The organism is Nakamurella deserti, from assembly GCF_003260015.1.
In the GTDB taxonomy this organism is placed as follows: Bacteria; Actinomycetota; Actinomycetes; order Mycobacteriales; family Nakamurellaceae; genus Nakamurella; species Nakamurella deserti.
In genome coordinates, this window is the sequence record NZ_QCXS01000002.1 from 2529101 (window position 1) to 2585075 (window position 55975).

The following is a 55975-nucleotide window of genomic DNA, read 5'->3' on the forward strand; positions in this document are numbered from 1 at the left end:
TGGCCACCGGGTACTCACCGGTGAAGCAGGCCGTGCAGAGCCGGTTGCGCGGCTGCTCGGACGACTGCACCAACGATTCGAGGGAGACGTAGCCGAGGGTGTCCGCGCCGATGAAGGCCCGCACCGACTCGACGGCGCTCTCGTCCGGGCTCGCGTTGGCGATCAGCTCGGTGCGGGAGGCGAAGTCGATCCCGTAGAAGCAGGGCCAGCGCACCGGCGGTGCGGCGATCCGCACGTGGACCTCCAGCGCCCCCGACTCGCGCAGCATCCGGACCAGGGCCCGCTGGGTGTTGCCGCGGACGATGGAGTCGTCCACGACGATGAGCCGCTTCCCACGGATGACGTCCCGCAGCGGGTTCAGCTTGAGCCGGATACCGAGCTGCCGGATGGTCTGCGACGGCTGGATGAAGGTCCGCCCCACGTAGGCGTTCTTGACCAGGCCCTGGCCGTACGGGATGCCCGACTGCTGGGCGTAGCCGATGGCCGCCGGCGTGCCGGACTCGGGCGTCGGGATGACCAGGTCGGCCTCCACCGGTGCCTCGATGGCCAGCCGGCGACCGACCTCGACCCGGGTCGCGTGCACGCCGCGGCCGGCGATGGTGGTGTCCGGCCGGGCCAGGTAGGCGTACTCGAAGAGGCAGCCCTTGGGATCGGGGGTGGCGAACCGTTCGCTGCGCAGCCCGTCGTTGTCGATGGCCAGCAGTTCGCCCGGCTCGACCTCACGGACGTAGGAGGCGCCGACGATGTCCAGGGCGGCGGTCTCGGAGGCGACGACCCAGCCGCGGTCCAACCGGCCCAGCACCAGCGGGTGGATGCCCTGCGGGTCGCGGGCGGCGTACAGGGTCTGCTCGTCGCAGAAGACGAAGTTGAACGCGCCCTTGAGCGTGGGCAGCAGCTCCATCGCGGCTCCGAAGATCGTGGAGTCGGCGGAGCGGTCGGCCAGCAGCCGGGTGACGACGTCGGAGTCGGTGGTCGACCGGTTGAACGCCGACCGGCCGGGGATGAGCGCGGCCTTGGACGCGAGCTCGGCGGTGTTGACCAGGTTGCCGTTGTGGCCCAGCGCGATGCCGCTGCCGACCGCCGTGGTGGCGTAGGTGGGCTGCGCGTTCTCCCAGTTGTTCCCGCCGGTGGTGGAGTAGCGGCAGTGCCCGACGGCGATGTGTCCGACCAGCGACGACAGCGTCTGCTCGTCGAAGACCTGGGAGACCAGGCCGAGGTCCTTGAACACCAGGATGCCGGCGCCGTCGGCCACGGCGATGCCGGCGGCCTCCTGGCCGCGGTGCTGCAGCGCGTACAGCCCGTAGTAGGTCAGCTTGGCGACCTCTTCGCCGGGAGCCCAGACGCCGAAGACGCCGCACTCCTCCTTGGGCCCCTCGTCGACGACGTCGATCTCCAGACGTCGCCCCGACAGGGGCGGCTGCGGCGGGTCCGCCGGGTGGTGGCTGATCGGGTGCGCATCGAGGCTGTTCGCCGCGAGTCTGTCCACGAGTCAGGGCTCCTTGTGTGGGCGGAAACTACGGCACCACTCTAACGGCCACCCCCGGCCCCGGACCGGGCGCACGGCGGCATCACACCGACGCCCGTGATGTCTGCGCACGTAACACGGCGTTAACACCGCGGGTCTGTGGGCGGGTTCACACCTCGACGTCCGGGCGCACCGGCCGCCCGTTCCGGTGGTGGCCCGCCGCGAGCACGACCGCCCGCACCGCCAGGCAGGTCCGCAGATGCCGGTTCGTCGCGGTGTCCAGCGACCGGGACAGGTGTTCGTCACTGGCCGAGCTGACCACGAAGTACAGCGCCGAGAAGGCCCCGAGGAACACCGCCACCCGCACGTGCTCCGCGGTCATCGTGTACCGGTCACCGGCCACGAACACCTCCCACAGGATGCGCGGCTGCACCCCGATCCACGACCGGACGGTGGGCTCGTCCACCGTCAGCACTCCGAACAGCACGAAGAACGCGCTGATGGCGAGCCCCACCACGAACGCCACCATCAGCTTGCCGAAGACCGCGACCAGCAGCAGGTTCAGCCGCTCGCGCAGCCGCAGCGGCACGACGGTCCAGGCCACCGCCCCGGCCGGACGCAGCGCCGCCGGCAGCGCCGCCCGGACCTCCTCGGCATCGGCGAAGACGGCGAAGTCCTCCAGATCGGCCCGGCCCCGCCGCATCAGGAAGGCGACGATCAGCGCGAGCAGCAGCAGCACGGTGAGCACCAGGGGGATGCCGCTGAGCTCCCCGGCGGTCTGCCAGGTCGCGTTGTTGAGGAAGAAGAAGGTGATCGCGACCAGCAGCAGGGGCAGCACGTGCAGGACGCCGGACTCGCCGGTGACCACCGAGCGGAAGAACCAGTGCAGCGAGAACCGCAGCACCCGGTTGACGCCGAACGCGGTGGCGGCGAAGGCCAGCACCACGGCCAGCACCGGTACGGCCCACCACACGAACGCCGGCGCGGTGGCGTCCTCCTCCTGGATCAGCACCAGGGTGGCGGCCAGCAGCACGCCCGCCGCGACGATGCCGGTCAGCAGGGCGCCGGGGCGGCGGAAGACGCCGCGGACGCTGGCGTACCCCGGCACCAGGGCCGGGCACCCGGACTCGAGCAGGAACCGCTCCCCCGGTGTCCGGTCCGGTGTCACGGCTCCGCCAACGGCAGCAGGGCGGCGAGGTCGGCCCGCAGCCCACTGGCGTTGACCCGGCCGGCCGCCACCGCCCCCTCCCACGACAACCGGCCCGACACCAGGTCCAGCCAGGTCGCGGCGTCCATCTCCACGACGTTGGGCGGGGTGCCGCGGGTGTGCCGCGGGCCCTCGATCGCCTGCACCGCGGCGAACGGCGGCACCCGGATCTCCACGGTGTGGCCGGGGTGCTGCTGCGCGAGCCACCGCAGCGTGGTGCGCACGAGGTCGCGGGCCGGGACCGGGGCGCCGGCGTCGGCCGGGTCGGCCAGTCGCCGCAAGGCCGTGCGGACCTCCGCCGCCGTCACCGCCCGTCGCACCATCACCGCGCCAGATTACGACCCGACGACGGCTCCCGTTCCGCAGCGTGCCCGCCCGGTGGCACAGAGTGGACGGATGGTGCTCTCGCGAGCCCGACCCAGGTCCCTGTCCGGTGGGCCCGCCGGTCCCTATCGTCGGTCCTCGACGGGCAGGGCCGCAGCGGCGTGGGAGAAGCAGAGATGACCGATCGACGGACGTTCCTCACCGGCGCCGCGGGCGCCGTCGGTGCGCTGGGAGCGGGCGGCCTGCTCGCCTCCTGCACCACCACGCCGACCACCACCGGCGCCTCCGGCACCATCGGCACGTCCGCCGCCATCGACACGTCCGGCGCCTCCGGGCCGGCCACCGGGACGACCACCGCCGCACCTCCCGCCGGGAACCCCACGTTCACGCTCGCGCCGGTCGGGGACACCTCCCCCGACGGGTACTCCGTGCTCGCCGTCGACGACTCCCGTATCGAGGCGGCGGTGGCGGCGCTGGACGGGATCGCGGAGGACGTGATGCAGCGCTCGGGCATCCCCGGCATGGCCATCGCGGTCGTCCGGGGGGCGCAGGTGCGGTACGCGAAGGGGTTCGGCGTCCGGGAGGTCGGCAGGCCCGAGACGATCGACGCCGACACGGTGTTCCAGCTGGCGTCGGTGTCCAAGTCGATCGCCGCCACGTGCGTGGCGAAGGCCGTCACCGACAAGGTCGTCACCTGGACGGACCCCATCGTGTCGCACCTGCCGGACGTCGAACTCAGCGATCCGGCGGTGACCGCCATGGTCACCGTCGCGGACTGCTTCGCCCATCGCACCGGCCTCCCCGACGCGGCCGGCGACGACCTGGAGGGGCTGGGGTTCGACCGGACGCAGATCCTGGAGCGGCTGCGGTTGTTCCCGCTGGATCTGTTCCGCGCCTCCTACCACTACACCAACTTCGGGCTCACCCTCGGCGGCACCGCGGTGGCGGCGGCGGCCGGCCTGCCGTGGGAGGACCTCTGTGCGAAGAACGTCTACGAGCCGCTCAGGATGACCGCCACCAGCTCCACGCACGAGGGCTATCTCTCGCGGGCGAACCGCGCGACGATCCACTTCCCGGTCGACGGCGGCTTCCGGCCGCTGTACACCCGCGACGCCGACGCACAGTCGCCGGCCGGCGGGGTCAGCTCGTCGGTGAACGACCTGACCCGGTGGCTGAGCCTGCAGCTCGCGGACGGGCAGGTGGACGGCGTGCCGCTGATCGACCCGGACGTGCTGCTGGAGATGCACCTGCCCCACATCACCAACGCGCCGGCGACGGCACCGGTCGAGCGGAGCCGCTTCTACGGCTACGGCGTCAACGTCGAGACGACCTCCAGCGGTCACGTGCGGTGGGGGCATTCCGGCGCCTTCTACGTCGGCGCCGGCACCTGCTACGGCATCGTGCCGGCGGCCGGCGTGGCCGTCGTCGTGCTCACCAACGCCGCGCCCCTGGGCGTCGCGGAAGCCGTCGCCTTCAGCTTCACCGACCTGGTGCGCACCGGCGTGGTGGAGCGGGACTGGCTCGACCACTACGGACCGCTGTTCACACAGCTGTTCGTCAACCCGAGCACCGTCGCCGGCCCCGCCCCGGCGGACGCCGCACCGCCGCGCCCGTCGGCCGCGTACACCGGCATCTACCGCAACGACTACGTCGGCGACGTCACGGTGACCGACAGCGGTGGCACGCTCACCGTCACCCTGGGACCCAAGGACCTGACCGCACCCCTCACCCCCTACGACGGTGACGTCTTCGCCTGGGAGCCGCCGGGCGGCAACGGTGACCCGGTCTCGGCGGTGACGTTCGGCGGAGAACCCGGCGGTCCGGTCACCACGATGACGCTGGAGTTCCTGCAGCTCGGTGACCTCGTCCGGGTCTGAACCGTCCCGGCGACACGCGTCGCCCGCCCGGTGCCGCCCCGGACCGGTGAGCAGGACGCCGGGTTCGTCACGCTGCGCGAACACTTCCGGCGCGCGCCTTTCGTCCGTTTCCCCGAACGAGCGCAGAAACGGCGCTGGATAACGTTCTGGTCACAAGAAATTTCGTTCCGTGACTTCCTGCGACGAAGCGCTGACGATCGGCTCGCCAGCTGTGAAACGGCGATGAAGCGCGGAGGAAAAGCGTGAACGAGCACCACGGGAGAAGAACCCGGCGTTGGAAGGGGCTGCTGTCCGCTGCGGTCGCCGTGGCGGTGGTGATGACCGGCGCGGGACCCGCGGCCGCCGACCCCGACGCCGACCCGGGAACGACCGACCCACCCAAGGACTCCGCGTCGGAGACGCTGAGCAGTCACGACCTCGACCTGCTCGCCGACGCCGAGGCCAAGGGCGAGCAGCAGGTCACGCTGATCGTCGCCACCGAGAAGGGCGAGACCGCTCCGGTGGCCGACGAGATGGTCGCCCTGGGCGGGCAGGTCGCCAACCAGGTCGACGACCTCGGATACGTCCGGGTCCAGGTGCCCACCGCCGAGGTGCTCAAGGCCTCTACGGTGACCGGCGTGCTGGCGATGGATCTCAACGAGGTCCTCATGCGGCCCAAACCCGAGCCGCAGCGCAGCGACGCCGCCGCCGGTGCGGTGGCCGCGCAGGCCGGCCCCGGGGCGGACACCCCCGCGGACAACCCGTTCATGCCGACGGCCGAGACGGGCGCCGTCGGATTCGTCCGCGCCCACCCGGAATGGGACGGCCGCGGCGTGACCATCGGCATCATGGATTCCGGCGTCGACCTGGACAACCCGGCACTGCAGACCACCTCGACCGGCGAGCGCAAGATCGTCGACTGGTTCACCGCCACCGACCCGGTGTTCGACAACGACCTGACGTGGCGGCCGATGCTGACCGCCGTCAGCGGTCCCACCTTCACCTTCGGCGGCCAGCAGTGGACCGCCCCGGCCGGGGCGTACCTGGTCAACCGGTTCTCCGAGTCGATCACCGCCGGCAGCTCCCCCGGGGGCGACGTCAACCGGGACGGCGACACCACCGACCGGTTCGGGGTCCTCTACGACCCGGCCACCGGTGACGTCCGTGTCGACGTCGACCAGGACCTCGACTTCACCGACGAGGCCGTGATGCGTCCCTACGCGGAGAAGTTCGACGTCGGCCACTTCGGCACCGACGACCCCGCCACCGACGTCCGCGAGCAGATGCCGTTCACCGTCGAGGTGCGCAAGGCCGTCAGCCTGGCGCCGTACAACCTCCCCGGCACGGCCGACTTCGTCAACATCGGGATCATCGAGGACGAGCACGGCTCGCACGTCGCCGGCATCACCGCCGCCAACGACATGCTCGGCAACCCGAACCTCGACGGCGCCGCCCCCGGGGCCACGATCGTCTCCGCCCGGGCCTGCAGCTGGGGCGGTGGCTGCACCGCCGCCGCGCTGACCGACGGCATGGTCGAACTCGTGCGCAACCGCAAGGTCGACGTGGTGAACATGTCCATCGGCGGCCTGCCCGCGCTCAACGACGGCAACAACGCCCGGTCGCTGCTCTACACCCGGTTGATCGACGACTACGGCGTCCAGCTGTTCATCTCGGCCGGCAACTCCGGCCCCGGCGTCAACACCATCGGCGATCCCTCGGTGGCCTCCGACGTGGTCAGCGTCGCCGCCGGCATCAGCCGGAAGACCTGGCTGGCCAACTACGGGTCGGTGGTGCGCACCAGCTACGGGATGTTCAACTTCTCCTCCCGGGGACCGCGCGAGGACGGCGGCTTCAAGCCCAACCTGACCGCGCCGGGCTCGGCGATCTCCACCACCCCGCTCTGGCAGCCCGGTGGCCCGGTCCCCCAGGCCGGCTATCCGCTGCCGCCGGGATACCAGATGCTCAACGGCACCTCGATGGCCTCCCCGCAGGCCGCGGGAGGCGCCGCACTGCTGCTGTCGGCCGCGCGCGCGACCGACCGGGGGATCACCCCCGCCCAGCTGCGCCGGGCGCTGTACTCCTCGGCGACCTTCATCAAGGGCGTCCAGGCCGCCGCCCAGGGCAACGGCCGGATGAACGTGAACAAGGCGTGGCGGCTGCTCGCCCGCGACGTCGAGGTCCCGGAGTACACCTCCTCCGCGCCCGTCTGCACCCCGCTGTCGGGATCGCTGGCGACCCCGGACCGCGGACAGGGCATCTACAACCGCTGCGCCGCCGGTGCGGGCGGCCTGGCGGCCGGCACGGCGCAGACCTACACGGTCACCGTCACCCGGACCGTCGGAAAGCCCGGCAGCACCCGCCACACGCTGCGCTGGGTCGGCAACGACGGCACCTTCTCGTCCGCACGGACGGTCGAGCTCCCGCTGGGACAGCCGGTGGACATCCCCGTCCGGGTCGAGGGCGACGCCGGCATCCACAGCGCGTCGCTGGAGGTCGACGACTGGCGCACCCCGACGGTGGACTTCGAGATCATGAACGCCGTCCTCGTCTCGACCGCACCCACCGAACCCGCCTTCTCGGTGGTCAACCGCGGTACGGTCGACCGCAACGCCACCCGGTCGTTCCTGGTGACGGTGCCCGAGGGCGCACCCGCGCTGCAGGTCGACCTCTCGGGCATCGCGACCGGTTCGCAGACCCGGTTCATCGCGATCAACCCGTACGGCGTGCCGGTCGAGTCGACCTCGAGCCTGGAGTGCTTCACCAACTTCTCCGACCCCGCGACCTGCAACCCGCAGGAGCGGTCGTTCAGCGAGCCGATGGCCGGGGTCTGGGAGTTCGAGGTCGAGTCCCGCCGGACGTCACCGTCGATCAACAACCCGTTCCGGCTGACCGCCCGCATCCAGGGTGTCGACGTCCAGCCGGAAGTCGTCGAGGTCGCGCAGGCCACGGTCGGCGTCGCCACCCCGGTCACCTGGAACCTGACGAACACCTTCGGCGCGGTGACCGTGCACGGCGAGGGCGGCCCGATGGGCAGCAGCGCGGCGAGCCGGCCCACCATCGCCGACGGCCAGACCCTGTCCTACGAGGTCGAGGTGCCCGCCGGCACCACCCGGCTCGACGTGGGCATCGGCGGCACCACCGATCAGAGCGCCGATCTGGACCTCACGCTGTCCCTCAACGGCGTGCAGGTGGCGCAGCAGGCGGACGGCGACTCGGAGGAGGCCGTCACGCTGGTCAACCCGGCGGCGGGCACCTACACCGCCGAGGTGGTCGGCTACGACGTGCCGGCCGGCACCACGGAGTTCGACTACACCGACGTCTTCTACTCCCCCACCCTCGGTGCGGTGTCGGCTCCGGCGACGGCGATCCCGCTGGCCTACGGCGCCACCGCGACCATCGAGGGTTCGGTCACGGCGAACGCCGCACCGGAGGAGGGCCGGCAGCTGTTCGGTGAGCTGCTGGTCGTCACCGACGAAGGGGCCGTGGTCGGTCGCGGTCAGGTCCGCATCGGCAGCGTGACGACGGGCTGACCCCCGCACCGTCCGAACGAACCGCGTCCCGGCATCCGCCGGGGCGCGGTTCGTCGTTGCGGCCCCCGATCGTCCGGAGCATGCGGCATCCGGCGGGGCCCGGTTGGTCGTCGCGGGCCCCCGATCGTCCGGAGCATGCGGCATCCGGCGGGGCCCGGTTCGTCGTCGCGGCCCCCGATCGTCCGCACGGTCCGGCGTCCGCCGGGGCGCTCAGGCGGCGGTGGCCGACGTGACCCGCAGCGGGGCGCCCTGCTGGCAGGTGGTCATCAGGTCCGGCTCGGGGCGACCGGTGACGGTCAGCCGCTGTCCGGACGCGATCAGCTCCACGGGACCGCCGACCAGCAGGTACCCGTCCAGCAACCAGCAGTTCGCCTCGACGCCGGCGGTCGGCACACCGGTGACGGTGACGGCGGCGGCCGTTCCGACCGCGGGAGGCGACAGGGTCGGGTCCTCGATCTCGGTGCCCGGGGTCGGAACGGGAGCGGTACTCCCGGGAGCGGGGCCTGACGGCGTCGCCGGTCCGGTCGACGACGGACCCCCGGCGACCGTGCTCGTCGCCGGCGTGGGCCCGCCGGGCGTGCCCGACCCGCCCGTCGGGGTGGCGGGGGCGTTGCCGCCGCACCCGGCGAGCACCGCCGCGAGCAGCAGGGGCAGGATCACACGACTCGTCCTCATGTCTGCTCCGACGGTACGCAGCCGTCCCGCGGTTGCACGCTCCGGGCCGGTCAGGAATGGTTCTCGGTCGCGCTGATCTGCACGGCCAGGTCGGCCGGGGCCAGGTCGGCGTCACGGAAGGCGTCGGTGAGCGGCAGCGACACGTGCAGGTCGGTGCCCACGCAGATCTCCAGGGTGCCGCGGGCCAGCAGGTAGTCCAGCACGTGGCCGCCCTTCGCCCGGGCCGCGTCCAGGAAGTGCACGTGACCGCCCGGCACACCGATGCCCTGCTCGTACAGCGGCGTCCGGAAGCCGGCCACGACCCCGCTGACGTCGGTGAACGTCACCACCGGCTCGCCCCGGGTGGCGGCCGTCAGCGGCGGGTAGGGCCGGGTCTGCCGGGCGGCCGTACGGGTGCGGACCCAGGAGAAGTCCCCGGTGATCCGGATCGCGTAGCAGTAGTTCTCCGACCGGACGAGGTCGTGGATGATCTCGACGACCTGCTCCCGGGTCCGGTCGGGGGGCAGCGCCGTGGTGACGTGCGGCTGGAAGCGGGTGAGCACGGCGAAGGGCGTGCGGGCGTCCGGTGCGGCGACGGTCGCCTCCCCGGACCCGCGCAGCTGGTGGCACACGCCGTCCAGCACGACCATCTCCCCGTCCAGCGCGTTGAACGTGCCGAGCCCGAAGTCGCCGTGCCGCAGCAGTTCCGCGACCGTCATCTCACCGTCGTAGACGCCGTCGAGCAGCGCGCTCATCAGACTGGTCTGGAAGATCGGGTGCCGGACGGGGGTCGTCATGGTCGTCATCCTCGCCGACGGCTGCCGCACCCGGGCGGAATCCGCGGATCCCGCGGGTTCCGGCGGATCCCGCGGATCTCCGGGGCGCACCCACGGACGGGTCGTGATCTGACACGATGCTGCGGTGAGGGACGCCGGGCTGCGACGCGCCTCCGGCGGGCGCAGCCTGCGGCTCGCGGTGGGTCTCACCGTGGTGGCCACGGTGGTGCTGGCCGGCGTCGAGACCGTCCTGCTGGTCGCGGTGGGCGGCCCGACGGCCGTCCTGCTGATGTTCCCGGCCACCGGCCTCGTCTACACCGGGGTCGGCGCCCTCGCCTGGGTCCGCCGACCCGCCAACCGCACCGGGCCGCTGTTCGTCGTCGGCGGTCTCGTCTGGCTGGGGGCGGGCCTGCTCAACACTGCACCGCCGCCGCTCGTCGCCGTCGGGCAGATCATGGCGACCGTGCCGCTGGCGATCGTGCTGCACGCGCTGCTGGCCTTTCCGTCCGGGCGGGTCGGGAGCGGTCTGCCGGCCACGCTGGTGGTCGCCGGCTACCTGACCACCGTCGTCGGGCAGGCGCCCCTCTACCTGTTCGGCGGTCCCGACGGGGGCGCCGGCGGGCCGCTGGTCGTCGCGGACCGACCGGAGCTCGTCGCTGTCGGCCAGCAGGTGCAGGCGGGCATCGCGGCGGTGCTGATCGCGGTGACGTCGGTGCTGCTGGTGCGGCGGCTGGTGCGCGGCGACCTCGCCCACCGCCGGGTGCTCGGTCCGCTGTACGGCTTCGGCGTCTTCGCCGTCGTCGGGGTCACCGCGTCCGTGAACGTCCTCGCCCGGTTCGTCGAGCTGGACCCGCTGGTCGTGCCGGTCGTGCAGATCGCGGTGCTGGCCGGTGTCCCCGTCGCCTTCGTCGCCGCCGTGCTCCGGGGTGGGTTCTCCCGGACCGCGGGGCTCGAGGAACTGGGGGTCTGGCTGGGTAGCCACCGGGCCGCCCGCGACGACCTCGGCGCCACCCTGGCCCGGGCCCTCGGTGACCCCGGTGCGACCCTGCTGTACCGCGTCGAGTCCGGCGACGGGCGCCCCGACTGGTGGGCCGACGGCGACGGAACGCCGGTCACCGTCGACGACGACGGCCGCCACCGCACGGTGCCGGTCGTGCTCGACGGGGAGCGGATCGCCGCCATCCGCTACGACGCGGCGCTCATCCGCGACCCCGCCGAGGTGCGCGCGGTCGGTCGGGTGGCCGCCATCGCTATCGGCCACGAACGGCTCACCACACAGCTGCTGGCGACCCGGGAACAGCTGCTCACCTCCCGGCGGCGGCTGGTGGAGGCCGGTGACCAGGAGCGGCGGCGGCTCGCCCGCGACCTGCACGACCGCCTGCAGAACCGGTTGGTGCTGCTCGGGCTGCAGGTCGGCGGGCGCCTCGCCGCCCCCGCACACCACGACGACCCGGTGCTGCTGGAGCTGCGCCGCGGGCTCGACGAGGCCATCACCGAGCTGCGGCTGCTGGTGCAGGGGGTGCTGCCGGCGGTGCTGATCGAGCGGGGCCTGTACGCGGCGCTGGAGTCGATGGCCGACCGCTGCCCCATTCCCACCACGGTCGAGATCGGCGGCGCGACCGACGGCCGGTTGCCGACCGCGGTCGAGACGACCGCCTACCACGTGGTCTCCGAAGCCCTCACCAACGCGGTCAAGCACTCGGCGGCGGGAGCGGTCGACGTCCGGGTGCGACGGACCGCGGACCGGCTGCACATCCTCGTCGCCGACGACGGCGTCGGCGGCGCCGTCGCCAACGGCGGCGTCGGGCTGGCCGGGATGGCCGACCGGGTCGCGGCCCTCCGGGGCACCCTGACGGTCGACAGCGCTCCGGGTACCGGCACCCGGCTCACCGTGGAGATGCCGTGCGGGTGGTGATCGGCGAGGACGAGGCCCTGCTCCGGGCCGGGCTCGAGGTGTTGCTGGGGCAGGACGGGTTCGAGGTGGTGGCGACCGCGGCGGACGCCGACGAGCTGATCGTCCTCAGCCGCCGGTTCCGGCCGGACCTGGTGCTCACCGACATCCGGATGCCGCCCACCCACACCGACGACGGTCTGCGCGCCGCCACGGCGATCCGCCGCGTCCTGCCCGGCACGGCGGTGGTCGTGCTGTCCCAGCACGTCGAGCAGCGGTACGCCGTCGAGCTGGTGGGCGACGACCCGGCGGGGGTGGGCTACCTGCTCAAGCAGCGTGTCCTCGACGTCCCCGCCTTCGTGCAGGCGCTGCGGCGGGTCGCCGACGGCGGCACCGCGCTGGACCCGGAGGTGGTGGCCGCGATGATGACCCGCACCCGGCGCGACCCCGACCCGCTGGAGCGGCTGAGCCCCCGCCGCCGGGAGGTGCTGGCGCTGATCGCGGAGGGCCGCACCAACCTCGCCATCGCCCGGCGGCTCGGCATCTCCGAGAAGTCGGTGGTGGCTCACGCGTCGGCGATCTACGACATCCTCGGGCTGGCGCCCGGCGGCGACGACCACCGCCGGGTGCTCGCGACGATCCGCCACCTCGATCGCCGACCGCCGCCACCGACCGGGGGTGGCACGATGCGGCCATGACGACCGACCCCGGAACCCCCGAACCGTCCTGCCTGTTCTGCCGCATCGTGGCCGGTGACGAGCCCGCGCACCTGGTCTGGTCCGACGACCACACGGTGGCGTTCCTGGACACCCGGCCGCTGTTCCCCGGCCACGTGCTCGTCGTGCCCCGGCGCCACCACGTGACCCTCGCCGACCTCCCCGCGGAGCTGCTCGCCCCGCTGTTCGGGCGGGCCCGGCTCGTCTCCGCGGCGCTGCCGGCGGCACTGGGCGCCGAGGGGAGCTTCGTGGCGATGAACAACACGGTCAGCCAGAGCGTCCCGCACCTGCACGTCCACGTCGTCCCCCGGACCCGCGGCGACGGCCTTCGCGGCTTCTTCTGGCCGCGCACCCGGTACCCGGACGACGCGGCCGCGGCCGCCGTCGCCACCGCGATCCGGGACGCCGTCGGCGCACCGGCCGCCCCGGCCGCCCCGGCCTGACCGACGCGCACTCCCCGGCTGGGATGACGGCGCCGGCCCGATCCTCACCTGCGGTGACGGCGCTCCGGTCGGCCTTTCGACCGTTCGTGCCGACCGGCCGCGCGGAAGGGGTGCATCCGCCGCCGTTGCGCGGGATCGCCGACGGACCCGGGATACTGGACGGGATCCGATCGATCACCGGTCACCCCGGTCGGACGACGCGCCACGTGCACAGACAGGAGCCGCGATGCACCGCCGCCCGCTGTGCCCGGTGCCCCGGCGCGGGGTCGTCGGCGTCCTGCTGGCGGCGCTGACCCTGACGGCATGCGCCGCCGCCGACCGGACCGGATCGCGCTCGACCGCGTCCGCGGTGGTGACGGAGGTGCCCGCCGACGTGGCGGCGTCGGGTGGCACCGCGCCGACCGACGACGTGCAGACGTCCGGACCGGTGACGCAGTCCACCGCGCTGCCGACGGGATGGCCGCCGGGGCTGACGTTCCCCGAGGGGACGACGATCACGTGGTCGACCACCGACGACACCGGTATGTCCGTCCTGTTCGACGCTCCGCAGGATCTGGCCACCCTGCGGTCGTACTTCGACGGGGTGGTCACCGCGCTGGGGTACGAGCGCAAGACCGACGAGGGCTTCGTCGACATGCTGTCCACGTCCTGGGCGGCCGACGGCGTCACCGTCTCGGTGACCGCGACGCCCGTCGACGGCCGCACGTCCGGCGTCCTGCAGGTGCAGCCCGACGCGTGACCCGCGGAACCGGTGGCGGCACCCCGTCCGATCACCCCATCCGATCCGGGCGCGGCTCCGAAGGGCTCTGGTGACGTTCTCCCGGACCTCTCCCGACCACGCGCACCTCATCGGGATGCACGCGGCGGAGGGTCGCACCGCCGAGCCGTCCGCGCTGTGCCTGGTCCTGCACGGTGGCCGGTCGGTGAGTGAGGCCGAGGTGCTGGCCGGTCACATCGCGGTCCTGCGGATGCGTCCCGTCGCCCGGGTGCTGGCCCGGGCGCTGCCGTCGGTGGCGGTGTACCGCCTGCAGCTGTCCATCCGCGGTTGGAACGGCTCCGGCGCCGCCCCGGTCCGTGACGCCCGGTGGGCCGTCCGCACCCTCCGGGCGCTGCATCCGGACGTCCCGATCGTGCTGGTCGGGCACTCGATGGGCGGCCGCACGGTGCTGCGTGTCGCCGACGAGCCGGCGGTCGTCGGGGTCGTGGGACTGGCCCCGTGGCTGCCCGCCGACGAGCCGATCGCCCACCTGGGCGCTGTCGCCGTCCGGCTGGTGCACGGTGACCGGGACCGGATCGTCCCCGAGCCGAGCACCCGCGCCGTGGTGGCCCGGCTGCTCACCGCCGGCGTCGACGTCCGCCGCTCGGTGCTGCCCGGGACCGGTCACGGCATGGTCCGCGGATGGCGACGCTGGAACGCCGAGGTGGTCGCCGCGGTCACCGCCCTGCTCGGCGCCGCGCGCCGCACCGGCCCGGGCTCGCCGGTCGACCCGGCGGCGGGGAACCCCGGGGACCGGGTCCGCAGCGAGCCCGAGCACTGAGCCGCCGCCGGCCCGGACCCGTCCCGCTCTTCCGGACCGGTCAGGCGGCCGCGGGTCGCCGCGGCGCTCCGACCGCGGCGACCGTCGCGGCCAGCGCCGCGAGTGCCGCGACGAGCACTGCCGCGCCCCACCAGCCGGTCCGCACGTACACGGCCGCGCCGAGATAGCCGATGAGGCTGGACCCCGCGTAGTAGCCCAGCGAGTAGAGCGCGGTCGCCTGGGAGCGGGCCTGCGGGATGCGCTCACCGGCCCAGCTGGCGGCCAGCGCGTGCGCGACGAAGAAGCCGAACGTGACCAGCACCAGCCCCACGACAATGAGCCAGAGCGGGCCGGCGAGCGTGACCAGCGCCCCGACGCTCATTCCGGACCCAGCGGTGATCAGGACGGTGTGGCGGCCCCAGCGCCCGACCAGCCGTCCCACCGCCGACGACCCGACGGTGCCGACCAGGTACGCCACGAACAGCAGGCTGACCACGGTCGGCGACAGCAGGTAGGGCGGCGCCACCAGCCGGAACGCCAGCAGGTTGTACATCGTGACGAACCCGCCCATCAGCAGGAAGCCCTGCAGGTAGAACACCCACACCACGCGGTCGGACCGCAGCGCCAGCCGGATCCGGCCGGGGGTGCGCGCGGTCGGGCGGACCGCGGAGCCCGGGAGCAGCACCACGAACACGATCGCGGCGACCGCGACCACGACGCCGGTGGCCGCCGTCCCCCACCGCCAGCCGAACGTGCCGCCGACGGTGCCGGAGACCAGCCGGCCGACGAGACCGCCGATGGTGGTGCCGGCGACGTAGATGCCGCCGACCGCGGCGGCGCGGCCCGCTCGGTCGAGCTCCACGACGTGGGCGATGGCCAACGCCGGGAGCGCCCCGAGCGCGAGACCGGAGATGCCGCGCAACACCAGCAGCGTCCCGAACGTGGGGGCCAGCGGCAGCAGCAGACCGACGACCGCGGTCACCACGGCCGACAGCCGCATGGCCCGGGCCCGGCCGATGCGGTCCGCGACCGCCGCCCACGGCAGCACCGACAGGGCCAGCGCCCCGGTGGCGACCGAGACGGTCAGTGCGGCGGCGGACTCGCCGACCTGCCAGGAGTCGGCCAGATCCGGCAGCAGCGCCTGCGTCGTGTACAGCTCGGAGAAGGTGGCGACCCCGCCGGCGAGCAGCGCGACGGTGAGCCGGGTGGAGGCCTGCATCAGCGGCGGACCCGGTGGCGGGACGGTCCCGCCCGCTCGGCGGACACGATCACCCGGCCACCGGGGCGGCTCAGCCGAACAGCGCCGGCAGCGTGCCGGACCACGCCTCGCGCAGCTCGGCCAGGGTCAGGTCGCCGACGTCCTGGATCTCCAGGGTCGGCACCTCGCCGGGACCGGCCGGCAGCACGGCGCCGACGCGCAGCAGCGGCTGCTGCCGGGCCAGGCACATCTCGGTGAAGCGCAGCTCCTCGCTGCGCGGCACCGCGACGAGCACCCGCGCGGTCGATTCGGAGAACAGGAACGTGAACGGGTCGATGTCGGCGGGCGGCACCAGCCGGGCACCGGTCTCGCCGGTCAGGCACATCTCGACGATCGCCGACGCCAGCCCACCCTCGGAGAGGTCGTGCGCGGCCGACACCATGCCGTCCCGGGACCCGGCGATGAGGATCTCGCCGAGTTTGCGCTCCGCCTCGAGGTCGACGACCGGCGGCTTCCCGCCGAGGTGACCGTGCACCACGTTCGCCCACTCGGAGCCGTCGAGCTCGTCGTGGGTCGCCCCGAGCAGCAGCAGGGTCTCGCCCGCCTCCTGCCCGATGCCGGGGATCGTCCGGCGGCGCACGTCGTCGATGACGCCGAGCACCCCGACCACCGGTGTCGGCAGGATCGCCGTCGTCCCGGTCTGGTTGTAGAAGCTGACGTTGCCGCCGGTGACCGGGATGCCGAGCGTCGCGCAGCCGTCGGCCAGCCCACGGACGGCCTGCTGGAACTGCCACATCACGGCCGGGTCCTCGGGCGAGCCGAAGTTCAGGCAGTTGGTGACCGCGACCGGCTTGGCGCCGGTGGTGACGACGTTGCGGTACGACTCGGCCAGCGCGAGCTGCGCCCCGGCGTAGGGGTCCAGCGCGGTGAAGCGCGAGTTGCAGTCGGTCGCCATCGCCACGCCCAGGTACGAGTCGTCCGAGACGCGGACGATGCCGGCGTCGGCGGGCTGCGCGAGCACGGTGTTGCCGCGGACGTAGCGGTCGTACTGGTCGGTGACCCAGCCGCGGGAGCACAGGTTGGGCGACGCGATCATCGTCAGGATGAGCTCGCGGATGTCCGCCGGCGTGCCCGGCCGGGCCAGACCGGCGGTGCCGGCGGCGATCAGCGCGTCCTGGGAGTCGGGACGCTGCACGGGCCGCTGGTAGACCGGGCCGTCGTGGGCGACGGTCCGCGGCGGCACGTCGACGACGACCTCGTCGTGGAAGGTGATGACGAGCCGACCGGTCCCGGTGACCTCACCGATGACGTCGGCCTGGACCTCCCACTTGGCGCAGACGGCCAGGAAGGCGTCCACCTTGTCGGGGGTGACGACCGCGCACATGCGTTCCTGCGACTCGCTGGACAGGATCTCGGCGGGTGACATGCCCTCGGCGCGCAGCGGCACCCGGTCGAGCTCGATGCGCATCCCGCCGTCGCCGGCGGACGCGAGCTCGGAGGTGGCACACGACAACCCGGCGCCGCCGAGGTCCTGGATGCCCACGACGAGGTCGGCCTGGTAGGCCTCCAGCGTGCACTCGATGAGGACCTTCTCGGCGAACGGGTCGCCGACCTGGACGCTGGGCAGCTTGCGGCGGCTGTTGGACCCGCCGCCCGCACCACCGTCGCCGGCGAAGGTGTCCGAGGCCAGCACGGAGACGCCGCCGATGCCGTCGAGGCCGGTGCGGGAGCCGTACAGGATGACCTTGTTGCCCTCGCCGGAGGCGTGCGCGGTGTACATGTCCGCGGCGCGCAGGACGCCGATGCAGGCCGCGTTGACCAGCGGGTTCCCGGCGAAGGAGGCGTCGAAGAAGACCTCGCCGCCGATGTTGGGCAGGCCCAGGGAGTTGCCGTAGCCGCCGACGCCGGACACGATCCCGGGGAGCACCCGCGCGGTGTCGGGGGCGTCCGCCGGACCGAACCGCAGCTGGTCCATCACCGCGACCGGACGGGCGCCCATGGCGAGGATGTCGCGGACGATGCCGCCGACACCGGTGGCCGCACCCTGGTAGGGCTCGACGTAGGACGGGTGGTTGTGCGACTCGACCTTGAAGGTGACCGCCCAGCCGTCGCCGACGTCGACGACTCCGGCGTTCTCGCCGATGCCGGCCAGCATCACCGAGCGCATCTCGTCGGTGGTGGTCGCGCCGAAGTAGGACAGGTGCACCTTGGACGACTTGTACGAGCAGTGCTCGGACCACATCACCGAGTACATGGCGAGCTCGGCGTCGGTGGGCCGGCGGCCCAGGATCTCCTTGATGGCGGCGTACTCGTCGTCCTTGAGCCCCAGCTCGCGGTAGGGCTGCTCCTGGTCGGGAGTGGCCTCGGCGACGGTGACGGTGTCGAGCTGCACGGCGATCAGACCTTCACTGCCGACGTCACGGCATCGACGATGGAGAGGAACATGCCGAGCCCGTCGTCGGTCGGCCCGGTGAGGGCGTCGATGGCGTGCTCGGGGTGCGGCATGAGGGCGGCGATGCGGCCGTCGGCGGAGCAGATGCCGGCGATGTCGTTGAGCGACCCGTTGGGGTTCGCATGGCCCTCGTCGACGACATAGCGCATCAGGACACGGTTCTCGGCCTCGAGCTCGGCGAGGACCGCGGGGTCGGCGACGTAGCGGCCCTCGGCGTTCTTCAGCGGGACGAGGATCTCCGCGCCCTTGTCGTAGCGCGTGGTCCACGGGGTCTCGGTGTTCTCCACCCGCAGCCACTGGTCGCGGCAGAGGAACCGCAGGCCGTTGTTGCGCATCACCACGCCGGGCAGCAGGTGCGCCTCGACGAGGATCTGGAAGCCGTTGCAGATGCCCAGCACGGGCAGTCCGCCGCGGGCGGCGTCGATGACCGCGCGCATCACCGGCGCCTGCGCGGAGATCGCACCGGCCCGAAGATAATCGCCGTAGGAGAAGCCACCGGGGACGATGACCGCGTCCAGCGCGGGCAGCGCGTCGTCGGCGTGCCACAGCGGCACGGCCTCGGCGCCGGCGTACCTCACCGCGCGGGCGGCGTCGACGTCGTCCAGGGTGCCGGGGAAGGTGATGACGCCGATCCGGGCGCCGCTCGCCGCGCCTGCCTGGGTCATACGGTCTCCACCGCGTCGACCCGGCGGATGGTCCACAGCTCGATCACCGGGTTGGCCAGCAGCGTCGAGGCGATGTGCTCGAGCTCCTCGTCGGTGACGGTGTCGTCGACCTCGAGGTCGAAGTGCTTGCCCTGACGGACGGACGAGATCCCGGGGTGCCCCAACCGGCCGAGGGCGCCGAGGATGGCCTTTCCCTGGGGGTCGAGGATCTCCGGCTTGATCACCACGTCGACTTCTACGCGCGCCACAGCGACTCTCCTGAAAGTGGGGGGTAGGCAGCAGACAGCCTAGTCGCTGGGGGACCCCTCCCCTTTCGGATCGACGGCGGCCGTGGCCGCTCCGCCGGGCGGCACGATCGGTCGCACGGGCACGGCGACGGCACGCAGGTGCTCGGCCAGTGCCTCCAGCGCCGGCACCACGTCGACGAGGTCCTGCTGCAGGTGCGCGGGCAGCGCCGACACGTGGGCGGCGAACACGGCGGTCCGGGCCTGCTTGATCTGGGTCTGCAGCGCCGTCCCGGCGGGCGTGATGGCCACGTGCGCGACCCGCCCGTCGGCGGGGTCGGTGTAGCGCCGGATCAGGCCCATCGGTTCGAGTTTGCCCACGACCCGGGACAGCATCGACGGGTTCAGCCCCTCGAACTCGGCCAGCTGGGCCAGCGCCATGTCCTCCTCGCGGGCGACGGTCGCCAGCACCGACAGCTGCGTCGGGGTCAGGCCGACGTCGGGGATCTGCTGGGACAGCCGGCGCGCGGTGCGGGCCAGCGCGATCCGCATCCGGCTGATCTCCTCGCCGTGCGCCGCGGCGGGGCCGGCGGCGGGGTCGACACGCTCGCCGGGTTCCCCGGGCCGGGCGGGACCCGTGGGCCCCGCCGGCACGGCGTACCCGGTGGCGCCGGCGGGGGTCGTCCCGCCGGCGGGGAGGGTGACCTCAGCGGGAGTGGTGTGGTCCATCTCTCCCCTCCGGGCGCCGGATGCCGTGCCGACACCGGCGTCGGACGGCCGGGTGGCGCTCTCACGATAGGCGGCGGATCGGCGCATCCGGCTCCCTCGGGACAGGAGGACTCGACGCAGATCGTTCGCCGGAGTAACGTATCCGGAAGATTGCCGGTCGGCAAGCAAGCATTACCCGTTCCTGAGCGGGCACACGGACACGCGGCACGGCCCCGGAGGCGGACATCAGCATCACCAGTCGCAGGACACCCACGTTGCCGAGCCGCACCCGCCGCCTCCCCGCGCCGCCGCCCACCCACCACGCGCCGGTCCGCCCGTCCGGGTCGTCACCGGTCCGGCGGCCACCCGCGGCACCCCCGGTCCCGCCGGTCGCCGACACCTCCCCCGCCCGCCGGCGGCTGATCTTCGCGATCGTCGCGGTGGCACTGTTCATGTCGGCGATGGACCAGTCGATCGTCGCGACCGCGTTGGGCTCCATCCAGACCGATCTGGGCGCCGGCATCAACTGGACGGGCTGGACGGTCACCGCCTACGCCCTCGGGCAGGTCTTCGTGATGCCGATCGCCGGCCGGATGAGCGACCAGTACGGGCGCAAGAAGATCTTCCTGGCCAGCGCGGCGCTGTTCACCGGCGCCTCGCTCGCCTGCGGCCTGGCCGGCAACATCTACCTGCTGGTTCTCTTCCGGGTGCTGCAGGCCGTCGGCGGCGGCGCGTTCATGCCGTCGGCGACCGGCATCGTCGCCGACCACTTCGGAGCCGACCGGGACCGCGCCATCGGCCTGTTCACCAGCGTCTTCCCCATCGGCGGCATGGTCGGCCCGGTCGTCGGCTCGGTCATCGTCAGCACCTGGTCGTGGCGGGAGATCTTCCTGGTCAACGTGCCGCTGGGGATCGCGCTGATCCTGCTCGGCTGGAAGTTCCTGCCCCGCTCGGACGTGCGTCGCGCGGGTACGACCGACGTCGCCGGCATCGCGCTGTTCAGCGGGATCCTGCTGGCCGGGATGGGCGCGGTCACCCACCTCGGATCGGCGGCGGCGTCGGTGACGGACCCGCTGTTCCTGGTGCTGGTGGCGGTGGCCGTCCTCGCCGCGGTGGGGTTCCTGCGCCATATCCGCCGGCACCGCACGCCGGTCATCCCGCCGCGGTTCCTCCACGGGCCGGGCTTCGGCGTCATCAACCTGCTCAACTTCGTCTACGGCGCCGCCGCGCTCGGCTTCGCCGTGCTGGTGCCCGTCTACGTCGAGAACCGTTACGGGCTGGACCTGCTGCAGGCGGGTTCGCTGCTCACCGGGCGGGCCGTCGGGATGATCGCGCTGGCGGGACTGGCCGTCTGGGCGCTGCGGCGGACCGGTGTGCGACTGCCGATGACGGTGGGCTTCCTGCTGGTGGCGGCCGGACTGGGCGGGATGGCGCTGGTGCCGCCGGGAACCGCGTCGCCGTTCGTCTGGCTGGCCGTGCTGGCGGTGCTGACCGGCGTCGGTACCGGCCTCGCGGTGCCGGCCGCGAACAACGCCGGCCTGCAGCTCGCCCCGGAGAGCGTCGCCGTCATCGCGGGTCTGCGGGGGATGTTCCGGCAGGCCGGGGCGATCGTGGCGGTCAGCGTCGCCACCGCCGTGATGGCGCGCGCCGCGGTGCCGGCCGAGGCGCTGTCGACCGTGTTCCTGGTCTCCGCCGGGTTGCTGGTCGTCGCCGCCGTGTCGGTCCGGATGATCCCGGAGCACAAGGGCGCCTGGTAGGCCCGGCGAACCCTGGGTTCCGGGCCCCGGTGCGGGCACCCGCGCATCATGTGGCGCAGCTCCGCATCACCAGTTGATGCCGCGCCTCGGTTGCCACAGGTGCGCCGGTGACACCTCGGATGCGACGCCGCTCACCCCGGCCCGGCACACTGGGCGGCGTGTACGTCGTCGAGGACGGTCCGCGGGACGGACCGCCGATCCTGCTGGTGCACGGATTCGCGTCCTCGTCCCACGCCTTCGACCGGCTGGTCGAGGCGCTGCCCGACCGACGCGTGATCCGGGTCGACCTGCTGGGCCACGGCCGCACCGGCGGCGGCGCCGCGGACGCGACCGTCCAGGCCGACGCGCTCGCCGCGGTGCTGCACGACCGTGACCTGCACGAGGTGACCGCGGTCGGCCACTCCTACGGCGCCGACGTGGTCCTCGCGCTCGCCGCGGTCAGCGACCGGGTGCGCCGGACGGTAATCCTGGCCCAGGGGCCCGACTACGCCGGCACCCCGGTGCCCCGGGTCGGCTTCCTGACGGACCGGCCGGCGCTGACCCGGCGGCTGCACACCGCGCTCCGGCCGGCGCTGGGCACACTCGCCCGGCGCCCGTGGAAACCGGTCGTCCGGCAGGGTCTGGACGACCTCAAGGCGACCGATCCGGCGATGCTGCGCGTCGTGCTCGCCGACCGCCGGGCCACGTTGGCCGCCACCCCGCTGGACGCGCAGCTGTCCGCGCTCGGACGGCCCGCCCTGGTCGTCCTCGGTGGTCGGGACCGGTTGTACGGCGCCCGCGCCGCCGACCGCTACCGGGCGGCCGGGGCCCGGGTCGAGGTGATCGCCGCCAGCGGACACGCGATGCCGCAGGAGCACCCGGCCGAGGTCGCCGCGCTGCTGCGCGGTTTCGCCATCTGACCCCGGGCCGGCTCAGGCCAGCACGGCGGTGACGTCCACCTCGACCAGCAGGTCCGGCTCCCCCAGCGCGACCACCCCGATCAGCGTGATCGGCGCGCCGAGTTCCTGCTCCAGCGCCTGGCAGGCCCGCCGGAAACCCGCGCCGAGCGACGGCATCTTGTCGGGCGTCCAGTCCACGACGTACACCGTCACCTTGGCGACGTCGGCGAAGGTGCCGCCGACCGCGGCGAGCGCCGCCGCGACGTTGAGACAGGCCTGCTCGACCTGCGTGGCGAGGTCGCCGGCGCCGACCGGCTCCCCGGTGGCGGTACGGGCCACCTGACCGGCGAGGTACACGGTCCGACCGCCGGTGGCGACGGCCACTTGGTGGTAGATCTCCGACCTCGGCAGGGCCTCGGGGTGGATGAGCTCGATCGGCATGACGACTCTCCTTCCATAGCAGCGTTATGCAACAAACATAGCACCGTTATGTATCGTCATCAAGGTGCCCCGCGCCGCCCCCCGCGCCGTCCGGATGACGCTGATCGACACCGCCGCCGCGATGCTCGCGGCCCGCGAGCCGGTGACGCTGCGCGCGCTCGCCACCCGCAGCGGCACGACCACGATGGCGGTCTACACCCACTTCGACGGGATGCCGGGCCTGTGGCGGGCCGTCCGGCAGGAGGGCTTCGTGCGGCTCGCCGCCCGGCTCGACGCGATCGGCGAGAGCGACGATCCGGTCGCCGATCTGGCCGCTCTGAGCAGCGGCTACCAGGCGGCCGCCCTGTCCGCTCCCGACCTGTACCGGGCCATGTTCGACGCCGCCGCCGACCTCGACGACCCGGCGGTCGCCGACCACGGCTTCGCGCTGCTGGTGACGGCCACCGCGCGCGCCGTCACCGCGCACCGCCTCGACGGCACCACCGATCCGGGCTCGCTGGCGACCCAGCTCTGGGCCGCCGGACACGGCCTGGCGATGCTGGCCGTCACGGGGGTGCTGCCACCGGCCGCGATCCCCGCGCCGGCCGTCGAGCTGGTCATCGCGGTGTGCACGGCGGCCGGCGACGAGCCGGCCCGCTGCCGCCGGTCCGTCACCGCCGGCTGGAACCGGTAGCGGGCCCGGTCAGCGGCGGCGGGCCGGCCGCCGGGGCGGGGGCAGCAGCTCGTCGCCGCCGTCGCCCACCTCGTCGTCGCGCACCGGATGCCGCGGGGTGACCGTCACCGGCGTGCTCTGGTACTTGCGGCCGAAGAAGTAGATGACGGGCAGCGTCGCCAGCAGCGGCCCGACGACCGACACCGGCCGCAGCAGCCACCAGCTGAGGTCGGGCACGGTCGCCTCCGACTCGGTGCCGAAGATCGTCCACTCGACCGCGCGGGACAGCGCCATCCCGGTGGTGTGGAACAGGAACAGCGGCAGCGCGAACCGCGTCAGCACGCCGACGAAGCGGGCGAACAGCTTCCCCCGCCCGAGCACCCGCAGCACCGCGGGCCGCAGCAGCTCGGCCACCCCGACCTGGAACACCGTCAGTGCGATGATGCACACCGTGGGTGGCGCCATGTTCGAGCCCTGGCCGGGCACTCCGACCATCGAACCCGGGTACAGCCCGGAGAAGACCAGCCCGACGAGCGCGAACAGACCGGTGAAGGTGAACAACCGGGCCCGCTGGCGGCTCTGCCGGGACTGGAAGTCCCACTCGAGACGGCCGTCGCGGTACCGCGGGGCGTTGTCCAGCCCGGTGATGCGGCTGTGGAAGTAGCCGAGCTGGAAGGCGAAGCCCCAGACGAACAGCATGTTCGCCCACTCCACGCCCTCGATGCCGTACCGGAAGCGGAGGATGTCCACGATGATCGCGAACCCGCCCAGGAACACCAGCACCAGGGCGTCGTAGCGTCGGTGCAGCCAGACGGTGATCGGCAGCAGGCAGATCAGCGCGAGGTAGGCGGCCACGAACCACAGCGGGCTGATCACGAGCAACACCCCGCGGGTCATCCACGTGAGGTCGAAGACGTTGCCGACGACGATGCCCAGCACGACCCAGGTGAGCAGCAGCGCCGCGGCCGGGATGGCCAGCGAGCGGGCCTGCCGCAACGCGAAGTGCCAGACGCGCTCGCCGCGGGCCTCGCTGCGCTCCCACGCTTTCAGGTGCACGTAGGCGCCGATGTAGAAGAACACCGGCAGCACCTGGAGCAGCCAGGTGAAGATCCACAGCCCCGAGGTGAAACCCAGCGGGCTCGTGGCGTTGGGGCCGTTGTCGTCCCAGATCAGGATGGTGAAGCACCAGTGCCAGACGATGACCACCAGCAGCGAGAACGACCGGAGGAAATCGGCGTAGGGGTCGCGCGACGAACGCGCCGGGCGGGGGGTGCCGGCGGGGACGGGCATCGGCGCACCTCCGCTCGGATCCACCTCGGTCCCCCATCGTTCTCCGAGGGGGTTCGTCGCGGAACCAGCATATTGTCCGGCCCCGACAGTGCGGATCGGGGACGACCCTGATCCGCTGACCACTCCCCGGACGCGCACGTAGAGTGCGGACAACGGCCCGGCCGAACCCGTCCGACCGCCCGCCGCCGCGGGCCTGGAACCTCCGAAGGCAGTCGCGTGGGCACCCTGATCGAGGAGACGACCGAGAGCCGGACGGCGCAGCTGTCGCGGCGGCGCGGTGCCTGGCTGGCCGTCGCCCTGCTCGTGGTGTCGAACGTGATGGCCAACCGGGTGCTGCCGCCGTGGGCGTACCTGCCGTGGAACCTGCTGATGGCGGGCCTGCTGATCCTCATCGCGCGACGCGCCGGCTACGACTTCACCGGGGTGGGCCTGGCGTTCCGCCGGTGGCACCGCCCGGTCGGCGTCGGGCTGCTGCTCGTGGCCACCACCGGGTTCGTGCTCGCGATCGGGCTGGCCCTGCCGGCCACCCGGGACATCTTCCTCGACGAGCGGGTGCAGCAGACCGGCCTGGCCGGGATGTTGTTCCAGGTGCTGGTGCGCATCCCGTTGGGCACGGTGCTGCTGGAGGAGCTCGCATTCCGCGGGGTGCTGCCGTCGCTGTTCGGCGGCAACCCGGCCCAGGTGTGGCGCTGGAAACCGATCCTGCTGTCGTCGGCGCTGTTCGGTCTGTGGCACGTGCTTCCGTCGGCGGCCCTGACCACCGGCAACTCGGCGGTCCGCGAGGCGCTCGGCGGGTCCGCGGTGCTGGTCGCGGTCCTGGCGGTCCTGTCGACGGCGCTGGTGGGCATACTGCTGTCGCTGGCCTGCTACATCGGCCGGGGGCTGAAGGCGTCCATGCTGGTGCACTGGGCGACCAACTCCCTCGGCTTCGTCGCGGCCTGGCTGATCGTCAACTGAGCCGTTCCGGGGCGGCCCGCCCCGGCCGCACACGGAAGGTGGGCCATGAAGCTCACGAAGTACGGTCACTCCTGCCTCCTCGTCGAGGTCGGCCCGGACCGCATCCTGGTGGATCCGGGTACCTTCTCCCAGGGGTGGGAGAGCCTCACCGGGTTGACCGCGGTGCTCGTCACCCACCAGCACCCCGACCACGTCGACCCGGCCCGTCTGCCGGGGCTGCTCGCGCTGAACTCCGACGTGCAGCTGTTCGCCGATCCGGGCTCCGTCGGCACGCTCGCCGAGGCCGGCGTCACCGCGACCCCGGTCGAGCCCGGCGACACCCTGGACCTGGCCACGCCGGTGCAGGTGTTCGGCGAGACCCATGCGGTGATCCACCGGGACCTGCCGAGCATCGCCAACCGCGGCTACCTGATCGACGGCCGGCTGTACCTGCCGGGCGACTCGCTGCAGGTGCCCAACCAGGCGGTGGAGATCCTCGCGGTCCCCGTCGCCGCACCGTGGATGGCGGCCAAGGAAGCCGTCGAGTTCGTCCGCGCCGTCGACCCGACCGTCGCCGTCCCGATCCACGAGAAGCTCCTGGTCGACACCGGGATGGTCTACGGGCTGCTGCAGAACCTCAAGCCGACCGACACCCAGTGGCTCGACCTGGACGACGGGCGCACCGTCGAGGTCTGACCGCTGCGGCGCGGCCGCGCCCGGCTCATCCGATCCAGTCGTCGAACCGCAGTCCGGAGATCTGCTCGTAGGCGGCCACGTACCGCTCCCGGGTCACGCGCGTCACCTCGTCGGGCAGCGGCGGCGGCGGGGTGTCGGTCGCCCGGTCCCACCCGGAGTCGGCCGAGGTCAGCCAGTCCCGCACGTACTGCTTGTCGAACGACGGCTGGACGCGCCCCTCCCGGTACCGGTCGGCCGGCCAGAAGCGCGACGAGTCCGGGGTCAGCACCTCGTCCCCGAGGACCAGGGCACCGTCGCGGTGGCCGAACTCGAACTTGGTGTCGGCCAGGATGATGCCGCGGCCGGCGGCGTGGTCGGCGGCGGTGGCGTAGATGCGCAGCGTGGTGTCGCGCAGCTCCGTGGCGAGGTCGGGGCCGACCTGCGCCGCGACCACCTCGAAGCTGACGTTCTCGTCGTGGTCGCCGAGGTCGGCCTTGGTGGCGGGAGTGAAGATCGGCGACGGCAGCTTCGACGACTCGACGAGCCCGGCGGGCAGGTCCACCCCGCACACCGCCCCGGTGCGCCGGTAGTCGGAGAGACCGGAACCGGTGAGGTATCCGCGGGCGACGCACTCGACGGGCACCATGTCCAGCCGCCGGACCAGCATGGCGCGGCCGCGGACGTCGGCCGGGATCCGGGGATCGTCGACCGCGACGACGTGGTGCGCGACGGCCGGCGCCAGCAGCTCGAACCAGAACATGCTCATCGCGGTGAGGATGCGGCCCTTGTCCGGGATGGGCGTCGGCAACACGTGGTCGTAGGCGCTGATCCGGTCGCTGGCCACCATCAGCAGCAGCTCGTCGTCCACGGCGTAGAGGTCGCGGACCTTCCCGGAGGCGATACGGACGAGGTCGTCGACGCTGTTCACAGCGTCCGACCCTAGGCCACGGTCAGCGGCCCAGCGTCATCCGCAGGGCCACGACGTCACCCTCCCCGACCTTCTCGGCCGTGCGGACCTTGACCTTGAGCGGCACCAGGTAGGTGTCGTCCCGCGGGAACAGCGAGGTCGTCCAGGTGGTGCGGCCGAGGGTGACGGTCACCGGGATCACGCCCCAGCCGTAGGTGAACTGCGCGCTCACCGCCTGGATGTCGGCCCCCGGCCCGTCGGGGACAGCGACGAAGAAGAACGGTGACGGCCCGCGCCAGTGGATGATCTCGCCGCTGAACTCCAGCTCCATCCTCAGCAGCGTAGGTCGTCCCGTACGCGACAATCGGCGGCGGCTGGGTTGTCCAGCCGACGTCCACGGACCGGAGCGACCATGACGGCAGTGCAGACCCACACCCTCGACGTGCCTGGCGCGACGCTGACCTACGACGTCCACGGCGAGGCCGGCGGGACACCGTTGCTGCTGGTCGGCTCCCCGATGGACGCACGCGGCTTCGCCTACCTGGCCGGGCGCTTCGCCGACCGGACGGTGGTCACCTACGACCCACGCGGCACCGGCCGCAGTCCCCGCACCGACCCGGGCACCGAGGCCACCCCCGAGGACCACGCGGCGGACCTGGCGGCGGTGATCGACGCGGTCGCTGCCGGACCGGCCGACGTCTTCGCCACCAGCGGTGGTGCGATCAACGCGCTGGCCCTGGTCGCCGCCCGTCCCGAGTCGGTGCGCACCCTGGTCGCGCACGAGCCGCCGCTGGCCGAGGTGCTGCCGGACCGCGAGGCGGCGCTGGCCGCGATCGCCGACATCGGCCGTACGTACCGGACGTCCGGTGTCGGCCCCGCGATGGCGAAGTTCATCGTGCTGACCCAGTGGGCGGGGCCCATCCCCGACGACGCCGCCGCCGCGCCCGGTCCCGACCCGGCGGCGTTCGGGCTGCCTTCCACCGACGACGGCAGCCGCGACGACGCCCTGCTCGGCCAGAACCTGCGCACCAGCACCGGCTACCGGCCCGACGTCGACGCCCTGCGCGCCGCCCCCACCCGGATCGTCGTGGCCGCCGGCGTCGAGAGCGGCGAGCAGCTGGCGGCCCGCGCCGCCCGGGCGCTCGCCGACCGGCTGGGCATCACCGCCACGGCGTTCCCCAGCCATCACGGCGGGTTCATGGGCCCGGAGTTCGGCTTCCCCAGCGATCCCGACGGCTTCGCAGCCGCGCTCCGGGCGGCGCTGGACTGATCCGGCGGGGCCGGACTCCCGGACCTCCCGGCCTGTCCCGGATCGTGGCCGAGCCCGTCGGCGGGGTCACCTGCCGCCACGATCGGGGAGTCGGTCACCCGCCGGTCAGGCCGCGGCGCCGCAGCAGCGGCCCGATCTCCGGTTCCCGGCCGAGCACCTCGCGCACGGTGCCCATCGCGTCCCGGGCCCCGCCGGCGGACAGCAGCGCCGAGCGGAACCGGTCGCCGTTGGCCCGCTGCAACCCACCGTGGGCCTTGAACCACTCGACGGTGTCGGCGTCGAGCACCTCGGCCCAGATGTAGAAGTAGTAGCCGGCCGCGTAGCCGGAGTTGAAGATGTGCTGGAAGTACGTCGTGCGGTACCGCGGCGGGACGAGATCCATCGCCACCCCCGCCTTCGCCAGCGCCGCCCGCTCGAAGGCCGCGGCGTCGTCGATGACGGTGTCGGGGGTGATCCGGTGCCAGGCCTGGTCGAGCAGGGTCGCGGCCAGGTACTCGACGGTGGCGAAGCCCTGTCCCCACAGTTCGGCGGCGTCGAGCCGGGCGACCGTGTCGGCCGGCAGCGGCTCGCCGGTCCGGTGGTGCCGGGCGTAACCGGTGAGGATCTCCGGCCACCACTGCCACATCTCGTTGACCTGCGACGGGAACTCGACGAAGTCGCCGGGCACGTTGGTGCCGGAGAAGCGCGGGTAGCGCACCGCCGAGAACAACCCGTGCAGCGCGTGCCCGAACTCGTGGAACATCGTCCGCACCTCGTCCGGCGTGAGCAGCGCGAGCTCGCCGGGCGCGGGCCTGTCCAGGTTGAGGTTGTTGGTGACCACCGGCCGCTGACTGAACAGCCCGTTCTGGTCGACGAAGGTGTTCATCCAGGCCCCGCCGCGCTTCTCGGCCCGGGCGTACGGGTCGAGGACGAAGAGCCCCAGTGGGCCGCCGTCGGTGTCGGTGACCTCGAAGATGCGCACGTCGGGGTGGTAGCCGACGAGGTCCGGGCGGGCGGTGAACGACAGTCCGTAGAGCAGGTTCGCGGCGCGGAACACGCCGTCCTGCAGGACCCGGTCGAAGCTCAGGTGGTCCCGGAGGGCGGCCGTGTCCACGGCGTACCGCGACGCCTGCACCTTCTCGCTGTAGAACTTCCAGTCCCACGGCTGCAGGGTGTCGATGCCGTCGGCGGCGGCCGCCTCGGCCAGCAGCGCGGCCTCCCGCTCCGCGTTGGCCACTGCGGCCGGTACCAGCTGGGCGAGCAACGCGTCGACGGCGGCGGGCGACCCGGCGGTGTTGTCGGCGGCGACGTAGGCGGCGTGGTCGGGGTAGCCGAGCAGCCGGGCCCGCTGCGCGCGGAGCCGGGCGATGCGGATGGCCAACGGACCGTTGTCGTACGGGGCGCACGACGCCCGCCCCACCGACGCCCGGTGCACCCGCTCCCGCAGGGCCCGGTCGGTCAGCCGCGCCAGCACCGGTTGGCCGGTCGGCAGCCCGAGGGCGAGCATCCAGCGCCCGGGGTGGCCGGCCTCGGCGGCGCGCTCGGCGGCGGCCGCCACGTCCTCCGGGGTCAGTCCGTCGAGTTCGGCGGCGGAGTCCACCAGCACGGCGGCGTCGCTGGTGGCGGCGAGCAGGTTCTGCCCGAACGTCGTTCCCAGCACGGAGATCTCGCGGTTGAGCTCACGGAGCTGGTCGGCCTGCGTGGGGTCCAACCGGGCGCCGGCCCTGACGAAGTCGAGGTGGTACCGCTCGACGAGCCGCCGGGACTCGGCGTCGAGGTGCTCGCGGTCGCTGTGCACGGCGTCGAGACGGGCGAACAGGGCCGGGTCGAGTGACAGTGCGTCGGCGTGCGCGGTCAGCCGGGGCGCGATGTCGGCCTCGATGGCCCGGTACTCCGCCGTGGCGTGCGCGGCGGCCAGGTTGGAGAACAGGGACGCGGTGCGGTGCAGCAGCCGACCCGACCGCTCCAGCGCTTCCACCGTGTTGGCGAAGGTGGGGGCCGCGGCCTGCCCGGTGATCGCGGCGACCTCCGCGAGCTGCTCGGCCATGCCCGCGTCGAAGGCCGCCCGGACGTGGTCCGGCGTGATGGCGGCGAACGGCGGCAGCTCGAACGGCAGCGTCGACGGGGTGCTCAGCGGGTTGGTGGACGGGTCGTGGATGACGGTGTTCATGGGTTCCTCCCGATCGCCGGGGAGGCTACCGGAACCGGGGTGGGCGGCGACCGGGCCGCCCACCCCGCGGTGGGTTCAGGCCGCCAGCGCCTTGCCGGCCTCGCGGGCCGAGGAGAGCGCGCCCTCGTGCAGCTGGCTCGCGAGGTCCCGGAAGTCGTCCAGGGCCGGGTTGACCCCGACCAGGGTGAACTCGCGTTCCACGACGGTCAGGTCGGCGCCCCAGACGTCGGCGATGATGCGGCGCAGGAAGCCCGTCGAGTGGTCCCAGCCCTCGCGCGGGGTGCCGGCGCCGTAGGCGCCACCCCGGACGGTGGCCAGCACCACCTTCCGGCCGGCCAGCAGCGGGGCGGCTCCGGGGGCGGCCCGCCGGTCGGTGATCACCAGGTCCATCCACGTCTTCACGTGCTGGGACACGCCGAAGTTGTACAGCGGCACGGCCAGCAGGATGCCGTCGGCGGCGAGCAGCTCGTCGACCAGCGCCGCCGCCAGTGCGACCGCCGACCGCTGCTCGGGCGAGCGCTGCTCCTCGGGCACGTAGGCGGCACCGACGGCGGTGCCCCAGGCGTCGGCGGGCAACGGGTCGACGCCGAGGTGCCGGCGTTCGATGGTGTCGCCGGGATGGGCGGCCAGCCACTCGGCCTCCACGATGTCGGCGATCTCGCGGCTCGCCGAGCCGTCGGTGCGGATGCTGGCGTCCAGACGGAACAGGGTCATGGGGGGTCCTCCGGGTCGCGACGGTCACCCGTCACTTCAATGGTGAAGTCACCGTAGCAGACGCTGACTTCATCGTTGAACTGCTCGGCGTCTGGATCCGGGCGACCTAGACTGCAGGCCATGGCGACGACGACGCCCCCGGGGTCGGAGCAGGCGGCGGACCCGCCGTGGTTGGACGACGCGGAACAGCGCGCCTGGCTGGGGGCGGCGGCGCTGATGCTGAAGCTGCCCGGCGTCCTGGACGGCCAGTTGCAGCGGGACTCCGGGCTCGGCCTGTTCGAGTACCTGACCCTCAGCACCCTGTCAATGTCGCCGGATCGCCGGATGCGGATGAGCGAGCTGGCCGAGCTGACCAACGGCTCGCTGTCCCGGCTGTCGAACGTGGTGAAGCGCCTGGAGCAGCGGCAGTGGGTCGTCCGGCGACCGGATCCCACGGACGGCCGGTACACCGTCGCGGCACTCACCGACACCGGCTGGGACACCGTCGTGGCCGCGGCGCCCGGACACGTCCGCACGGTCCGGCACTTCGTCCTCGACCCGCTGTCCGCGGGCCAGGTGCGCCAGCTGGAGCAGATCGGTCAGCGCATCCGGGAGCGGACGGCGATCGCCCTGCCGGCACCGGATCCCTGCGGACCACCCGACCCCTGCGTCCCGTCCGACCCCACCTGCTGAGCTCCGAACGAGAGGTGGGCGGGGCGGAGGCCTCTCGACCCCCACCCCGCCCGGGCAAGCCGATCACCTGCCGGGGTACGCCGCACTGATCTCCCGCCGCGGAAATCAGGGGCCCCGCCTCGGCGTGGTGGAGCCTCCGGCTGGAGGCCCACTCGGCTTCGTGCTTGCAGAGGTAAGGCTAGCCTAAGTTAGGCGCCCCTGACAAGTCCTCCGGCACATCGGTCGAATGCGCAGGTCAGCGCAGTCGGTAGCGACGTTCGGGACGTCCGGTGCCGTACTTCAGCGAGACCTCCGCGGCGCCGCTCTGCTCGAGGTACTCCAGGTACCGTCGCGCGCTGACCCGGCTCAACCCGACCCGCTCGGCGCACTCGGTGGCCGAGATCGCCTCCTCCCGGCTGAGCAGGCCGCGCACCGCGTCCGCGGACTCCCGGCTCAGCCCCTTGGGCAGTTCGGCCGCCGCCGCCTTGGCGCCGGTGACGCCGAACAACTGGTCGACCTGGTGCTGCTCGACCCGGTCGGCGGTGCCGAGCATCGACCGCGTCCGGCGGAAGTGCGCCAACCGCTCGCCCAGCGAGCTGTAGTCGAACGGCTTGATCAGGTACGACACGGCACCGCCGAGCATCGCCTCGCGCACCGTCTCCAGTTCCCGCGCCGCGGTCACGATGAGGACGTCCACCCCCGGGAACTCGGCCCGTACCCGGCGCAGCAGGTCGATCCCGGTCATGTCCGGCAGGTAGATGTCCAGCAGCATCAGATCGACCGGCTGCGCCGCGAGCACCGCCAGGGCGGCGTTCCCGGTGTGCACGGTGTCGACGACCCCGAAGCCCTCCACGCCCTCCAGGTAGCGGGTGTGGATGCGGGCCACCATGAAGTCGTCGTCGACGACGAGGACCCGGAAGGGACCCACGGGCGGCGGCGCCGTCATCGGTGGCTCCCCTCGACGCTCGCAGCCGCGGGCACGGCCGGCCCGGCGGTGTCGGCCGGCGACACCGGCAGCACCGCGACGAACACGGCGCCCGCGCCGGAGCGGACGGCGACACTTCCGCCGCGACTCTCGCAGATCCGCCGGACGAGCGACAACCCGACGCCACGGCCACCGACCACCGCCTCGGACTTGGTGGTGAAGCCACGCTCGAACAACCGGTCGGCGGCCTGCGGCGAGACGCCGGGTCCGGTGTCGGAGACCACCACCCGGACGGCGGGCTCCGCGATCCCGAGGTCGGCCCGGACCTCCACCGTGACGACGGCGTCAGCCACGTTGGCCACCGCGTCCAGCGCGTTGTCGACGAGGTTGCCGACCACCGTGGTGACGTCGGTGGACAGCTCCAGCGCGAGCCGCGGACACCGCGTCGACGGCGAGACCTGCAGCTCCACCGCCGATTCCGACGCCAGGCTGGCCTTGGCCACCAGCAGCGCCGCCAACGCCGGATCCTCGATGTGGGCGGTCAGGGCGAGATCCACCTCCGACCGCCGCCGGGTGAGACCCGTGACGTACTCCCGCAACTCGTCGTGCAGCCCGAGCTGCGCGAGCCCGGAGATGACGTGCAGCTGGTTGTCGAACTCGTGGGTCTGCGCCCGCAGGGTGTCGGTGGCGTTGCGGGTCGCGCCCAACTGCCGTTGCACCGCAAGCAGTTCCGAGCGATCGCGCAGGGTGGTCACGGCTCCGAGGGCGTCCCCGTTCCGTCCGGTGCGGGCCTGCCGGCGGTTGACGACCAGGACGAGATCCCGGTGGAACACCGGCAGGTCGGTGCCCGTCCGCCGACCCAGCACGACGTCCAACAGCTCGGTCTCCAGCCCCAGGGTGGTGACGTCGCGGCCCACGCAGTCGGCCGGTAGGTCCAGCAGCTCCCGGGCGCCGTCGTTGGCCACCGTGACCACCCCGTCCGGCCCGACACCCAGCACGCCCTCACGGATGCTGTGCAGCAACGCCTCGCGGTGGTCGGCGAGGTTGGCGATCTCGGTGGGCTCGAGGCCGTGCGTCTGGTGCTTGACCCGGCGGGCCAGCAGCCACGACCCGGTGACGCCGGCCAGCGACGCCAGTGCGAGCAGCAGCAGCAGCTCCGGCACCCCGGACGCCACGATGTCCCAGGTGCTCGGGTACTGCTCGGCGACCAACGCCAGCGCGACGACGTCGCCGTCCTCGTCCTGCACCGGCACCGTCGCCGCGATCAGCCGCTGCCCGCCGACGGTGAGGTCGCCGTCCCAGGAACGTCCCTCCCACGCCGATCCGTCCGGCAGCGTCAGGTCGTCGCCGACCAGGGTCGGATCGGTCGCGGCGATGACGGTGTGGTCGGGGTCGGCGGCGAGCACCAGGGTCGCCCCGGACTGGCTGCGGGCGCCCTCCAGCAGCGGCGCGAGCACCCGCGCCGGGACGTTCACGTCGGCGCGACCCCGCAGCAGGGGGGTGCCGGCGAGGTTCTCGGCGGCACCGAGGATGCGGTCACCGCTGCTCGCGGAGAACTGGGTGGTGGCCTGGCGCACCGAGACCAGGCCGGCGACGAGGAGCACGAGACCGACGACGACGAGCTGCAGGACGAGGAACTGGCCGGCCAGCGAGCGCGGCCCGAACCGTCCCATCGCCCCGGCCTCCTCGCCTCGCGTCAGCCGTGGCGCGCCCGCTCCGGCCGTGACCACAACGACCACAACGACCGTTGCGAACGCAATCGTGACCTGGCTCACCCGAGTCTGTCACAGTCTCCGCGGGCCGTGATCGGGCCCGGCACCGACGCCATCCGATCACACCATCGAGAGCAACGAGGCGAAGCGATGAGGCTGCAGCGATGAGACAGCAGGATCCACCGATGATCTCCCGGCGCCGGCTGTTGCGGCGGACGGCCGCCGCGGTGCTGGTCACCGGCCTGGCCCTGACCGGCTGCGGGGTGACCCGCGAGGACGACACCGGCGTGCACCGGCTGCGGATGATGGTGCCCAACAGTCCCGGCGGCGGCTACGACGTGACCGCCCGGACGGCGGTCAAGGTCACCGAGACCACCGGCATCACCGACCGCGTGCAGGTCTTCAACGTCATCGGCGCGGGCGGCACCGTCGCCATGGCCCGGCTGATGAACGAGGAGGGCAACGGCGACCTGGCCATGATGATGGGCCTCGGTGTCGTCGGCGCCACCTTCACCAACAAGACCGACTCCCGGGTCTCGATGGCCACCCCGATCGCGAAGCTCATCGAGGAATCCGAGGGCGTCATGGTGCCCGCCGACTCGCCCTACCGGACCATCGACGAGCTGGTCACCGCCTGGAAGGCCGACCCCGGCGCGCTGTCGGTCGGCGGCGGCTCCTCCCCCGGCGGCCCCGACCACCTGATGCCGATGCAACTGGCGATGACCGTCGGGGTCGCCCCGACCTCGGTCAACTTCGTCTCCTACGACGGCGGCGGCGAGCTGCTGCCCGCCCTGCTCGGCAGCAAGATCGCCTTCGCCACCTCCGGTCTGGGTGAGTACACCGAGCAGATCAAGTCCGGCCAGGTCCGGGTGCTCGCGGTGTCGGGGGCCGAGCGCGTCCCCGACATCGAGGCGCCCACGCTCACCGAGTCCGGCATCGATCTCGTCTTCACCAACTGGCGCGGCGTCCTCGCCCCGCCCGGCATCTCGACCGAGCAGCGGGACGCGCTCATCGAGGTGTTCACCGAGATGCACGGGTCGGCCGAGTGGAAGGCCGAGCTGGAGAAGAACAACTGGACCGACGCGTTCGTCACCGGCGACGAGTTCGGCCAGTTCCTCACCGAGCAGGACGAGCGCGTCAAGTCGACGCTGACCGAGTTGGGACTGGCATGAGCACCGTCGAATCCGCCGGGAGCACCCCGGCGCCCGCGGGAGCCTCCCGCGGCCACCTCTCCGAGCTGTGGGTCAGCGTCGTCCTCGTCGTCATCGGCGCGGCCGTCCTCATCGACGCGGTGAACCTGACCGGCGCGTTCTCCAAGGTCGACCCCATCGGCCCCAAGGTCTTCCCCTACATCGTGGCCGGCGGGCTGTTCCTGACCGCCGCGCTGCTCGCGGTCAACGTCCTGCGCGGCGGCCACGGCGAGGCCGAGGAGGGTGAGGACATCGACCTGTCCGCCCCGTCGGACTGGAAGACCGTCAGCGCCCTCGTCGCCGTCTTCGTCGCCAACATCGCGCTGGTGAACATCCTCGGCTGGGTCATCTCCGGCGGCCTGCTGTTCTTCGGCACCGCCTGGGTGCTCGGCAACCGGCACGTCGTGCGCAACCTGATCATCTCCGCGGTGCTGTCGCTCGTCACCTTCTACGGCTTCTGGTCCGGCCTGGGCATCCACCTGCCCGCCGGCATCCTGGACGGGATCCTCTGATGGACAACTTCGGTGCGTTGATGGACGGTTTCGCGTCCGCGTTCACCCCGGTCAACCTGCTGTTCGCCGTCATCGGCGTGCTGCTCGGCACCGCCGTCGGCGTGCTCCCGGGCATCGGGCCGGCCATGACGGTGGCCCTGCTGCTGCCGGTCACCTACGACCTGCCCCCGGCGGGGGCGTTCATCATGTTCGCCGGCATCTACTACGGCGGCATGTACGGCGGCTCCACCACCTCGATCCTGCTCAACACCCCCGGTGAGAGTTCGTCGGTGGTCACCGCCATCGAGGGCAACAAGATGGCCAAGGGCGGACGAGCCGCCCAGGCCCTGGCCACCGCGGCCATCGGCTCCTTCATCGCCGGCGCCATCGGGACCGCACTGCTGGCACTGTTCGCGCCCATCGTGTCGACGTTCGCCGTGCAGCTCGGGGCGCCGTCCTACTTCGCGCTGATGGCGCTGGCCTTCATCGCCGTCACCGCCGTGCTCGGCACCTCCCGGCTGCGCGGCTTCGCGTCGCTGTTCCTGGGCCTGGCGTTCGGGCTGATCGGCATCGACTCGCTCACCGGGCAGTCGCGGCTCACGATGGGCATCCCGCTGCTGAGCGACGGCATCGACATCGTCGTCATCGCGGTCGCCATCTTCGCCCTCGGTGAGGCCCTCTGGGTCGCCGCCCACCTGCGCCGCCGGCCCGTCGAGGTCATCCCGGTCGGGCGGCCGTGGATGGGCCGGCAGGACTGGAAGCGGTCGTGGAAGCCGTGGCTGCGCGGCACCGCCTACGGCTTCCCGTTCGGCGCCCTGCCCGCGGGTGGTGCGGAGATCCCGACCTTCCTGTCGTACGCGACGGAGAAGAAGCTGTCCAAGCACCCGGAGGAGTTCGGCAAGGGCGCCATCGAGGGCGTCGCCGGTCCGGAGGCCGCCAACAACGCCTCCGCCGCGGGCACTCTCGTCCCGATGCTGTCGCTCGGGCTGCCGACCAACGCCACCGCCGCCGTCATGCTCGCCGCCTTCACCCAGTACGGCATCCAGCCCGGCCCGAACCTGTTCACCAACCAGGCGGCGCTGATCTGGACGCTGATCGCCAGCCTGTTCATCGGCAACCTGCTGCTGCTGCTGATCAACCTGCCGCTGGCGCCGCTGTGGGCCCGGCTGTTGCGGATTCCGCGGCCCTACCTCTACGCGGGCATCCTGTTCTTCGCCACGCTGGGCGCGTTCGCCGTCAACCTGCAGTGGTTCGACCTGGCGATCCTGCTGGTGCTGGGTCTGCTCGGGCTGATGATGCGCCGCTTCGGTCTGCCGGTGCTGCCGCTGATCATCGGCGTCATCCTCGGGCCGCGCGCCGAGCGTCAGCTCCGCCAGACCCTGCAGCTGTCCGAGGGCAGCGTCAGCGGTCTGTGGAGCGAGCCGATCGCCGTCGTCATCTACGTCGTGATCGCGATCCTGCTGGCCCTGCCGCTCATCGCCAAGCTCCGCCGGCGCCGCAACGGCTCCGGCGGTACCACCCCCACCGACCGCGTACTGGAGAGTGCCTCGTGACCGTCCTGCTGGCCTACGTCCCCACCCCGCAGGGCGCAGCCGCCCTCGAGACGGCGATCGCGGAGGCGAAGCTCCGTGACGAGCGGCTCGTCGTGCTCAACGGCAGCAGGGGCGACGCCTACGACGATCCCCGTTTCGCCCAGCCCGGCCAGGTCACCGAGGTCCAGGGCCGGCTGACGGACGCCGGGGTGTCGTTCGACTGGCGCCAGGAGGTCGGCGAGGACGTGGTCTCGGCGGTGCTCGACGCCGTCGACGAGCTCACGCCGTCGGTGTTGGTGATCGGGCTGCGCAAGCGCTCGCCCACCGGGAAGCTGTTCCTCGGCAGCCGGGCCCAGCAGCTGCTGCTGCACGCCCCCTGCCCGGTGCTGGCCGTCAAGGCGAGCTGAGCAGAAAGCTCCCCGAATCGGGGAGGGAAGTTCCCGCTCAGCGGGCACTTCCCTCCCCGATATCTGCGTCCCCGGGTCGGCGGCGGCGCCGCAGCTGACGGAACGGCTCCAGCCACCAGGCGACCAGCCGCGCCTCGTCGCTGCCGCCGGCAGATCCGGAGCACCGGGTGTCGGACGTCAGCCCCACGCTCCCGATCGGGGTCGCACGATGCCGGCGCGCAACCGTCCGGCCAGTACGGCCCCCGCAGCGGCGGCGGGGCCTCGACGGCGGGGTCCGCGGGTGCGCTCGTCGGCCCCCGTGCGGGCCGTCGTGGATCGGCGCAGTCGCCGTCCGCCGGGCCTTCGTCGACTGCCCCGATCTGGCGCAAGCCGCAGACGTCAGTCGCGGAACCGCGCGTAGAAGTGCTCCGACGGCGCGGCCATCGGCAGCGCGGGGGCGTCCGGCCGGGCCCGCAGGCCGTCCAGGAACACCGCCAGGTAGCGCCGCCACAGATCGGGCAGTTCGGGGTCGTGCACCGAGCTGACCATGGTGCCCATCACGCCGAGGTCGGTGATCTCGACGTCCGGCCGCAGATGCCCCTCGTCGCGCGCCCGGGCGACCAGCCGGCGCAGTGACTGCACGAGCCGGCCCTTCGCGTCCAGCGAGCACTCCGACCACTTGCCCGAGACCTCCATCAGTTCCCGCAGGCCGCGGTCCTCGATCTGCAGCGCGATGCTCGTGGTCAGGAACTCGACGAGACCCGTCCAGCTGTCCGGATTCTCGCCCGCACGCTCGGCAAGGTCGGCGACCTTCTCGAGCCGCTCGTCCAGCAACGCCTCGATGAGCTCGTCGCGGTGCGGGAACCGCCGGTAGACGGTGCCCGCCCCCACTCCGGCGCGGCGGGCGATCTCGTCGAAGCCGGCGTCCAGCCCCTTCTCGGCGAAGACCTGCGCGGCGACGGTGAGGATCAGCTTCCGGTTGCGTTCGGCATCGGCCCGCAATCGCCTCGGGCTCGCATCGTCGCGTGCGTCAACGGTCATGACCTGCAGTTTACGGGAGCGGAAACATCTTTCCGCTTGTTGAGGCGTGCGTCACGATCCGGAAATGTCTCTCCGCTTTCGGCTACCGTCAGTCGAAGCGGAAGCACCTTTCCGATTCCTGTCGTTGGAGGCACGATGTCAACCGAAACCGCTCAGCTCGACCGTGACGGGGCGGCGGCGACCGTCGGCTCACCCCGTGACGCGGAGATCGCGGCCACCGCCCACCGCCGCCGCTGGTGGGTTCTCGGCGTCGCCGGTCTGGCCCAGCTGATCGTGGTGCTCGACGCCACCATCGTCAACATCGCGCTACCGACGGCCCAGGCGTCCCTCGGTTTCTCGAACGACAACCGGCAGTGGCTGATCACCGGCTACGCGCTGGCCTTCGGCGCCCTGCTGCTCATCGGCGGACGGCTGTCAGACCTGTTCGGCCGCCGGCTGATGTTCACCATCGGGCTGCTCGGCTTCGGTGCCGCGTCGGCGCTCGGCGGTGCCGCCGCCAGCTTCGAGGTGCTGCTCGCCGCCCGCGCCCTGCAGGGTGTCTTCGGCGCGCTGATCGCCCCGGCCGCGCTGTCGCTGCTCACCGTCACCTTCACCGACGCCAAGGAGCGCGCCCGCGCGTTCGCCGTGTTCGGTGCCGTCGCCGGCAGCGGCGGCGCGATCGGCCTCATCCTCGGTGGCGCGCTGACCGAGTACGCCTCGTGGCGCTGGTGCATGTTCGTCAACGTGCCGCTCGCCGCGCTCGCCGTCGTCGGTGCCGCGGTGCTGCTCCCCCGCCAGGTCAAGGCCGCGGTCACGCAGTCGTTCGACGTCCTCGGCAGCATCGTCATCGTGCTCGGCCTGGTGTCGCTGGTCTACGGCCTCGCGCAGGCCGAGACCGAGGGGTTCGCCAGCCCGATCACCCTCGGCTTCACCGCCGCCGGTGTGGTGCTGATCGGCATCTTCGGCCTGGTCGAGACCCGGGTGGCACACCCGCTGCTGCCCGTCCGCATCCTGGCCGACCGCACCCGTGGCGGCGCCTACGCCGCCGTCGCCGTGATCGGTGCGGGGATGTTCGCCGTCTTCCTGTTCCTGACGTACTACATGTCCGCCACGCTGGCCTTCACCCCACTGCAGACCGGCTTCGCGTTCCTGCCGATGATCGGCGGCATCATGATCTCGGTCCAGCTGACCCCGGCCGTCGTCAGCCGGATCGGCGCCAAGGTGCCGGTGACCATCGGCATGCTGGTCGCCGCCGCGGGCATGCTCTACCTGACCCGGCTGGACCTCACCAGCAGCTACGTCACCGACATCCTCCCCGGCCTGATCGTGATGGGCCTGGGCATCGGCGCCGTCATGGGCACCGCCTTCGGCGCCGCGACCCTCGGGGTCAACGCCGCCGACGCCGGGGTCGCGAGCGCGGTGGTCAACACCGTCCAGCAGATCGGCGGCTCCGTGGGCACCGCGGTGCTCAGCGCGGTCTCCGCCGCGGCGGCCACCAGCTACCTGTCCGCGAACGGCACGACCCCCGCGACCGCGGCCCAGGCCGCGATGGACAGCTACACCACCGCGTTCTGGTGGGCGGCGGGCATCTTCACCCTCGGCGCGGTGGTCTGTGGTCTGCTGCTGCGCCACGGCGCGGTGGCCGTCGACCCGGACGCGCCGAAGGTCGTCGCACACTGATCCCAGCACGTCCCGGATCGGGGTGGTTCGCGGCCGCTCAGCGGTCGTGAACCGCCCCGATTTGCGTTCCGAAGGCCGGGAGTGAGCAGGATCCGCCCGAAGTCGGGGAGCATCGTGCCCGCTCAGCGGGAACTCTCCTCCCCGAGTCGGGGTGGATTCCGCTCAGCGGTCAGAGGATGGCGCCCGGCCGGTAGGCCGCGGCCTCCGGGTGCTTCACGGCCACCGCCTCGACCTGGGCGACCAGCGCCGCCACCTGACGGGCGGCGTCACCGGTGAACGACAGCCGGTCGGCGAGCAGCGCGTCCAGCGCGGCGCGGTCCATCGGCAGCCGGTCGTCGGCGGCGAGCCGGTCCAGCAGGTCGTTCCCGGCCTGGCCGCTCTCCCGCATCGCCAGCGCCACCCCGACGGCGTGCTCCTTGATCGCCTCGTGCGCGGTCTCCCGGCCGACACCGGCGCGCACCGCGGCCATCAGCACCTTCGTGGTGGCCAGGAACGGCAGGTACCGGTCGAGCTCGCGACCGATCACGGCCGGGTAGGCGCCGAAGCCGTCGAGCACCGTCAGGAACGTCTCGAACAGCCCGTCGATGGCGTAGCAGGCGTCGGGCAACGCCACGCGGCGGACGACGGAGCAGAACACGTCGCCCTCGTTCCACTGGGCGCCGGCCAGCTCACCGGCCATCGAGGCGTAGCCGCGGAGGATGACCGCCAGCCCGCAGACCCGCTCGCACGAGCGGGCGTTCATCTTGTGCGGCATCGCCGACGAGCCGACCTGGCCGGGCAGGAAGCCCTCGGTGGCGAGCTCGGCGCCGGCCATCAGCCGCACGGTGGTGGCGAACGAGGCGGGACCGGCGGCCAGCTGCACCAGCGCGGAGATGACCTCGTAGTCCAGCGAGCGGGGGTAGACCTGACCCACGCTGGTCAGCACCCGGGACGTCCCGGAGACCTCCTGCACGACCTCGCGTTCGAGCTGGTCGAGGCCGTCGGCCGAGCCGAGCAGGTCGAGCATGTCCTGCGAGGTGCCGACCGGACCCTTGACACCGCGCATCGGGTACCGCTCGAGCAGCGCCTCGATCCGCAGGTAGGCCTGCAGCACCTCGTCGGCGGCGGACGCGAACCGCTTGCCCAGCGTGGTCGCCTGGGCCGGGACGTTGTGCGAACGGCCCGCCATCACCAGGTCGTCGTACTCGGCGGCGCGCTCGGCCAGCCGGGCCAGCACGGCCACCGCCCGGTCGCGGACCAGCGCCAGCGCCTGCAGGATCTGCGCCTGCTCGACGTTCTCGGTGAGGTCGCGGCTGGTCATGCCCTTGTGCACCTGCTCGTGGCCGGCGAGCGCGTTGAACTCCTCGATGCGCGCCTTCACGTCGTGCTTGGTGACCTGCTCGCGGGCCGCGATGGACGCGAGGTCAACGGTGTCGATCACCGCTTCGTAGTCGCGCAGCACCTGCTCGTCCACGGTCATCCCCTGGCGCCCCTGCGCGCGCAGCACGGCCAGCCACAGCCGGCGCTCCGCGACGATCTTGTTCTCCGGCGACCAGATGGCCACCATCGCAGGCGAGGCGTAGCGGGCGGCCAGGACGTTCTGCACGGTGCTCTTCACGGCCACCATTCTCCCCGCCCGCGCGGCTGCCCCGGCACCGATCCGCGCCACACCCTCAGGGCGCGACGGCGGCCAGCGCTTCCGCCGCGGCGGCCAGGGTGTCGACGGGGACGGCACCGGCCGGGTCCGCGGTGAGCACGACGGACCCGTCACGCCCGCTGATCCAGACGGCACCGACCCCGCCGAGCTCGGCTGTCCGCACCCCCGGCCGACCGGGGACGTCGGTGCACGTCGCGCCGGCCGTCCCGGCGCAGGGGTCGTAGCTGCCGGCCCGTCGCTCGACCACGACCGAGCCGCCGGCCACCGCATAGCGCTGAACCCCGAGGTCGGCGTCGGCGAGCGCGCAGGAGTCGAGCCGGGTCGCCCCGCCGAGGACGCTCTCCACGGCCTGCAGCTGCGTCTCGTCCAGCGGCGCCGGCCGGCACGACGTGGTGTCGGCGCTCTCCTGGCCCCCGCCGGCGGACGCGTCGTCCGGCAGCTGTCCCGGTGCGGCGGTGGGCACACCGAACGACCCGGGCACGGAGGACCCGGCGCTCGGCGCCGCCGCTCCGCCCGAGGACGCGCCCCCCGCCGAGGACGCGGACGACGATCCGGCCGACGGCGCGGCGTTGGCCGCCGCCGAACTGGACGACGTGGACGCCATCGACGTCGACGCCGCCGAGGTGGCGTCGCCGCCCCGGCCCAGGGTGCTGACGAACAGCACCAGCACGGCGATGGCCGCGGCCGCCGCGGCGATCCCGCCGAACACCTGCCGGCGCAGCGACCGGCCGTTGTCGAGGTGGTAGCGGATCGTGGACTCGGTGAACCCCGCGGGCGGGGCGTCCTCGGTCAGCCGGGCCATGGCGGCACCGAGGGGGCCGACGGGTGACGGGCCGTCGAAGGGGTCACGGTCGTGCGTCATCGCCGCGCCCTCCCCTCGGTGTCGTCGGTGTCGTCGGTGGACGGTGGGCCGCCGGTGCCCGCCACGTCGTCATCACGCTCGTGCCGCGGCCCGGTGACCCCGAGTGCCTCCACGGCGATCCGCAGTGCGGCCAGCCCGCGCGCCGTCTGGCTCTTCACGGTGCCCGTGGTGATGCCCATCGCGGCGGCCGTCGACGCGACGTCCATCCCTTCGTAGTAGCGCAGCACCAGCACCGTGCGTTGCTTGGGCGGGACCTCGGCCAGGGCCGCGCGGAACACCTCGCGATCGGACACCAGCGCCGCGAGGTCGGGCCCGCCGTCGTCGGCGTTCTCCGGCAGGAACTCGACGACCTTCTCCCGCCGCCACGGCCGCCGGGACTCGTCCACCACCGAGCGCACCAGGCAGGAACGGACGTAGGCGTCCATCGACGAACGGTCGCGGACCCGGTCCCACGCCCCGTACAGCTTGAGGAACGCCGTCTGGGCCAGGTCGTCGGCCTTGTGCCAGTCGCCGCTCAGCAGGAAGGCCAGCCGCCGGACGGGATCGCGCCGGACGGCGAAGTACGCCGAGAACTCCTCGTCCCGCGCCGCCGTCACCCGCCCCGCCCCTCATGACAACCAGACGCGGACCGGCCGCGGCGCGGTTGCACGGCGGGGCGGACGCGGTGCGGGGCGGCACACATGCGACGACCCCCGCCCCCGTTCATCCTCAGGGAGGCTACGGGAGCGGGGGTCGGGAAAAGCTGCGGGAAGGTCTCAGGCCGACAACGGAACGGTGATGACCGGGGTGGTGGTCGGCGTCGGTGACCCGCCGGCCGGCTCCACGGTCACCCCGAGCGCGGTGTCCCCGAGGTGGACGGCGGCCACCGTCTCGGGCATCGATCCGTCGGCGGCGGGGTTCAGGGTCGTCACCGAGCGGGTCTGGTCGCCGGAGATGACCCAGAGCTGGTACGTCTGGTCCGCGTCCAGGGCCGGCACGTCCGCGAACGACAACAGCGCGCCGCCGCAGCTGGCCGACACCACGACGGTGGTGTCGCCGGTGGAACCGGGCGCCGTCGGCAGCTGCTCACGGTCGGCCGCGGTGCTGACGCACCGCTTCAGTGCGTCGGCGTCGTTGTCGGTGGTGCTGGTCCGGTTGACCAGGAAGAAGGACAACCCGATCAGCGCGATCGCCACCGCTGCGGCGGCGCTGAGCAGCCAGCGGGTCGGCGGCCGGCGCCGGGACGCCAGGTCGACCACCTCACCGCCCGACCGGTCACCCGCGTCCGCCGGGGCGGCGTCGCGCCACGGACCGTCGCCCCCGCCGGATCCGGCGACGGCGGAGCCGGTGCCGTCGGCGCCGGCGACGTCGTCGGTCAGCGGCGGCAGCTGCCGGGTGACGGCCACGGCGGCGAGCACCGACGACCGCATCGACGCCGGTGCCGGCTCGGACGACGCCGCGCCGAGGCGGGCGGCGGTCTCCGCGAAGCCGGACAGCTCGACCTGGCAGGTCGGGCAGTCCTCGAGGTGGCGGCGGAACTGCGCGGCCTCCAGCTCGTCGAGTGCGTTCAACGCGGCACCGCCGGCGAACAGGGACGGATCGTGCGCCATCATGACGCGACCCCCAGACAGTCACGGAGACGGATGAGTCCGTCCCGAAGGCGAGTTTTGACGGTTCCGAGCGGAACCTTGAGTGCGGCTGCCACTTCGGCCTGCGTGTAGCCGGAGTAGTAGGCGAGGTTGATCGATTCCCGTTGCAGGGCGGTCAGGCCGCCGAGACACCGCTGCACCTGCCGTTTCTCCAGCGAGAGCTCGACGGCGTCGACGACGACGTCCACGTCGCGTTGGACGGACTGGGTGGCGTACTTCAGGTCCCGGTCGGTCGAGGACTGCTCCGAGCGGACCCGGTCGACGGCGCGGGCGTGGGCCATGGTCATCACCCAGGACAGCGCCGAGCCGCGAGCCCGGTCGAAGCGGCTGGCCCGGCGCCAGATCTCCAGCATGACCTCCTGGCCGACCTCCTCGGCCTGCGCGGGGTCACGCAGCACGCGCCGGACGAGTCCGTAGACCCGGGACGACATGAGGTCGTACAGCTGCGCGAACGCCTGCTGGTCGCCCAGGGCCACGGCGGCGAGGAGGTCCTCGGCCGTGGCTGCGGCCGGCTCGTCGGCCAGGGTCGGCGCCGGGCGTGGGGCGGCCGGACGGGACTGCGGTTCACTCGTGGTCACGTGCACATCCTTCCCTGTCCGGAGTCGTCGTGGTCGGGCTACCGCACGATCGGTGGGTGGCGGGGCTGCGACGGCAGGCCGTTCGCCCGGTCCCGCGGCGACGCGGGCACCCGCCCGGACGCCCCGCGGGTCCGGACCTGTCGCACCGGGGCCGCCGGGGCCGGGATGGGATCCCGGTCGGATCGACCGCGGTGCGGACACCGTGCCGACCCGTCCTGCGGGTCGGTCGGTTTTCGGAAAGGTGTTCGGCGCGACGGCCCGGGCGGATTGCCGCCGCCGGCCACCGCGATGGCGTCTTCGGACGGTTCCGCATCCGGCACCCCGGGTGTCGCAGTACAGAGGAGGGGAAGAGGTCGGCGAGACAGGCAGGGCTCGACCTCGCCGGCCCTCGGACGGGCCGGGGCCCACCAGGGTCGATGCGTTCCACGGGATCGCGAGGCAGACGACTACACGATCCGAAAATGGGCACTGGACTGTCCGGGTAAGCGGTGCGCCGACCGTGTCGTTCCGACGCGCCGGGGAGGTCACCTTCACCCGTGAGGCGCGGTTGCCGTCACGAACAACACGAATTCGCAACGCCACCCATCCGACCAACGAGCTGTCCCGAATGGACTCACGTGACCATCGATACGAGAACTCCGGAGGTCCCGAGCACCGGGACCCGCTCGGGAGGCAACGGCATCAACCGTCGGCTCGCCGTGCTGGCCGGCCTCGTCGCGGTCGGTCTCACCGTCGCGGTGGCCGAGCTGCTGGCGGCGATCGGCTCGTGGGCCGGCGTCACCTCCACGGCCACGTCGTCCTCGCCGCTGTTCGGGCTGGGATCGACGTTCATCCAGTTCACCCCGGAATGGCTCAAGCACCTGGCCATCCAGATGTTCGGGGTGTACGACAAGGTCGCCCTGAAGACCGGCATGGGTCTCACCCTCGCGGCCCTCGCGGCGATCCTCGGCCTGCTGGCGCTGCGCACCCTGCGGGTCGCCCAGATCGTCTACGCCGTCCTGGGTCTCGTGGTGGCGGTGGCGGTGTACAGCCGCTCCGAGGCGTCCCTGGTGGACGTCGTCCCGACCGTGGTCGGGGTCGGTGCCGGGCTCTGGCTGCTGACCCGGATGTTCACCGGGGCACCTGCCGGTGCTCCGGAGGCTCCGGCGGAGTCGCAAGGCAGCCGTCGTCGCTTCCTCGCCCTGGCAGGCGGCGGGGCCGGTGCGGCCGTGGTCGCCGGTGGCCTGTCACGCATCGTCCCGACCTCGGCCGGAGCGGAGAGCTCGCAGCTGCAGGCGGCGAACTCCACCGCCTCCATCGCGGTCGAGAAGATGCCGGCGCTACCCGCCGGTGCCAGCCTGGACGTCCCCGACATCAGTTCCTTCGTGACGCCCAACGCCGACTTCTACCGCATCGACACGGCTTTCACGGTGCCGCGGCTCAACGCCGACACCTGGCAGCTGCGCATCCACGGCATGGTCGACAAGGAGATCAGCCTCTCCTACGACGAGCTGCTGGCCCGCCCGCAGCTGGAGAAGATGATCACCCTGACGTGCGTGTCCAACGAGGTCGGTGGCGACCTGGTCGGCAACGCGGTCTGGCAGGGAACCCTCATCCGTGACCTGTTGGCCGAGGCCGGCCCGAGCGCCGACGCCGACATGGTGATGTCCCGTTCCGACGACGGTTTCTCGGCCGGCACCCCGCTCTCGGTCCTGACCGACGAGAACCGCGACTCGATCTTCGCCATCACCATGAACGGGTCCGTGCTGCCCTTCGAGCACGGGTTCCCGGTCCGGATGGTCGTTCCCGGTCTGTACGGGTACGTCTCCGCCACGAAGTGGGTCACCGAGCTCGAGGTCACCCGCTTCGACCGGCAGACCTCCTACTGGACCGACCGCGGCTGGTCCCCGGAAGGACCCATCAAGACCGCCAGCCGGATCGACGTTCCCAGGTCGTTCCAGAAGTTCCCGGCCGGCCAGGTCGTGATGGGCGGTGTGGCCTGGGCCCAGCACCGCGGCATCCGGTCCGTCGAGGTCCAGATCGACGGCGGCGCCTGGGAGATGGCGACGCTGTCCACCGAGGTCACCACCGATACCTGGCGTCAGTGGACCTACGTGTGGGACGCCACACCGGGTTCGCACAACGTCGCGTGCCGGGCGACCGATTCCACCGGAGCAGTCCAGGACTCGGCCATCCGCACCCCCATACCGGACGGTTCCACCGGCTACGACTCCACGGCCTTCACGGTCGAGTAGCCGACAGCGCCGTCCCGCTCCACCCACCCGCAGTTCCCTTCTCCACCCACGGTTCCCACCCCGGGGTGCGCGACAGCGTGCCCCGACACCCAGAAAGGCTCCATCCATGTTCTCCAAGCGCGCTTCCCTGATCGCCGTCACCGCGGCCGGTCTCGCTCTGCTCGGTGCCTGCGGCAGCAACGCCGACAACGCCGCGTCCAGCGTCTCCTCCGCCGCCTCCAGCGTGTCCTCCAGCGCGATGAGCTCCACCACGAGCCCGTCGTCGAGCTCCTCGTCCTCGATGAGCTCGAGCTCCGCCCCGTCGTCGTCGATGGAGTCCTCGATGGAGTCGTCGGCGCCGATGGAGTCCTCCTCGATGGAGTCCACCGGAGCGATGGGTGCCTCCACCCTGGTCGGTGCGGGCTGTGCCGCCTACGCCGAGGCCGTCCCGACCGGCGCCGGCTCCGTCGAGGGCATGGCCGCCGACCCGGTCGCCACCGCCGCGTCGAACAACCCGCTGCTGACCACGCTCGTCAAGGCCGTCTCCGGCCAGGTCAACCCCCAGGTCAACCTGGTCAGCACCCTCAACGGCGACGAGTTCACCGTGTTCGCCCCGGTCGACGAGGCCTTCGCCAAGGTCGACGCCGCCACCATGACGACGCTGACCACCGACGCCGATCTGCTCACCAAGATCCTGACCTACCACGTCGTGCCCGGCCAGATCGCCCCCGACGCCATCGTCGGCACCCACACGACCGTCGAGGGCCAGGACCTGACCGTCGAGGGCTCGGGCGACGACCTGACCGTCAACGGCAACGCCGCGGTCATCTGCGGTGGCGTCAAGACCGCCAACGCGACCGTCTACCTGATCGACACCGTTCTGACCCCGCCGGCTTCCTGATCCGGTGATCCCGGTGTGATCGGGCTCCCCGACCGCACCGGCACCGCACGACCCGACGGTCCGGCCCAGCCCCCGACTGGTCCGGGCCGCCGGCTGTGACGAAGGACCGGACCGCTTCGGCGGTCCGGTCCTTCGTCGTTGTCCCGGACCCACGTGACGGCGCGACCGCCGGTTGCCGCCGGCCCGACTGTGGACCCGGCTGACCGGCCTCACGGTCCGCCGCTGACCGGCTGGGCACTTCCCGCCCCGAACCGGGTAGGAATGTGCCCGCTGGGCGGGCACATTCCTACCCGAATCGGGGCCTGTTGTGCCCAGCCTCAGGCCGGCGCGCCGGCCACGCAGGCCGTGCCGATCCTGCGGAACCCGGCCCGGGCGTAGATGCGGCCGATAGCGGGACTCCCGGCCGACAGGAAACAGGTACCGACGCCGCGACGGTAGGCGTCGGCGGTCAGCCGGGCGGTCACCGCCGCTCCGATCCCCCGCCGACGGTAGGCCGGAAGCGTGGCCACACCGGTGATCTCACTGACATCGTCGCGGGGTGAGTGACTGCCGCCGCCGACCGCGCCGCGGTCGGTGAAAGCACCGGCGAGGGCGACGTCACCGCGCGCGATGCGCTCACGGGTACGCCGGTGCACGTCGGGGAGCGTGGCCTCCGCGGCGCTGCGCTCGCGGTCCCCCACCGCACCCACCGAGGTTCCGGGCGTGGTGAAACCGAGCCCGATCGCCGTCTGCACCGAAGGCAGGTCCGGGTCGTCGGCGGTGAGCATCCGGACCCGGACGTCCGGCGGTGCGGGCGCGGAGCCGGTGTCCACCCGGTGCACCATCAACGGCAGCCGGTACACGGCCATCCCGGTGGCCCGCACCGTGTCGACCAGGCCGGGTCGCAGCTCGTCGACCCATTCGAACGCCTCCGGCAGACCCAGCTCGCGTTGCCGGGTGCGCACCGCCACCACGTCCGCCGGCCGGATCGCGGTGTCCGTGTCGATGGCACCCGCCGCCGGGCGGGCGTAGAACGGGAAGTCCGCGGTGGACACGAACAGGGTGAACGGGCCGATCGTCTCGACGGTCGCCGAAGCTCGGGGCACCGTGTCGTAGTACGACTCGATGGGATACAGCTCGGCGACGGTCGTCGGCATGTCGCCGATCCTGTCCGGCGACCCCGTCGCGGTCAAGGCGGGCCGCGTCAGGGCGGTCCCTGAGCCGGAATTCAGGGTGTCCACCGGAGGTGCGGGCGGCGGCGGGCGGGCAGGGTGGTGGACAACGCGGACCGACCCGGAGTACCGGCCACCCGGCCGGTCAGGTACCGCGAACGCTCGAAGGAGCCACCGCCGTGCACACACTGGGCAAGATCGTCGTCGTCATCCTCGCCGTCTGGCTCGCGGTCAGCGTGCTGGGATTTTTGATCAAGGGCCTGTTCTGGCTCGGTGTTCTCGGTGGGCTCGCCTTCCTGGTCACCGCCGCGCTCGGAAGCCGCGGCAAGCTCCGCCACCGGGTCTGAGCGATCGGCCGCCTCAGCGGAGGAACCGCTCCAGCGCGTCCAGACCGCGTTCGATGGTCGTGGTGTCCCCCGCGAAGCTGAACCGGATGGCCGGGACCCCGCCGGGGTCGAAGTCGATGCCCGGCGCGATGGCCAGGCCCTGCTCGGCCAGCAACCGGCGGCACCACACCTCGGCGTCGTCGGTGAGGTGGGCGACGTCGGCGTAGACGTAGAAGGCACCGTCGGCGGGCGCCGGCCGGTCGAAGCCGAGGCCGGCGAGCCGGTCCAGCATGAGCCGCCGGTTCACGGCGTACCGGCCGACGTGGGCATCCAGCTCGGCGTAGGCGTCGAAGGCGGCGACCGCGGCGTACTGCGCCGGGGCCGGCGGGCAGATGCTGAAGTTGCCGCCCAGCCCCAGGACGGCATCCCGGAGGTCGTCGGGCACCAGGCACCAGCCGACCCGCCAGCCGGTCATCGAGAAGTACTTGGAGAACGAGTTCATCACCAGCCCCGACCGCGACGTGGACCAGGCGCAGGCGCCCGGCTCGCCGTAGCTGATGCCGTGGTAGATCTCGTCGGACACCAGCCGGATGCCGGCCGTCTCGCAGTACGTCGCCAGCTCGGCGAGCTCGGTGGCGCTGAGCATGGTGCCGGTGGGGTTGGCCGGGCTGGCGACCACGAGACCGTCGAGCGCGAGGTCCCGGATCTGAGCCACCGTGGGCTGGAAGCGCGTCGCCGGACCGGTGCGGATCGGCACCACCTCGCACCCCAGTGCCTGCAGGATGTTGCGGTAGGCCGGGTAGCAGGGCACCGCCATGCCGACCCGCGCGCCGGGGTCGAACGCGGCCAGGAACGCCAGCGTGAACGCTCCCGACGAACCGGTGGTCACCACCACCGCGTCGGGATCGACCGCCAGGCCGTACCAGTCGGCGTAGTGCCCGGCGATCGCCGATCGCAACGCCGGGATCCCGGGGGTCTCGGTGTAGCCGAGCACCTCGGTGTCCAGCACCGCCCGCATCGCCCGCCGTACCGGCTCGGGTGCCGGGGTCGACGGCTGACCGGCCGACAGGTTGAACACCGGCAGCCCCGCCTCGGCGCGCCGGGCCGCCGCCGCCCACACGTGCATCACGTGGAACGGCGGGGTGCTCCCCCGCGCGGACGACTTCACGGGGCGGGGACCGTGACCCGTCCCTGCGCCGCGGCGAGGGCGATGTCGGTGCGATGGTGCGAACCTCGTAGTCCGATGCCCGACACGCGTTCGTAGGCCTGCGTTCTCGCTTCGTCGAGGTCGCCCCCGAGGCCGAGCACCGACAGCACCCGGCCACCGGCGGAGACCACCGCGCCGGTGTCGTCGGTGGCGGTGCCGGCGTGCAGCACCCCGTCGGCGTCCGCTCCGGTGATGACGTCACCCGTCACGGGGGCGCCCGGGTAGTTCTCGGCGGCGACGACCACGGTGACCGCCGACCCGTCCCGCCAGACCAGGTCGGTGTGGTCCGACAGGTCGCCGGCGGCCGATGCAGCCAGCAGCCCGGCCAGCGGGGTCTCGAGCAGCTCCAGGACCACCTGGGTCTCGGGATCGCCGAAGCGGCAGTTGAACTCGATGACCTGCGGGCCGGTGGGGGTGAGCACCAGCCCGGCGTACAGCAACCCGCTGAACGGGCTGCCGCGGCGGGCCATCTCGGCGATCACCGGATCCAGCACGGTCGCCCGGACGGTGGCGACGAGGTCGGCCGGCGCCCACGGCAGCGGCGCGTAGGCACCCATTCCGCCCGTGTTGGGCCCGGTGTCGCCGTCGCCGACGCGCTTGAAGTCCTGGGCGGGCAGCAGCGGCACCGCGCGGGTGCCGTCGCAGATCGCGAACAGCGACACCTCCGGCCCGGACAGGAAGCTCTCGATCAGCACCGGGTGCCCGCCGGCCAGGACGTCCAGGGCGTGGTCGCGGGCGGTGGTCAGGTCCTCGGTGACGACGACGCCCTTGCCGGCGGCCAGCCCGTCGTCCTTGACCACGTAGGGCGCCCCGGTGGCGGCCAGCGCGGCGTCGACCTCGGCGGCCGCGGTGACCGGGAACGCCGCTGCGGTCGGCACTCCCGCTTGTGCCATGACGTCCTTGGCGAACGCCTTCGAACCCTCGATCCGGGCGGCGGCCGCGGACGGACCGAAGGCGGCGATCCCGGCGGCACGGACCGCGTCGGCGACCCCGGCGACCAGCGGCACCTCGGGACCGATCACCACCAGGTCGACTCCGATACCCCGGGCCAGCGCGGTGACGGCGGCGGGGTCGGCCACGGCGACGGGATGCGTGGTGGCCAGCGCCGCGGTACCGGCGTTGCCCGGGGCGACGTGCAGGGCGGTGACGGCGGGGTCGCGGTGCAGGGCACGCAGCAGGGCGTGCTCGCGGGCACCGGAGCCGATGACCAGGATCTTCACGAGGAGTCAGGCTATCGGTCCGCGGCCCGGCGGCTCGACCGTCGGCACCCCGGCGGACATGACATCGTCGGGGGTCGGGGCGTCGGTCGGGACGCCCACGGGGGGCGGCCATGGCATCAGCGGGGACGATGAGCCTCGGGGTCGATCCGTCGACCCCGCCGCGGCGGCTGCGCCTGGGGCTCACGGTGAACGCGCTGGCGGGCGTCGTCGCGGCCGTGGTCATGGGCTCGCCGCGGCCGGTGTCGGACGGCCTGTGGTTCTTCGCCTGCATGTCGGTGATGACGGTGGTCGACTACCGCGACGAGGCCCGTCGGGCCGGACGGGCCGCCTGGTCAGTGTGACGGGCGGCGATCCGTCGGCCGGCGCGGCGGTCAGCCCAGTCGGGCGCGTTCGGCGAGGACCGACGCGACCTGGCCGCCGAGGGCCACGTTGCCGCGGTAGACGTTGACGTTCACCTCGAGGCTCTCGCCACCGGTGGCGCGCTGTACGTAGTCGAGCAGGAACGGCGTGGTGTCGTTGCCGGCGATCCCCAGCGCCGCGGCCTCCGCGAGCGCCTCGACGAGGACGGTCTGGTGGGTGCGCGGGTCGAGTTGGAGCTCCTCGGCGACCGGGTTGGCCAACAGCACCGCCGACGGCAACCGGAGGCGGTCGCGCATGGTGACGACGTCGGCGGCCTCCTCCGGGGTGTCGACCCGGTACTCGATCCGGAAGCCGGAGTCGCGGACGTAGAACCCGGGGAAGGCGTGCGTGCGGTAGCCCAGGACGCCGATGTTCAGCGTCTCCATCCGCTCCAGGGTGGCCCCCACGTCGAGGATGGACTTGACGCCGGCGCTGACCACCAGGATCGGCGTCGTCGACAGCGCGAGCAGATCGGCCGACTCGTCGAAGGTCACCGACGCCTCGCGGTGGACGCCGCCCAGGCCGCCGGTGGAGAACACCTGGATGCCGGCCGCGTGCGCGAGCAGCGCGGTGGCCGCGACCGTGGTGCCGCCGGACAGCCCGCGGGCCATCGCGATGGGCAGGTCGCGGATGCTGATCTTGACGTTGTCGTCGGCCGCGGCGAGCCGCTCGATCTCGGACTCGGACAGGCCGACGACGGCCTCGCCGTCCACGACGCCGATGGTGGCCGGCTGGACGCCCGCCTCCCGCAGCGACACCTCGGCCTCCATGGCCACCGCGAGGTTGCGGGGTCGCGGCAGGCCGTGGGTGAAGATGGTCGACTCCAGGGCCAGCACCGGCCGCTGCTCGCGGAGCGCGTCCTGCACCTGCGCCGAGATCCTGATGGCCGAGAAGTCCGTCACGTTCTGCCTTTCCGGGGTCGGGCGGGACTGTCGTGCACGGCGCCACCGGTCGTCCCCGGGGCGGTCGCGACACTCGCGCCGAGCCGCGCTCGCGGCCGCCGGAGACTATCACGGACTGGCATTATGCGTTTAACGCCCGGGCATCCTCATTTGCCGTCGAGACGGGCCAGAGCGGCCATGACCAGGTCCCAGAACCGGTCCCGGTCCAGCCCGAGGCCGATGCGGTGCCGGCAGTCCAGGGGCGCCGGCCCGCGTAGGTCGACGACGGTGCGGCCGGCGGTCAGCGCGCCGGCGGTCTCCACGGCGATCGGCGCGTCCGTGACGGTGAACACCGTCGGGTCCACCAGGTACACGACCGGGCACAGGTCGTGCACCGGCGGGTGCTCGAACCCCTGCTCGACGAGGTACCGCTCGGCGAAGAAGTCGAGCAGGTCGGCACTGAAGCGGCCCACACGCGTTCCGAGGCCGCTGAGTCGCGCCCGGACCTCCGCGGTCGCCAGCGCCTGGTGCGTGACCTTGAGGCCCATCATCGTGACCGGCCAGCCGGCGTCGAACACCGCGGCCGCCGCCTCCGGGTCGACGTGGATGTTGAACTCCGCCGACGGCGTGATGTTGCCCTGGGTGGCCGCCCCGCCCATGATCACCACCTCGGCGACGAGGTCGGCGATCGCCGGTTCCCGCCGCAGGGCAAGCGCCAGGTTCGTCAGCGGGCCGGTGGCGACCAGCGTGACGGCGCCGGCTCCGGCGGCGGTGACCAGGTCGACGATGACCTGGTCGGCGGGCCGCGGATCGATCTCCCCCGGCGCCACCGGCAGCGCCGGTCCGTCGAGCCCGCTCGGTCCGTGGATGCCGGTCGCGGGCACGTGCTCCCGGGTCAGCGGGCGCTGGGCACCGCGGGCGACGACGACGCTGCCGGTGCGCCCGGCGACCTCCACCACGGCCAGCGCGTTGCGGGTGACCAGGTCCACGGTCTGGTTGCCGCAGACGGTCGTGACCGCCGCGACCTCGAGTTCCGGGCTGCCGAACGCCGCGAACAGCGCGAGGGCGTCGTCGTGGCCGGGGTCGCAGTCGATGATCACGGTGCGGGTCATGATGGGTCCTCCCGGGGGGCGGCGGTCGACGACCGGATGACGAGCGAACTGGGCAACACCACGGACCGGCCGGCCGGCGCGCTGCCCCGGATCTCCTCGAGCAGCAGCGTCACGGCGCGGCGGCCCAGCTCGGCGGCGTCCATCGCCACCGTGGTCAAGGGTGGCGCGGTGATCGAGGAGAGGGCGTTGTCGTCGAAGGAGGCGACCGAGAAGTCGTGTGGGACGGACAGTCCGACCGCGGCGAGGGCGGCCAGCACGCCGTAGGCCTGCACGTCGGTGGCCGTCACGATCGCGGTGATCCCCGAACGGCGCCACCCCGCGAGCGCGTCCGTGGTCAGCTCCCGGGCGAGGGCGAGGTCCAGCCCGCAACCGGTGGTCGACACCTCGCCGCCGAACGCGGCGGCGAAGACCTCCCGTCGGAGGGTGAAGCTCGTGCGTGACCGGGCGGAGTCGACGTAGGCCACCCGCCGGTGGCCGATCCCCGCCAGGTGGGCACCCAGCGCGGCGGCCCCCCGGCCGACGTCGAAGTGGACGCCCGTGGGCCCGCCGGGCACGCCGGGCTCGTCCAGGACGACCACCGGCACCGGACCACCGCCGACGGCCTGACCGTCCGGCTCGTCGCGGTGCACCAGCATCCCGTCGACCCCCATCGACGCCAGCGTGGCGTGATCCGGCCGCGACCCGGTGGCCAGTAGCAGCGCGGTGTCGGCGCCCGACGCCGTACTGACCCCGGAGGCGATGGCGGCGATGAACGGGTTCACGAGATCGTCGGTGAGCAGGGCGATCCGGCCGTGGGTTCCGGTGACCAACGAGCGCGCCGCCGGGTTGACCACGTAACCCAGCTCGCGGACGGCCTGCTCGACGCGGGTCCGGGTGTCGGCGGAGACCCGTCCCGCGCCCTTGCCGTTCACGACCAGCGAGACCGTCGCGATCGACACGCCGGCGCGGGCGGCGACGTCGGTGGCCTTGACCGCCATCC

At 72.8% G+C, this 55975-nt stretch carries 53 protein-coding genes (1 of these 53 only partly in view); 23 read left to right on the plus strand and 30 right to left on the minus strand.

Features of this window, described 5'->3' with window-relative positions:
* The 3 genes from purF to DB033_RS11560 form a co-directional block, all read right to left on the minus strand.
* On the minus strand, positions 1-1411 hold the 5' portion of the coding sequence (gene purF / locus DB033_RS11550) for an amidophosphoribosyltransferase (protein ID WP_111767432.1). Its footprint begins 128 nt before the window's first position; 1411 of the gene's 1539 nt are visible here — the first part of the coding sequence; it begins with the start codon at positions 1409-1411; its stop codon lies beyond the left edge, outside the window.
* A 223-nt stretch (positions 1412-1634) separates the two neighbouring features.
* Positions 1635-2633, minus strand: coding sequence for a hypothetical protein (locus tag DB033_RS11555; RefSeq protein ID WP_111766803.1), 999 nt, complete (start codon positions 2631-2633; stop codon positions 1635-1637).
* Positions 2630-2995, minus strand: a complete 366-nt coding sequence (locus DB033_RS11560; protein ID WP_157970683.1) for a sterol carrier family protein — start codon at positions 2993-2995, stop codon at positions 2630-2632. Before DB033_RS11560 ends, DB033_RS11555 begins: the two co-directional genes overlap by 4 nt.
* A 177-nt stretch (positions 2996-3172) precedes the next feature.
* Here DB033_RS11560 and DB033_RS11570 point away from each other — a divergent pair, with 177 nt between their 5' ends.
* On the plus strand, positions 3173-4873 hold the full coding sequence (locus DB033_RS11570; protein ID WP_157970642.1) for a serine hydrolase: 1701 nt from the start codon (positions 3173-3175) through the stop codon (positions 4871-4873).
* A gap of 317 nt (positions 4874-5190) precedes the next feature.
* The gene (locus DB033_RS11575) at positions 5191-8382 is read left to right on the plus strand and encodes a S8 family serine peptidase (protein WP_111767434.1); all 3192 of its coding nucleotides are present in this window, start codon (positions 5191-5193) and stop codon (positions 8380-8382) included.
* 210 nt (positions 8383-8592) lie between these two features.
* On the opposite strand, the gene DB033_RS11580 is transcribed toward DB033_RS11575, so the two are convergent.
* On the minus strand, positions 8593-9057 hold the full coding sequence (locus DB033_RS11580; protein ID WP_111766806.1) for a hypothetical protein: 465 nt from the start codon (positions 9055-9057) through the stop codon (positions 8593-8595).
* 50 nt (positions 9058-9107) lie between these two features.
* A complete protein-coding gene (budA, locus tag DB033_RS11585; protein WP_111766807.1) occupies positions 9108-9833 on the minus strand; it encodes an acetolactate decarboxylase in 726 nt (241 codons plus the stop codon).
* A 124-nt stretch (positions 9834-9957) separates the two neighbouring features.
* On the opposite strand from budA, the gene DB033_RS11590 reads away from it, so the two are divergent.
* The 5 genes from DB033_RS11590 to DB033_RS11610 all read left to right on the plus strand — a co-directional run bounded on the left by DB033_RS11590 (position 9958) and on the right by DB033_RS11610 (position 14400).
* The gene (locus DB033_RS11590; RefSeq protein WP_111766808.1) at positions 9958-11727 is read left to right on the plus strand and encodes a sensor histidine kinase; all 1770 of its coding nucleotides are present in this window, start codon (positions 9958-9960) and stop codon (positions 11725-11727) included.
* The gene (locus tag DB033_RS11595) at positions 11715-12401 is read left to right on the plus strand and encodes a response regulator transcription factor (RefSeq protein WP_111766809.1); all 687 of its coding nucleotides are present in this window, start codon (positions 11715-11717) and stop codon (positions 12399-12401) included. The genes DB033_RS11590 and DB033_RS11595 overlap by 13 nt, the downstream gene beginning before the upstream one ends.
* Positions 12398-12862, plus strand: a complete 465-nt coding sequence (locus DB033_RS11600) for an HIT family protein (RefSeq protein WP_111766810.1) — start codon at positions 12398-12400, stop codon at positions 12860-12862. The genes DB033_RS11595 and DB033_RS11600 overlap by 4 nt, the downstream gene beginning before the upstream one ends.
* Positions 12863-13088: 226 nt before the next feature.
* Positions 13089-13601, plus strand: a complete 513-nt coding sequence (locus DB033_RS11605; RefSeq protein WP_111766811.1) for a hypothetical protein — start codon at positions 13089-13091, stop codon at positions 13599-13601.
* A 70-nt stretch (positions 13602-13671) separates the two neighbouring features.
* A complete protein-coding gene (locus DB033_RS11610; RefSeq protein WP_111766812.1) occupies positions 13672-14400 on the plus strand; it encodes an alpha/beta hydrolase in 729 nt (242 codons plus the stop codon).
* Between the two features lie 40 nt (positions 14401-14440).
* Here the strand turns inward: DB033_RS11610 and DB033_RS11615 are convergent, their stop codons facing one another.
* The 5 genes from DB033_RS11615 to DB033_RS11635 form a co-directional block, all read right to left on the minus strand.
* Positions 14441-15598, minus strand: coding sequence for an MFS transporter (locus tag DB033_RS11615; RefSeq protein WP_111766813.1), 1158 nt, complete (start codon positions 15596-15598; stop codon positions 14441-14443).
* 70 nt (positions 15599-15668) lie between these two features.
* Positions 15669-17969, minus strand: coding sequence for a phosphoribosylformylglycinamidine synthase subunit PurL (purL, locus tag DB033_RS11620; RefSeq protein WP_111766814.1), 2301 nt, complete (start codon positions 17967-17969; stop codon positions 15669-15671).
* 5 nt (positions 17970-17974) lie between these two features.
* Positions 17975-18694, minus strand: a complete 720-nt coding sequence (purQ, locus tag DB033_RS11625; RefSeq protein ID WP_111766815.1) for a phosphoribosylformylglycinamidine synthase subunit PurQ — start codon at positions 18692-18694, stop codon at positions 17975-17977.
* Positions 18691-18942 carry a phosphoribosylformylglycinamidine synthase subunit PurS gene (purS, locus tag DB033_RS11630; RefSeq protein ID WP_111766816.1) on the minus strand — a complete coding sequence of 84 codons (252 nt, stop codon included), beginning with the start codon at positions 18940-18942 and terminating at the stop codon, positions 18691-18693. Before purS ends, purQ begins: the two co-directional genes overlap by 4 nt.
* 39 nt (positions 18943-18981) lie before the next feature.
* The gene (locus tag DB033_RS11635) at positions 18982-19647 is read right to left on the minus strand and encodes a MarR family winged helix-turn-helix transcriptional regulator (RefSeq protein ID WP_205843765.1); all 666 of its coding nucleotides are present in this window, start codon (positions 19645-19647) and stop codon (positions 18982-18984) included.
* A gap of 254 nt (positions 19648-19901) precedes the next feature.
* On the opposite strand from DB033_RS11635, the gene DB033_RS11645 reads away from it, so the two are divergent.
* Both DB033_RS11645 and DB033_RS11650 read left to right on the plus strand, forming a co-directional pair.
* The gene (locus DB033_RS11645; protein ID WP_205843766.1) at positions 19902-21383 is read left to right on the plus strand and encodes an MFS transporter; all 1482 of its coding nucleotides are present in this window, start codon (positions 19902-19904) and stop codon (positions 21381-21383) included.
* Positions 21384-21541: 158 nt separating this feature from the next.
* On the plus strand, positions 21542-22282 hold the full coding sequence (locus DB033_RS11650) for an alpha/beta fold hydrolase (RefSeq protein ID WP_205843767.1): 741 nt from the start codon (positions 21542-21544) through the stop codon (positions 22280-22282).
* A 12-nt stretch (positions 22283-22294) separates the two neighbouring features.
* Here DB033_RS11650 and DB033_RS11655 read toward each other — a convergent pair whose 3' ends face one another.
* A complete protein-coding gene (locus tag DB033_RS11655) occupies positions 22295-22702 on the minus strand; it encodes a RidA family protein (protein WP_111766820.1) in 408 nt (135 codons plus the stop codon).
* 64 nt (positions 22703-22766) lie between these two features.
* On the opposite strand from DB033_RS11655, the gene DB033_RS11660 reads away from it, so the two are divergent.
* Positions 22767-23375 carry a TetR/AcrR family transcriptional regulator gene (locus DB033_RS11660; protein ID WP_205843768.1) on the plus strand — a complete coding sequence of 203 codons (609 nt, stop codon included), beginning with the start codon at positions 22767-22769 and terminating at the stop codon, positions 23373-23375.
* Between the two features lie 9 nt (positions 23376-23384).
* Here the strand turns inward: DB033_RS11660 and DB033_RS11665 are convergent, their stop codons facing one another.
* Positions 23385-24644, minus strand: a complete 1260-nt coding sequence (locus tag DB033_RS11665; protein ID WP_111766821.1) for an acyltransferase family protein — start codon at positions 24642-24644, stop codon at positions 23385-23387.
* 216 nt (positions 24645-24860) lie between these two features.
* Here DB033_RS11665 and DB033_RS11670 point away from each other — a divergent pair, with 216 nt between their 5' ends.
* Both DB033_RS11670 and DB033_RS11675 read left to right on the plus strand, forming a co-directional pair.
* Positions 24861-25601, plus strand: a complete 741-nt coding sequence (locus DB033_RS11670; RefSeq protein WP_205843769.1) for a CPBP family intramembrane glutamic endopeptidase — start codon at positions 24861-24863, stop codon at positions 25599-25601.
* A gap of 45 nt (positions 25602-25646) precedes the next feature.
* Positions 25647-26276 (plus strand): MBL fold metallo-hydrolase, encoded by a 630-nt coding sequence (locus DB033_RS11675; RefSeq protein ID WP_111766822.1) that lies wholly within the window; start codon positions 25647-25649, stop codon positions 26274-26276.
* Positions 26277-26301: 25 nt separating this feature from the next.
* On the opposite strand, the gene DB033_RS11680 is transcribed toward DB033_RS11675, so the two are convergent.
* Positions 26302-27183 carry a phosphoribosylaminoimidazolesuccinocarboxamide synthase gene (locus DB033_RS11680; RefSeq protein WP_111766823.1) on the minus strand — a complete coding sequence of 294 codons (882 nt, stop codon included), beginning with the start codon at positions 27181-27183 and terminating at the stop codon, positions 26302-26304.
* A gap of 22 nt (positions 27184-27205) precedes the next feature.
* The gene (locus DB033_RS11685; RefSeq protein WP_111766824.1) at positions 27206-27493 is read right to left on the minus strand and encodes a DUF1905 domain-containing protein; all 288 of its coding nucleotides are present in this window, start codon (positions 27491-27493) and stop codon (positions 27206-27208) included.
* 81 nt (positions 27494-27574) lie between these two features.
* Here DB033_RS11685 and DB033_RS11690 point away from each other — a divergent pair, with 81 nt between their 5' ends.
* Entirely contained in the window at positions 27575-28432 is an 858-nt protein-coding gene (locus DB033_RS11690) for an alpha/beta fold hydrolase (protein WP_111766825.1), read from the plus strand.
* Between the two features lie 94 nt (positions 28433-28526).
* On the opposite strand, the gene DB033_RS11695 is transcribed toward DB033_RS11690, so the two are convergent.
* Together DB033_RS11695 and DB033_RS11700 are read right to left on the minus strand one after the other, a co-directional pair.
* A complete protein-coding gene (locus DB033_RS11695; protein WP_111766826.1) occupies positions 28527-30581 on the minus strand; it encodes a M3 family metallopeptidase in 2055 nt (684 codons plus the stop codon).
* Between the two features lie 75 nt (positions 30582-30656).
* Positions 30657-31295 carry an FMN-dependent NADH-azoreductase gene (locus DB033_RS11700; RefSeq protein WP_111766827.1) on the minus strand — a complete coding sequence of 213 codons (639 nt, stop codon included), beginning with the start codon at positions 31293-31295 and terminating at the stop codon, positions 30657-30659.
* Positions 31296-31415: 120 nt separating this feature from the next.
* Here DB033_RS11700 and DB033_RS11705 point away from each other — a divergent pair, with 120 nt between their 5' ends.
* Positions 31416-31967, plus strand: coding sequence for a MarR family winged helix-turn-helix transcriptional regulator (locus DB033_RS11705; protein WP_111766828.1), 552 nt, complete (start codon positions 31416-31418; stop codon positions 31965-31967).
* A 235-nt stretch (positions 31968-32202) separates the two neighbouring features.
* On the opposite strand, the gene DB033_RS11710 is transcribed toward DB033_RS11705, so the two are convergent.
* Both DB033_RS11710 and DB033_RS11715 read right to left on the minus strand, forming a co-directional pair.
* A complete protein-coding gene (locus DB033_RS11710; RefSeq protein WP_111766829.1) occupies positions 32203-32892 on the minus strand; it encodes a response regulator in 690 nt (229 codons plus the stop codon).
* Positions 32889-34544, minus strand: coding sequence for a sensor histidine kinase (locus DB033_RS11715; RefSeq protein ID WP_111766830.1), 1656 nt, complete (start codon positions 34542-34544; stop codon positions 32889-32891). The genes DB033_RS11710 and DB033_RS11715 overlap by 4 nt, the downstream gene beginning before the upstream one ends.
* Positions 34545-34768: 224 nt before the next feature.
* On the opposite strand from DB033_RS11715, the gene DB033_RS11720 reads away from it, so the two are divergent.
* From DB033_RS11720 to DB033_RS11735, 4 genes are read left to right on the plus strand one after another with little or no spacing between them, the layout of a single operon-like run.
* Positions 34769-35755 carry a Bug family tripartite tricarboxylate transporter substrate binding protein gene (locus DB033_RS11720; protein ID WP_111766831.1) on the plus strand — a complete coding sequence of 329 codons (987 nt, stop codon included), beginning with the start codon at positions 34769-34771 and terminating at the stop codon, positions 35753-35755.
* A complete protein-coding gene (locus DB033_RS11725) occupies positions 35752-36285 on the plus strand; it encodes a tripartite tricarboxylate transporter TctB family protein (RefSeq protein ID WP_111766832.1) in 534 nt (177 codons plus the stop codon). Before DB033_RS11720 ends, DB033_RS11725 begins: the two co-directional genes overlap by 4 nt.
* A complete protein-coding gene (locus DB033_RS11730) occupies positions 36285-37817 on the plus strand; it encodes a tripartite tricarboxylate transporter permease (RefSeq protein WP_111766833.1) in 1533 nt (510 codons plus the stop codon). The genes DB033_RS11725 and DB033_RS11730 overlap by 1 nt, the downstream gene beginning before the upstream one ends.
* Complete coding sequence (locus DB033_RS11735; RefSeq protein ID WP_111766834.1) at positions 37814-38203, plus strand: universal stress protein; 390 nt, start codon at positions 37814-37816, stop codon at positions 38201-38203. Before DB033_RS11730 ends, DB033_RS11735 begins: the two co-directional genes overlap by 4 nt.
* Before the next feature lie 378 nt (positions 38204-38581).
* Here DB033_RS11735 and DB033_RS11740 read toward each other — a convergent pair whose 3' ends face one another.
* On the minus strand, positions 38582-39223 hold the full coding sequence (locus DB033_RS11740) for a TetR/AcrR family transcriptional regulator (protein ID WP_111766835.1): 642 nt from the start codon (positions 39221-39223) through the stop codon (positions 38582-38584).
* A gap of 135 nt (positions 39224-39358) precedes the next feature.
* On the opposite strand from DB033_RS11740, the gene DB033_RS11745 reads away from it, so the two are divergent.
* Complete coding sequence (locus DB033_RS11745; protein WP_111766836.1) at positions 39359-40882, plus strand: MFS transporter; 1524 nt, start codon at positions 39359-39361, stop codon at positions 40880-40882.
* A gap of 169 nt (positions 40883-41051) precedes the next feature.
* Here DB033_RS11745 and purB read toward each other — a convergent pair whose 3' ends face one another.
* The 5 genes from purB to sigK form a co-directional block, all read right to left on the minus strand.
* Complete coding sequence (gene purB / locus DB033_RS11750; protein ID WP_111766837.1) at positions 41052-42488, minus strand: adenylosuccinate lyase; 1437 nt, start codon at positions 42486-42488, stop codon at positions 41052-41054.
* Between the two features lie 46 nt (positions 42489-42534).
* Positions 42535-43380, minus strand: coding sequence for a hypothetical protein (locus tag DB033_RS11755; protein ID WP_111766838.1), 846 nt, complete (start codon positions 43378-43380; stop codon positions 42535-42537).
* On the minus strand, positions 43377-43976 hold the full coding sequence (locus DB033_RS11760) for a SigE family RNA polymerase sigma factor (RefSeq protein ID WP_111766839.1): 600 nt from the start codon (positions 43974-43976) through the stop codon (positions 43377-43379). The genes DB033_RS11755 and DB033_RS11760 overlap by 4 nt, the downstream gene beginning before the upstream one ends.
* A gap of 159 nt (positions 43977-44135) precedes the next feature.
* Entirely contained in the window at positions 44136-44972 is an 837-nt protein-coding gene (locus tag DB033_RS11765) for an anti-sigma factor (protein ID WP_111766840.1), read from the minus strand.
* The gene (sigK, locus tag DB033_RS11770; protein ID WP_240615847.1) at positions 44969-45586 is read right to left on the minus strand and encodes an ECF RNA polymerase sigma factor SigK; all 618 of its coding nucleotides are present in this window, start codon (positions 45584-45586) and stop codon (positions 44969-44971) included. The genes DB033_RS11765 and sigK overlap by 4 nt, the downstream gene beginning before the upstream one ends.
* 617 nt (positions 45587-46203) lie before the next feature.
* On the opposite strand from sigK, the gene DB033_RS11775 reads away from it, so the two are divergent.
* Both DB033_RS11775 and DB033_RS11780 read left to right on the plus strand, forming a co-directional pair.
* Complete coding sequence (locus tag DB033_RS11775) at positions 46204-47820, plus strand: molybdopterin-dependent oxidoreductase (RefSeq protein WP_111766841.1); 1617 nt, start codon at positions 46204-46206, stop codon at positions 47818-47820.
* A 106-nt stretch (positions 47821-47926) separates the two neighbouring features.
* Positions 47927-48700: a fasciclin domain-containing protein gene (locus tag DB033_RS11780; protein WP_111766842.1), complete on the plus strand. Its 774-nt coding sequence runs from the start codon at positions 47927-47929 to the stop codon at positions 48698-48700.
* Positions 48701-49017: 317 nt separating this feature from the next.
* Here DB033_RS11780 and DB033_RS11785 read toward each other — a convergent pair whose 3' ends face one another.
* Positions 49018-49836, minus strand: coding sequence for a GNAT family N-acetyltransferase (locus DB033_RS11785; protein ID WP_111766843.1), 819 nt, complete (start codon positions 49834-49836; stop codon positions 49018-49020).
* Positions 49837-50030: 194 nt separating this feature from the next.
* Here DB033_RS11785 and DB033_RS20695 point away from each other — a divergent pair, with 194 nt between their 5' ends.
* Positions 50031-50198 (plus strand): hypothetical protein, encoded by a 168-nt coding sequence (locus DB033_RS20695; protein ID WP_157970643.1) that lies wholly within the window; start codon positions 50031-50033, stop codon positions 50196-50198.
* Between the two features lie 13 nt (positions 50199-50211).
* Here DB033_RS20695 and DB033_RS11790 read toward each other — a convergent pair whose 3' ends face one another.
* On the minus strand, positions 50212-51303 hold the full coding sequence (locus DB033_RS11790; protein WP_111767439.1) for an aminotransferase class I/II-fold pyridoxal phosphate-dependent enzyme: 1092 nt from the start codon (positions 51301-51303) through the stop codon (positions 50212-50214).
* A 38-nt stretch (positions 51304-51341) separates the two neighbouring features.
* Complete coding sequence (gene purD / locus DB033_RS11795) at positions 51342-52604, minus strand: phosphoribosylamine--glycine ligase (RefSeq protein ID WP_111766844.1); 1263 nt, start codon at positions 52602-52604, stop codon at positions 51342-51344.
* A gap of 110 nt (positions 52605-52714) precedes the next feature.
* On the opposite strand from purD, the gene DB033_RS11800 reads away from it, so the two are divergent.
* A complete protein-coding gene (locus DB033_RS11800) occupies positions 52715-52945 on the plus strand; it encodes a hypothetical protein (protein ID WP_157970644.1) in 231 nt (76 codons plus the stop codon).
* A 30-nt stretch (positions 52946-52975) separates the two neighbouring features.
* On the opposite strand, the gene DB033_RS11805 is transcribed toward DB033_RS11800, so the two are convergent.
* The 3 genes from DB033_RS11805 to DB033_RS11815 all read right to left on the minus strand — a co-directional run bounded on the left by DB033_RS11805 (position 52976) and on the right by DB033_RS11815 (position 55973).
* Positions 52976-53905, minus strand: a complete 930-nt coding sequence (locus DB033_RS11805) for a pseudouridine-5'-phosphate glycosidase (RefSeq protein WP_205843770.1) — start codon at positions 53903-53905, stop codon at positions 52976-52978.
* A gap of 146 nt (positions 53906-54051) precedes the next feature.
* On the minus strand, positions 54052-54996 hold the full coding sequence (locus DB033_RS11810) for a nucleoside hydrolase (RefSeq protein WP_111766846.1): 945 nt from the start codon (positions 54994-54996) through the stop codon (positions 54052-54054).
* Positions 54993-55973: a LacI family DNA-binding transcriptional regulator gene (locus DB033_RS11815; protein WP_170315523.1), complete on the minus strand. Its 981-nt coding sequence runs from the start codon at positions 55971-55973 to the stop codon at positions 54993-54995. The genes DB033_RS11810 and DB033_RS11815 overlap by 4 nt, the downstream gene beginning before the upstream one ends.
* Positions 55974-55975 lie beyond the last annotated feature (2 nt).

What these genes read in the sequence shown, in the direction of transcription:
- DB033_RS11560 (WP_157970683.1), bottom strand. Translation starts at nt 2,995, where the DNA reads ATGGTGCGACGGGCGGTGACGGCGGCGGAGGTCCGCACGGCCTTGCGG.
- DB033_RS11570 (WP_157970642.1), top strand. Translation starts at nt 3,173, where the DNA reads ATGACCGATCGACGGACGTTCCTCACCGGCGCCGCGGGCGCCGTCGGT.
- DB033_RS11575 (WP_111767434.1), top strand. Translation starts at nt 5,191, where the DNA reads ATGACCGGCGCGGGACCCGCGGCCGCCGACCCCGACGCCGACCCGGGA.
- DB033_RS11580 (WP_111766806.1), bottom strand. Translation starts at nt 9,057, where the DNA reads ATGAGGACGAGTCGTGTGATCCTGCCCCTGCTGCTCGCGGCGGTGCTC.
- budA (WP_111766807.1), bottom strand. Translation starts at nt 9,833, where the DNA reads ATGACGACCCCCGTCCGGCACCCGATCTTCCAGACCAGTCTGATGAGC.
- DB033_RS11600 (WP_111766810.1), top strand. Translation starts at nt 12,398, where the DNA reads ATGACGACCGACCCCGGAACCCCCGAACCGTCCTGCCTGTTCTGCCGC.
- DB033_RS11605 (WP_111766811.1), top strand. Translation starts at nt 13,089, where the DNA reads ATGCACCGCCGCCCGCTGTGCCCGGTGCCCCGGCGCGGGGTCGTCGGC.
- DB033_RS11615 (WP_111766813.1), bottom strand. Translation starts at nt 15,598, where the DNA reads ATGCAGGCCTCCACCCGGCTCACCGTCGCGCTGCTCGCCGGCGGGGTC.
- purQ (WP_111766815.1), bottom strand. Translation starts at nt 18,694, where the DNA reads ATGACCCAGGCAGGCGCGGCGAGCGGCGCCCGGATCGGCGTCATCACC.
- DB033_RS11635 (WP_205843765.1), bottom strand. Translation starts at nt 19,647, where the DNA reads ATGGACCACACCACTCCCGCTGAGGTCACCCTCCCCGCCGGCGGGACG.
- DB033_RS11655 (WP_111766820.1), bottom strand. Translation starts at nt 22,702, where the DNA reads ATGCCGATCGAGCTCATCCACCCCGAGGCCCTGCCGAGGTCGGAGATC.
- DB033_RS11665 (WP_111766821.1), bottom strand. Translation starts at nt 24,644, where the DNA reads ATGCCCGTCCCCGCCGGCACCCCCCGCCCGGCGCGTTCGTCGCGCGAC.
- DB033_RS11675 (WP_111766822.1), top strand. Translation starts at nt 25,647, where the DNA reads ATGAAGCTCACGAAGTACGGTCACTCCTGCCTCCTCGTCGAGGTCGGC.
- DB033_RS11685 (WP_111766824.1), bottom strand. Translation starts at nt 27,493, where the DNA reads ATGGAGCTGGAGTTCAGCGGCGAGATCATCCACTGGCGCGGGCCGTCA.
- DB033_RS11690 (WP_111766825.1), top strand. Translation starts at nt 27,575, where the DNA reads ATGACGGCAGTGCAGACCCACACCCTCGACGTGCCTGGCGCGACGCTG.
- DB033_RS11695 (WP_111766826.1), bottom strand. Translation starts at nt 30,581, where the DNA reads ATGAACACCGTCATCCACGACCCGTCCACCAACCCGCTGAGCACCCCG.
- DB033_RS11700 (WP_111766827.1), bottom strand. Translation starts at nt 31,295, where the DNA reads ATGACCCTGTTCCGTCTGGACGCCAGCATCCGCACCGACGGCTCGGCG.
- DB033_RS11705 (WP_111766828.1), top strand. Translation starts at nt 31,416, where the DNA reads ATGGCGACGACGACGCCCCCGGGGTCGGAGCAGGCGGCGGACCCGCCG.
- DB033_RS11710 (WP_111766829.1), bottom strand. Translation starts at nt 32,892, where the DNA reads ATGACGGCGCCGCCGCCCGTGGGTCCCTTCCGGGTCCTCGTCGTCGAC.
- DB033_RS11715 (WP_111766830.1), bottom strand. Translation starts at nt 34,544, where the DNA reads ATGGGACGGTTCGGGCCGCGCTCGCTGGCCGGCCAGTTCCTCGTCCTG.
- DB033_RS11720 (WP_111766831.1), top strand. Translation starts at nt 34,769, where the DNA reads ATGATCTCCCGGCGCCGGCTGTTGCGGCGGACGGCCGCCGCGGTGCTG.
- DB033_RS11725 (WP_111766832.1), top strand. Translation starts at nt 35,752, where the DNA reads ATGAGCACCGTCGAATCCGCCGGGAGCACCCCGGCGCCCGCGGGAGCC.
- DB033_RS11730 (WP_111766833.1), top strand. Translation starts at nt 36,285, where the DNA reads ATGGACAACTTCGGTGCGTTGATGGACGGTTTCGCGTCCGCGTTCACC.
- DB033_RS11740 (WP_111766835.1), bottom strand. Translation starts at nt 39,223, where the DNA reads ATGACCGTTGACGCACGCGACGATGCGAGCCCGAGGCGATTGCGGGCC.
- DB033_RS11745 (WP_111766836.1), top strand. Translation starts at nt 39,359, where the DNA reads ATGTCAACCGAAACCGCTCAGCTCGACCGTGACGGGGCGGCGGCGACC.
- purB (WP_111766837.1), bottom strand. Translation starts at nt 42,488, where the DNA reads ATGGTGGCCGTGAAGAGCACCGTGCAGAACGTCCTGGCCGCCCGCTAC.
- DB033_RS11755 (WP_111766838.1), bottom strand. Translation starts at nt 43,380, where the DNA reads ATGACGCACGACCGTGACCCCTTCGACGGCCCGTCACCCGTCGGCCCC.
- DB033_RS11765 (WP_111766840.1), bottom strand. Translation starts at nt 44,972, where the DNA reads ATGATGGCGCACGATCCGTCCCTGTTCGCCGGCGGTGCCGCGTTGAAC.
- DB033_RS11780 (WP_111766842.1), top strand. Translation starts at nt 47,927, where the DNA reads ATGTTCTCCAAGCGCGCTTCCCTGATCGCCGTCACCGCGGCCGGTCTC.
- DB033_RS11785 (WP_111766843.1), bottom strand. Translation starts at nt 49,836, where the DNA reads ATGCCGACGACCGTCGCCGAGCTGTATCCCATCGAGTCGTACTACGAC.
- DB033_RS11790 (WP_111767439.1), bottom strand. Translation starts at nt 51,303, where the DNA reads ATGCACGTGTGGGCGGCGGCGGCCCGGCGCGCCGAGGCGGGGCTGCCG.
- DB033_RS11800 (WP_157970644.1), top strand. Translation starts at nt 52,715, where the DNA reads ATGGCATCAGCGGGGACGATGAGCCTCGGGGTCGATCCGTCGACCCCG.
- DB033_RS11810 (WP_111766846.1), bottom strand. Translation starts at nt 54,996, where the DNA reads ATGACCCGCACCGTGATCATCGACTGCGACCCCGGCCACGACGACGCC.
- DB033_RS11815 (WP_170315523.1), bottom strand. Translation starts at nt 55,973, where the DNA reads ATGGCGGTCAAGGCCACCGACGTCGCCGCCCGCGCCGGCGTGTCGATC.